Origin of the sequence: Marinomonas fungiae (assembly GCF_001418205.1) — a bacterium.
GTDB classification, from domain to species: Bacteria; Pseudomonadota; Gammaproteobacteria; order Pseudomonadales; family Marinomonadaceae; genus Marinomonas; species Marinomonas fungiae.
This window is the reverse complement of the sequence record NZ_LIQF01000007.1, coordinates 32826-90496: the sequence shown is the minus strand read 5'-3', so window position 1 is coordinate 90496 and position 57671 is coordinate 32826. Positions and strand designations below refer to the sequence as shown.

Below are 57671 nucleotides of genomic sequence, written 5' to 3'. Positions count from 1 at the left end.
GTGTCGGATCACAGGAGCAAACAATAGATAGAAATTAGCGGGCGAGAATCAGTTGCTGATACTGCCGTGGCGTCATGCCAAATACAGGTTTAAAACGACGATTAAAGTGACTGAGATCGTTAAAACCCAATTCACTCATCACATCCAGTACAGGCACCCCAGAACGCAGCGCCTGCTGGCCACGATGTATACGCACATTGAGCCAATATTGATGAGGCGTCATTCCGGTATAGGCTTTGAAACAACGCAGAAAATGATATTTCGACATGCACGCCACGCGGCACAAGTCATCCAATGATACTTCGTCTTGATAATGATCTTGAAGATATTCTTTGGCCCGCTCTAACAGTAACTGGCGGCGCGTCTCGGCCATTAATGGCTGCTGGGATTGATAGCGCACTAGCTGTTCCGTCAACTCGAAAAGCAAGCTTTCATACTCACTCGACGTTGCTGTTTTTAACTCTATCAAACGCGCTAAACGCAAGATTTTGTCCTGCACCTCCAGATCAGAAAACACCGCATCCTGAATCCGAAATTGTTCTGGATTAGCCACTTCAAGCGCTGTGAGATAAGGTTTAAACTGCTCGGGATGAATGTAAAGCATACTGTAGGTAAGCGTCGTATCGTCACCAGACTCGCCATCGTGTGCATCGCCTGGGTTAAACACCATGATTTGTCCCGGATGGCTTTTATGAAACGTACCTTGGGTATAGAAGTCTTGGCGTCCGGTGAGTGTCACGCCGATCGAATACTCCTCGTGCGCATGGGTACTGTAGGCAAAATCTGTCATCGACGCTTGCAGTAACATCACCTCCTTCAAGCCTTGGCTGTTCATAAAGGTAAAACGATTATCGTCAGACATATCCAACCTCATAGCGTGTTATCAATCTAGATCAATAAAACTACAGCAAATTCTAGCAAAGTGATTGGACAAAATTGCGCACTATCAACCTAGCTTATCTGTCAACGCCACGATGCTTTTCAAATCCAGCGTTTCGTTTTATGGTGTGCCTTTATGACCATTTGGATCGCCCTTTTATGACATTCACCTATTTATTCGACCCATTGTGTGGTTGGTGTTACGCGACCGCGCCTGCGATCAAAGCACTGCGCGAATCCGAGCTGGGCAATATTGCCATGGCTCCGGTGGGATTGTTCTACAACCCTCGTCCAACCAGTGCCATTGCTGAGCATGCAAAGACAAATGATGAACGCATTCAATCTTTGTCTGGTTTAGAGTTCTCCGACGCTTACTTTGAAAACGTGTTGAAGAAACCAGATGGCGTATTTTCCTCACGTGCGTTAACTCTAGCAACATTGTTCCTCGAATCACAACAGCTAGGTTTAGCAGGTGAATTGCTGCATACGGCACAGATTCGTCGTTATGTCGACGGCGTAGACACTTCTGAAGCCGCAGAAGTGGCTAAGATTGCAACGCAAGTGGCCGCAGATCGAGGCATTGAGGTCAATCCTCAAGAGCTGTTAGAACTTCTTCAAGATGGCAGCCCGCTACAACAGCAAGCGGATCAAATGGTACAACAAGCCAGCCAGTTACTCAGCCGTCTACCCGGCTCTGGCGGCGTGCCGCAATTAATTATGACCAATGAAAATGGTCAAAACTACATCTTCTCCGGTGCTGATTTATACCAAGGTGCTGAGGGTTTCCTCGGCCTTGTAAATACCATTCAAATGGCATTATCTGGAAAAATCACCCCAGAAATGATGGCACAAATGGAGCAAAAATAGCTTTATGTTGCACCCAAAAAACCACACATCCTTTTAGGCTAATGCTCTTTTCGTAATCATAACGCTACCGGAGTCAGTTCACTAAGGTAGCGGATACTGTTACTTGCTTGTGTATTTTCAAATCCTCGCTGATACTGAGTCTGTATAGACTTTAACCAAAATCAGTATCATCTGCTTTTTAAAAGGTAAGCAAGGATGAATAAATACCGCAAGGAAACTGGCATTCCTGTTAAAGTGTTATTCAGTGGCAGCATCATCATTAGCATGATGTTGCTTGCCGCAGCACTGACCATCTTTTCTTACTTCTACAGCCGCACCACGCTGACTCAGCAGGTCGAAGCTAACGCCAGACAAACCACCCTATCACTTGAGAAACAGATCGAGAATGTCACCGCCACGGCTGAGCACAGCGTCATGTTGTTGCAACTCGACCCTCTTACTACTCTAGAAAGTCTTGATGCACGCTTAGACCGCATTCCATTGTTGGCCAGCATGATGAAGATGAACCATATTTTAAGCGCCATTTATGTAGGCTATGAGGATGGTGATTTTTTCTTGTTACGCGCCTTGAAAAACCAGACTGCTCGATCTCAGGTAGCGGCGCCAGACAATGCCACCTACCTGCTGCAAGCGATTGACCGAACAGAGTCTGGAGAAATTAAGCAGACCCGCTGGCAATTTTTTGATGCCGATCTGACGCCATTAGCCCCCCCTATTCAACCGGATGACTATACCTACGATCCTAGGCAACGCCCTTGGTTTCAGCATGCTCATAGCCAAACGGGATTGGTATTAACCAAGCCCTACGCGTTTTATACCACCAACGAAGTAGGCAGCACTTTTGCTATTTATGATGCCAAAACACAGGCAACCACAGGCGTGGATGTTTCTATCGAAGACTTGTCGACGTTTATGCGTCAACTTAGCCCTGAAGCTGAGATTCAAATGGCAATCGTAGACGAAGACCAGCATGTGCTGGGACATAACAAAGCCTCAGGAAGTTTAGTGGCGTTCGATTCACTCAGCCAGGCGACGCTCAAAACAGCCAACCAGTTAGAGCATACCCCGTTTACCGAACTACTAGCGCAACCGAGCAACACCCAAAAGCTTGATCAGTTTCAGCTAGGCAATGAGACGTGGTACGGCATACGCCTCCCTCTAAACAGCTTTAGTAACCAAGAGTGGCAATTGCTCTATGCTCTGCCTCAGAGCTTTCTACTGCAAGGTGTTCATCGGAACTTAACCAATCAGCTATTGCTCTCTGGCGGCGCTATTTTGATTCTCATGCTGTTTGGCTGGTTAGTGGGCCGTTCCATTTCACGTCCACTTCACCTTCTCTCAGAAGAAGTGAGTAAATTATCTTCTTTCGATTTCAGTCACAAAATCAGTGTTAGCTCGCCGGTAAGAGAAATCAATATATTGTCGTCCCTAACAGATCATATGGCACTGACGATCCATAATTTTCAGTCGATATCCCATACGCTGGCGCATGACCCAGATTTAGAGCGCATGCTAGAGCAAGTATCAAATCACTTGCTTGCCATTACCTCTTCCAAAGCAGGTGCCGTGTATTTGTTTGACGCAAAAGCGCAGTTGATGCGGCGGGCGACACAGACCAACTTGGATGGACCACAAACTATTATGTGTGAGAGTAGTGACTGGCTCATGTTACGACCGACCTTAGCTAACGCTCTCAATGCCAAACAAAAACAACTCTTTCTAACACCGCTTATGGATCGCGATGATTCGATCCTTGGGATGCTGGTCCTACAGATCCAAGAAGGGACTCATATCAATCTTGAAACCTTTCAGCACTTTATGGACGAGGTATCCGGTGCGGCGGCCACCGCCATTTCAACCAGACGACAATTTGAAGCTCAGCAGGCGCTGCTTGATGGCATCATTCGTTTGCTGGCGGACGCCATCGATGCCAAATCCGCTTATACCAGCGGTCACTGTGAACGCGTCCCAGAGCTCGCTGAAATGCTGGCTGACGAAGCCATACGCTCTCACAGTGGTGACTTCGCCGACTTCACTATGAGCGAAAATGAGCGGCGCGAATTTCACATTGCCGCATGGCTACACGACTGCGGGAAAATCACCAGCCCCGTGCATGTGGTCGATAAAGCCACAAAATTAGAAACCATTTACAACCGAATTCATGAGGTGCGTACGCGCTTTGAGGTGCTGTGGCGTGATGCTGACATTGAATACTTAAACGGTGTCATCGCGGGGCAAGATGAAGCATGTTTAGCTCAGCAAAAACAACGCCGACAAAGCCAGTTACAAGCTGATTTTGCGTTCATCGCCGAGGCCAACATTGGCGGTGAATTTATGGCGCAGGAAGATATCGAGCAAATTCACCGTATTGCCCAGCAAACTTGGACGCGTCACTTTAGTGACCGCCTCGGTCTTTCTCAAGATGAGCAGCAACTCTTACCCGACACCGAAGAAATACTACCGGCACAAGAACATTTACTCGCGGATAAAGCAGCACATATTGAAACTTGGGGGGATCGTCGCCCGATGGTGGAAGCAGATAATCCCGATAACGTTTGGGGTTTTGATATGGAATTGCCCGATCAAGCGTTCAATAAAGGCGAGCTGTACAATTTGAGTGTACAGCGCGGCACCTTAACTGACGAAGAACGCTTTGTGATCAAAGATCATATGGTACAAACCATTAAAATGCTGTCCTCCCTTCCCTTTCCAGATGAGCTTAAGAATGTTCCGAATATCGCCGGAAATCATCACGAACAACTGGATGGCACAGGCTACCCAAGAAAACTTAATATCCAACAATTGAGCGTCCAAGACCGCATTTTAGCCATTGCCGATGTCTTTGAGGCCTTAACCGCATCGGATCGCCCCTACAAAACAGGAAAAACGATCTCTGAGTCACTGACGATCCTAGCTCGGATGGTGCATAACCATCATCTTGATGGCGCACTTTTCAAGTTGTTTGTGGAGTCAGAAACCTACCTCACCTACGCCAACACATTTCTCAAACCTGAGCAGATCGATGACGTTGATAAATCACAGCTATGGCAACTAGCAGGGCTTGACGCCGAAAGGGCATAGCCTACTGTGCCATTGGTATTTCTAGCTCGGACAGCCACTGCCAGTCAGCGATCACTTGTGCTGCATACTCTTGCTGTAGAGATTCCAATGCCTGCCAAGTCTCATCGGCAGTTGCCAGCACTGCCTTTTCAAAGCGTTTCGAACGTCTATCAAAGCGTGCATGAGCTAGCGCAAGCACCTCACCACATGCGGATGCATAATCTTGAAAGCCGCCGTCGAGAGCACGCTTGCCGCAGGCAATGTCTTCAGGGTCGATGCTGACACGGGCATGATGGCGAGAGCGAACTAACCAATGGGCTTTTTTCCACAGCACATCGTCTAGCACCAAATCTGGATTACGTTGCATACGTCGCTGACAATTGACCGTCAGATGAGCGGGAGACAATAGGTTCATCAAACTTAGATCTTCGTACTCGAAAAGCGGGGCCGCAGCGCGTTGTTTCTTAATTTCGACAATATGACAGAGAGCCAAGTCTTCTTGGCTGACCTGCTCTGGCCCAATCAGCAAATAATAACGCTGCATATTCACCGACCCCGTACCGGCGCCAACGCGCTCGACAATGTCGAGAATCTGATCATCTACATACGGTGCAAAGACTTTCTCTATCGTACGGTAGGTCACCCTATCTACCGCTTTAAATTTTTCAGGAATATCTAAGAAGGCTAATGGCTTGCCACTATCAAGGTTGACTGCTTTCGCCAAAGAGCTTTTGCTAAGGAAATCCTCACCACCAGCCTGACGTTTACTTGCTTTTTGCTCAAGTTTATACAACACATGGGACTCATCAAAATCCTGCAATACATGGCGATAATCAACACTTTGCTCAACCAGATTTTTGCAGGTGTTGCGATAAGCCTGCCAGAAAGCTGTTAAGGCTTGCGTCGCCTCCTCAGTTGCGATGACTTTACTCTTGTCGATCGGCTCAAGCAGTTGATAACGCCCTGAAATCCCACCTTGGCAGTGATCAGCACAGAGCAGCAAGCTCACCCCGTAACGAAGTAAATCCCAACCAGCATGGCCCACACAGGCATCATCAAAATCATTTGGCGCAAAGATGATTTGGTCTCCATGAGAGCCTTCTTCGCTAAAAAAGCCAAAATTAGAGATGTGACAATCCCCCATCACCATAGTTAATGGCCATGCTTCCATTGTACTGGGCAGACGAAAGGTTAAGTTAGCAAGGTCATGGTAAAACACCGACGACGTGCCACGTAGCATCATAAACGGGCTGGTTGCCATCTTACGATGCTTCTTTAAACCCGAGCCAGGCACTGCGCCATCGACACGAGAAATCACTTCTATTAGCTCTTGTATACGCTCGGGCACCGGCCACTCCATATTATTAATCTTAACCAAGAGGCCAATAATAAAAGTAATCGGTGATCAGGTCTAAGGGGATAACACATTTGGTCGCTTTAATATTGATAAGTGTTATGTTATAACATTTATCAATATTGCAAGGAGAGAACCATGAGCACATCACCTTCTTTCAAGCGCTTACCCGTAACCGTTTTATCGGGCTTTCTCGGCGCTGGAAAAACCACCCTACTTAGCCATCTACTCAATAACCGTGACGGTCTACGCATTGCCGTGATCGTCAACGATATGAGTGAAATCAACATTGATGCGGCATTTGTCGCCCAAGAAGTCTCGCTTAACCGCGGCGAAGAAAAGCTGGTCGAAATGAGCAACGGCTGCATCTGCTGCACCCTGCGCGAAGACTTATTAATCGAAGTACGGAAACTTGCCGAAGCCAATAAGTTTGATTACTTAGTAATTGAATCGACTGGTATTTCGGAACCACTCCCCGTCGCGGAAACCTTTACCTTTGCCGACGAAGAAGGTGTCAGCCTATCGGACATTGCCACACTCGACACCATGGTCACTGTGGTGGATGCGGTGAACTTTCTAAAAGACTACAACGCTGCTCAGAGCTTAAAAGAAACCGGCGAATCCCTTGGTGAAGATGACGAGCGCAATGTCGCTGACTTGCTAGTCGACCAAGTTGAGTTTGCAGACTTATTGTTGATCAGCAAAATCGACCTTGTCAGTGAAGCCGAACTCAATGAGTTGAAAGCTATCTTACGCAGCTTAAACAGCCTCGCTGAAATCCTCCCAATGGAACGCGGCCAAGTAGCGAATGAGAAGCTCTTGGGCACTGGCCTTTTTAACTTTGAAAAAGCTCAACAAGCCCCAGGCTGGCTCGCCGAAATGCGCGGTGAACACACCCCCGAAACAGAAGAATACTGCATCGGCAGCTTTAGCTTCGTGGCACGTAAACCGTTTCATCCCGAGCGCTTTCACAACTTCCTACACAGCACGGAGCAATACGGTAAATTGATCCGTTCCAAAGGTTATTTCTGGCTCGCGTCTCGCCCAGAGTTTGCCGGTCAATGGAGCCAAGCGGGCGGCATTGCCCAATACGGATTTGCAGGCATGTTCTGGCATGCGGTGCCACGCCAATACTGGCCACAGGATGAAGAATCCCTAGCGATCATTAAAGACAGCTGGGTCGAACCGTTTGGCGATATGCGCCAAGAGTTGGTCTTTATCGGCCAGAACCTTGATAAGGAAGCCATGACCCAAGCTTTAGAAGCTGCCTTACTCACTGAAGACGAGTTGCTACAAGGTAAAGACTCTTGGCTGGAGCTTGAAGACCCCTTCCCAGAATGGCAACCAGGAGCCGCAGCGTGAGTATATTAGCCGAAACCTTTGGCCCTTTGCCAACTCCGCAGGCTCAAGTCAGTAATGAATTATCTGGCCTTGCGGGTATTTACCAAGATGGCGTGAATATGATGGTATGGCAGCGTGAGCTGGATACCGAGACCCAGCAAGCGGTGCGCGCCGTCCTAGAAGCAGGAGATAACTTTTCTCTCAACCAAATTGTCACCCCAGACAATGTCACAAAATCGTTAGAACGAGGCTTACCAAACGTTCCTGAGCGAGAGGCTTTGATTCGCGATATCGCTTTATTAGTCGATGCTTACTGCTGTCTATTTGATATTGATACCGCGGGGCTTCGTCTCACTCAAGTAAACAGCGCCATGTGCCCACGCTTTCATGTGGATCAAGTGCCTTGTCGTTTGATTACTACCTATCAAGGCCCCGCGACCCAATGGCTGGAAGAAGGCAGCTTAAACCGTCAAAAGCTTGGCCGCGGTAGCAATGGTCAACCGGACCGCTCATCAGGCCTGATTAAAGCCGATGCAACGATTCAGCAAATTAGCGTCGGCGATGTAGCTTTGTTAAAGGGTGAACGCTGGGAAGGTAATGAGGGCCGTGGGATAGTACATCGTTCTCCAGCAGTAGCCGCAGGTCAATACCGTTTATTGCTGACATTGGACATGGCATAAAAAGACCGTTTAAAAACTCTATCTGATCGTTCTGTAACGGCCTTCACCTCTTACTGAACTTTCATCAACCATAAAAAAACCCGAGATTGCTATCTCGGGTTTTTTATCAACAAGTCATTGAGACGTTTCGAAAGAATTCTTTCTAATTCGTCACATTGACCTCGCATAGCATATGCTACTGATGCTCTTCGTTACGACAAATCAGCCACTTCGCGTTCGACGAGTTTTTTCACTTGCTCTTCGTCTGCAACGAAACTTTCGCTGTCTTTACGAAGCGATTTCACAAGACCAAACATCATGGCAATGATAACGAAAGTAAACGGCAGTGCCCCTGCAATGGAAGCAGCTTGTAAAGCTTTTAATGCCTCGCTTCCGCCCATTAAAAGAATCATTAGAGTCACTACACCTAGCAGGCTACCCCAAAGGATACGTTGCTGGATAGGTGGACGGCGACCAAATGACAGTAGTCGACCTAGAACTAACGTCCCTGAATCGGCAGCAGTGACAAAGAAAACGACAACTACAATTAGCGCACAGAACTTGGCAATCGTCGCTCCAACCCCTGGCGTTAGTACTTCAAACGCCGTAAATAAGGTGCCTGCGTAATCCCAATTGTTTACTGCAGTATTGTAGATACTCATGTCTGCGCCGTAGATCGATTCATAGATGCCTGCTGAACCAATCACACTGAACCAAACCAAGGAAACTAATGTTGGGATAAATACAACACCCATGACAAACTCACGGATAGTACGACCACGAGAGATACGCGCAATGAACATGCCGACGAAAGCAGACCATGCAATCCACCATCCCCAGTAGAAAATCGTCCATCCACCCTGCCAAGTTTGTTCTTCACTACTACGAGCCGTCCAAAGCGTCATAGACAATGCTTGTGAAGCGTAGTCACCCAGTGTCGTTAGGCTGTTGGCAATCAAGTAGTTAGCATTTGACGCTAAAAGGAAATACAAAATAATAGCGATACAAATGTAGCTATTAAATTGTGACAACATGTTGATACCTTTTGCGACACCACTGGTAGCAGATAAGGTGGCAATCACGGTAATGAAAACAATAGAAAGTACTGTTACTGTGGTCGACTTTTCGGTTAATAGGTTAAGTGAGATAAGTCCAGAGCTAATCTGCTCTACCCCGAGACCTAATGTCGTCGCAATACCAAATATGGTTCCGAAAACAGCCAATATATCAACAGCATGTCCAATCGGGCCATAAATTCTATTACCAATTAACTGATAAAGCGCAGAACGAATAGAAAGAGGTAGACCTTTGCGGAACGCAAAGTAAGCCAACGACAAACCGACTATGGCATACATCCCCCAAGCCACAGCGCCCCAGTGGAATACTGTTAACGTTAAACCGCCAACAGCTGCTTCAGCCACTAAATCACTCGGAACAGGGAAGCCTGCATCACCAGGCAACAAGCCTGCTGCCAGAGCTGCCTGTTTTGCTTCAAAGAAGCTGCCCACAGCGGCTTTAACTTCGGAACTCATGAAGGGGTTACCACCGCTCCAACTGCTGGCAAAATGTATCATAGGTTCTGACATGGAGAAGAACAGCATGCCGGCACCCGTACCACAGCCGAAAAGCATAGAGAACCAAGCAAAGTTCGAAAACTCAGGTTTTTCGTCATCTCTGCCTAATCGAATACCGCCCACTTTACTGATCATCAAGGTTGCGCAAATCACGAATGCCAGCAACATCACAATAATGTAATACCAGCCTAAGGTTTCTTCGATCCAACTCTTAATACCAAGGAACTGCTGGCTAGCAACTTCACCAAGCAGGATGGTATAGAGAATAAATACAACCACCATTACTAAGGCGGTTATTCCTAGAGTTGCATTGAGCCCTTTTAATACCCCTCGCTGGGTAATAAGAGCGTCTATCTGTTTATCTTTAAGCATTGGTAACCTCTTTATTTTTTTTATAGTTCCAGTGTTATCCTATAAATCTAAAAGGGATATAACAAATTAGAAAAATTAGGTCATTTCATAACAGGATTAATGGCTTACTAATCATGGCTTATAAGTTAGATCCCCCCTGTGGACTTTAAGAAATCGTTTGACTAACTAGGCAAGTACTCTTTACTCCAACCTAAGCTGGCAATATTGGCCTCAATCATGTCCGCTATTTCCGTTTCGCTATAGCCGACACTGGCCAAAATTTCTTTGGTTGAATTACCAAACTTTTCCGTAGGCGCTATGGCTCGTATTGCCGCCCTACTAGGTCGAATGGAGTAGTGGTCAATTTGGGTGAAGCAATGTCCACTCGGATGATCTGGATAAATTGAGAACGCATAGCTACCAAAATGGGTACCCACTTCACCATCGTGTATACGGCTGTAGTCATGGCGCAGCGTTTCTATTGAGTTGGGTTCAGCTACGGCAACATCCGCCCCTCTCAGTAAATTGAGCCAATGTGAAGTCGCTGCTTGTTTAAAGGCATGTTTTAAATACGCATGTAAATCAGGCGTATCACCCAGCTCTGTTAGACCCTCTAAAGATTTCAATTTTTCAAACTCATTTTGGTCTGAGTCTAAGAAGATCCAGCCATCCATTGTTTCGTAAAAATGTGACAGAGGGTGATTACCTAATACTTCGCGACCAGACGCCTCATTGAATGGCTCTCTTCCTTGGTAGTCAAACATAAAGGGAATTTGCGCCATATTCGTCACAGCAGAAAGTGAGGTTCTCACTCGGCTGACTTGACCCGTGACTAGCTGATGGTACATCGAGAGTGCCATCCCCATGCCCGCAGCAAAACCACAGTTCACATCTAGCGTCCCAACATGGGCGTGCTCTTCAGGCGTTTCACTGCCACCAAAACGCATCATGATGCCGCTGTTTGCCTGAATAATATCGTCGTAGCCGATGTAATCAGTCTTAGGACCTCTTAATGGACCACCGAAACAATCTAGACGACAAAACAGTACATTTGGGTTCACCTCAAGTAGGCTTTTTGAATCCAGACCAAGGCTTGCAAGTTGACGCTCAGGAGCATTGATGAGTACAAGATCAACGGACTTTATGAGTCGATTGAGTACTTCTCGACCTTTTTCGGTCATGATATTAACCAACGCTTTCTTTTTACCCATGTCGGTTTGAAAGCTGTACAGACATCCGATCAGCGGATCATAAAGAGGCGTCACTGGATCCAGTTTAATCACATCAACACCAAAGCGCCCTAGATAAGCCGCCGAATGTGGGCCGGCAATCACGTTGGTTAGATCAAGCACTTTTTTACCCGCTAACCAGCCTTTCTGCACTGGGTTACTGGCAATATTCTTTTGAGGTGCATTGAGTTTAAACGGTGGCGTAGTGCTGCTTAAACTATGTAACGCTGTCTCAAAATCAACAAATTCTCTGCCCTTTGCTTGCATGAAAGCCGCTGCATTATGCTCGAACCAAACTAGCGGTCCAGGCTGCTTCATCAAGCCATACTCAGGATCGTCCACCTCAATAATTAAGCCCGCTTGGTTAGTATGCTCGTCATGTAACCACTCTTTAGTCGTGCGCTGGGACGCACCAGGAATGCCGACTTCACCAAAAATACGATGCCATTCTTCAGCGGATTTGGTCAGGAAGGCCTTCTTCATTTTTGCTGAGACTATCTTGGCCCATTTTTCAGGTAGAGGGTAAACACCAAGCGAGGTTTCACCGTCCCATTCATGAATCGGTGCATGTAAATCTTGTACTTCAGGAAAGCCTTCCGCCATCAACTCGTCGTAAACGCCTAAAGCCTGAAGAGCGCGCTTCGCATGGTTACGGTGCGACGGACATACACAGTAAAACTTTCTGCCATCAGCGCAATCATAGGTGCGGAAGAACGGATCTAAGTATTCTTGCAGCTCTTCATAAGTGAGATCCATTTCGATGTTATTTTCGCGACGGTACGCAATTTCATGCTCACGCATGGTTTTGTAGCGCTCTGGTAACTGATCAATCACAAAAGAATTGTAAGAAAGCCCTTCCATCAAGGCCGCCGCCACTGGGACTTCTATATGATCGCCTTGACCACTTTGAGCGCGTTCATACAAGGCCATGACAACTGAGCCAGCAGCAAGCGAGATGGCGTAAGAGGAGCCCAGAGGAACAGGAGAGAAACTCGGTTCAATACCCATAAGCACACGGTTAAATCCCATGTCGGTAAAGGAACCAGATGTCGCCGCGATAATGGCTTCTGTCGCTTTCCACTCGCGTCTTAACATGTCGTTACTGGCAAAACCGGGTATCGACAATGTGATCAGTTCAGGGCGCTTGGCTCGCAATTCCTCGAAATCAATGCCCAATCTAGCCAACACCCCTGGACGAAAGTTCTCAATCACAATGTCTGCTTGATCAATCAGTTGTCGTGCTTGATTAAGCCCTGCTTCAGACTTTAAGTTTAAGTTGATGCATTGTTTGTTGCGATTTAACACAGCATTGGCAGGGCTAACCCACTGAGGGCCTTGCGGTGGGTCAACATGAATCACTGTTGCACCAAGGTCGGCGAGTATCATGGCAACAGCGGGAGCAGCAATTTGTTGTCCAAAGTCTACGACTCGGACACCAATAAGAGGTAGTTGATTGTTATTATTCATCTCTATTGATCCTGTGTAAAAAGCTTCTTTTAACTGAATAAAGAAAACCAGTACGTGTAAATTTTATTGACCTATGTTGGTAATCGAGACTAAGCCACAAGTCAGTACCGTTGAGATCAGCACAGGAGGCATACTAGAAGTGCTCTTAAATGGCGACTAGCAATAAAAAAAAGACCTATGGGTAAATTTTTTTTATGTCTTGAAATGCAAAGAAACGATAAAAATCTCAACCTATTGATAACAAAAGAAATATTGCAAATTCATCATAATAAAAAGGTGAAAGCTATAAAAATACTTAACTCTAAGGGTGATTTTTTATTGCTTTAAAGGCTACAACTTATTCATAACAATGACGTTGTTTCGCAACCTTTGGTTGCGGTTATTTAGGGTGTTTCTTAACGCATTAACGTTCCATGTTGGAAGTGTTAAGAGATGAGCCTAGGACAAATAAAATAACAATAAGTGGAGCCGATATGTCTAACCAAATCATTCTACCGCGTATCATGCAGGTAGGAGAAAATGCCAGCTTAGAAATCCCGACTATTCTGGGCAGTTTGGGGTGTACTCGCCCTCTCATCATCACCGACAAAATGATGGTTGAACTTGGCTACGCTCGACAAGTTCAGTCTTGCCTAGAGGAGCATCAAATCACCTCGGAGGTCTTTGATAATACGGTACCCGAGCCGACCGTAAGCTCAATTCAAGCGGGAGTCGAGGCCGTCCGTAATGGCAATTACGACAGTATTATTGCGCTAGGCGGCGGTAGCCCGATTGATAGCGCCAAGGCGATTAGTATCTTGGGGAAATTTGGCGGCGAAATGCGCGATTACAAATTCCCAAGAATCGTCAATGAAGTTGGCTTACCTATCATTGCCGTACCTACCACAGCGGGTACCGGCACAGAAGTAACACGCTTCACCATCATCACCGACGAGACCAACGATGAAAAGATGCTGTGCGTTGGTGTTGGCTTTATGCCAATCGCCGCCTTGGTCGATTATAAACTGACCCTAAGCTTACCGGCTCGAATTACCGCTGACACAGGCATTGATGCTTTGACCCATGCGATGGAAGCCTACGTCAGTAAAAAAGCAAGCCCTTACAGTGACAGTCAAGCCATTGCGGCTATGAAGTTAATCGGCCCTAACCTTCGCCGTGTGTATCACGATGGCAGCGATAAAAAAGCACGTGAAGCCATGATGTTAGGCTCGACATTAGCGGGGGTTGCCTTTTCCAACGCTTCTGTCGCCTTAGTGCATGGCATGAGCCGACCTATTGGCGCTGCTTTCCATGTTCCTCACGGGCTATCCAATGCCATGCTATTGCCCGCTGTTACCGAGTTTTCTATTCCAAGTGCCGTTGAAAAATACGCCGATTGTGCCCGAGCCATTGGTGTCGCAACTCAAGCCGATAGCGATGAAGAAGCTAACCAGAAACTGATGGCCGAACTGCGCGCCCTTAATGACGAATTACAGGTGCCAACACCTGAACAATTTGGCATCAGCCGACAGCAGTTTTTTGACTTGATGCCAACCATGGCAGAGCAAGCATTGGCGTCCGGTTCGCCAAATAATAATCCCATCGTGCCGACGGCAGAACAGATCATCGACATTTATAAACAGCTTTGGTGAGTGACCATAACGTAACGTCATCGCCTAATTGAATAAGTAACATGCTAACAATATTTGAGGAAAAACAATGAACACCATCGGACACCTAATTAATGGCCAACTAGTCTCCACTGCTCAACGTATGCAAGATGTTTTCAACCCTGCAACTGGAGAGGTCTCAAAACAAGTAGCTTTAGCGCCAAAGGAAACCGTAGAAGACGCTATTGCTGCCGCGCAAGCCGCTTTCCCTGCGTGGCGCGACACACCGCCACTTAAGCGTGCTCGCGTCATGTTTCGCTTCAAAGAGCTGCTTGAGCAAAACGCAGATAAAATCTGTGAGATGATCGGCCAAGAACACGGCAAAATTTGTCATGATGCGGCGGGTGAACTGCAACGTGGTATTGAAAACGTTGAATTTGCCTGCGGCGCGCCTGAGCTACTAAAAGGCGAGTTCAGTAAAAATGTTGGTCCTAATATTGATTCTTGGAGTGAGTTTCAACCACTAGGTGTAGTCGCTGGTATCACTCCTTTTAACTTCCCTGCCATGGTACCGATGTGGATGTTCCCGCTGGCCATTGTTTGCGGCAACACTTTCGTTCTTAAGCCATCAGAAAGAGACCCTAGCTCAACACTCTATATTGCTCAATTACTGCATGAAGCAGGCTTGCCAGAAGGCGTGCTGAATGTCGTAAACGGCGATAAAGAAGCGGTAGATGTACTCTTGACGGATAAACGCGTTCAAGCAGTAAGCTTTGTCGGCTCAACACCGATTGCCGAATACATTTACGCAACTGCCAGCGCTAATGGTAAGCGCTGCCAAGCATTAGGTGGCGCTAAAAACCATGCCATTGTGATGCCTGATGCGGACATGGACAATGCCGTAAACCAATTGCTAGGTGCCGCGTTTGGCTCCTCTGGCGAGCGTTGCATGGCACTATCGGTTGCGGTTGCGGTAGGAGATGAAGCGGCGGATACCTTAGTAGCTAAGATGCAAGCCGCTATGAAAAATCTAACCGTGGGTGAGTACAGCGACAAAAACAATGATTTTGGTCCTGTTATTACACGTGCACACCAACAGAAAGTTGTCGGTTACATCAACAGTGCCGAAGCTGATGGCGCGACAGTGATTGTAGATGGTCGAGAGCCAAGCATTTCCGGTTACGAAAATGGCTTCTTTGTTGGTGCAACACTGATCGACGGTGTAACCCCTACGATGCAAAGCTATCAAGAAGAAATTTTTGGGCCTGTGTTGCAAGTTGTTCGCGTTGCCACTATGGAAGAGGCAATGCAGCTGATTAACGATCACGAGTACGGTAATGGTACCTGTATCTTTACCCGTGACGGAGAAGCGGCTCGCTACTTCTCAACTCACATTCAAGTGGGCATGGTCGGCATCAACGTTCCTCTGCCAGTTCCAGTTGCTTATCATAGCTTTGGTGGCTGGAAGCGCTCTTTATTCGGTGATCTTCATGCTTACGGGCCTGATGGCGTACGTTTCTACACTCGACGTAAAACCATCACGCAGCGCTGGCCGTCTAGCGGAGTACGTGAAGGCGTATCCTTCGCTTTCCCTAGCTAAAATAATACATTAGTAATAAAAAACTAGGCCTGTACCTGTATAGGCCTAGTTTTTTTATTTTAACGCCTGCTTAAAAATCTTACTTGGATGACTAAACAGTCGTTATGAATGAGTAGAATGGCGTAAATAGTGAGTGATAGGTCAGATAAAAAAGACGATAATTCAAGCTTCAATCATTAGAATTCCAACGACTGGTAATGAGCAATCTTGGACGCTCGTGGCCTGGTACATGTGAGAAGAATAACAATGAAAAAAAAGCTTCCCCCTCTTAACTGGCTTAGATCATTTGAAGTGTCTGCGCGCTACCTGAATTTCACACAGGCAGCACAAGAGCTCAATATGACGCAAGCAGCCGTTAGCCAACAAATCAAAGGATTAGAATCACAACTAGGCACCGAGCTATTCAAACGTTTACCAAGAGGCTTGGAGTTGACCAAAGCCGGGCGCGCTTATATCCCCATCGTGCATGAATCTATTGAGCGGCTGGCCGAGGTGACGGATGAATTATTTGGGCAAGGTCAGACACGTCCATTGACGATTCGCTCAAGTTTGGTTTTTTTTACGACGTGGTTAGCACCTAGACTCGGACATTTTAGAAAAACCTACCCGCAAGTTAAGCTGCGATTACCGACTAATATTTGGGTAGAAAGCCTTGATAAAGAGTCTGATATGGAAATTCGTTACGGCATGGGGGATTGGCCAGATTTACGCTGCGACAGACTAACATGGGACGACCTCGTGCCGGTATGCAGCCCTCACCTATTAAAGGATTCCATCGCGCTAACAACCCCAGACCAGCTGTCCGAGCATACATTATTACATGTAGATGGCTACAACGAAGGATGGGGATACTGGCTTAATAAGACCGGCGTTCAGCATATTGACCCTTCTCAGGGCATTCATTTTGATACCTTAATCTCGGCACTCGAAATGGCCAAAGCAGGTGAAGGAGTTGCATTAGGGCGAAGCTCTTTAATTAAAGATATGATCGCCACAGGGCAATTGGTGGCTCCCTTTGAACATAAAGTACCAACCAACGAAGCCTTCTACCTCGTTAGCCCTAGCAAGGGCTTTGAACATCCTAACGCAGAGCAGTTCCGAGCTTGGCTACTCGAGGAAGTGGAGCAAAACAAAAGCCATTATCCATCCTGAAAAAGGGCCAATAGGTTCATCCGTTTTTTTGATTCGCGCCACACAGCACAAAAGAGCGGTTACGACAATCAGGCCTAGTACAATGCGCGGGAAGAACTGCGCATCAAACAAAGAATCGCCAAAGCTAAACACCTGCACTTGGGTTTCTAACGTCCAGAAACCTAGACCCGCAAAACTAGCCAATATCAGGCAAATGAGTGACTGTAAGCCACTCTTTGCCCATAGCTGTGAAACATGGGAGTTCATTACTTCTGACTCAACTCTTTAGCAACATTGCGATAGGTTTCAAGGTTAGATTGAATGATTTCACCCAATTTGTCTCCGCTCATCACCCTAACAGGCTGATTCAGCTTGTTCATAAAGGTTTGGAATTCATCCGATGTAGCGACTTTGGTAAAAGCAGTTTCTAGCTTTTTGACAATCTCAGGGGCAGTACCCGCGGGAGCCATGATGCCTACCACTGATGGGAATTCGACGTTATAGCCAGCCTCTTTTAAGGTCGGAACGGACGCAAAGTCAGGATCACGACTGTCATCCAACACACCTAACAGTCTCAGCTTTGAGTCTAAAACCAAATCACGGTAAGCCGGAACTAGGGCGACATCTACGTGGTTGCCTAATAGAGCCGCTGTGGCAGCGCCAGCACCGTTAAACGGTACATGCTTGAGTTTGGCACCCGTTTCTCGAGCGATTAATTCAAACGATAAATGAGGCCCGCCCATAGCGCCTGCCGTTCCATAACTAATGGACTTATCTGACTTGGCGGCCTTCATTAACTCATCAAACGACTGGTAAGGGCTATCCGCCTGCACCAACACCCCATGGTAAGGACCTGAATAATTTAAAATAGGCGTGAAGTCTTGCACCGAATCGTAGCCAACCGGACGCACTGCAGGGGTCACAAATAAAGGGGAAGAAGTGGTGGCAATCAGTGTGTAGCCATCTGCTTTAGCATTGGCGACGGCTCGCATGGCGTTTGTGCCGCTGGCACCGGGGCGATTCTCTACAACAATCGGTTGTCCAAGCTCCCCTTCCGCTAAACTAGAAAGCTTGCGAGCTGAGATGTCTGTTGTCCCACCCGCACCATATGGCACTACAACAGTGATTGGGTGAGTGGGAAAATCATCAGCGTATACACTTGAGGTACTGACTAATAGAGCCATCGCTGAACATTTAATCAGTTTTGAGCTAGATAGTTTCATTATTTAAGTTCTCGCATTTTCTGTTTATTTTTATATGGCGTGACATACGATGGGGTTAACCAATAACAAGTCGGCTAACAAAGCACATCTACATAGCAAAATTATTATTGTATATAATCAATAAATTCCAATAGTATTTTATTTGAAATCGATAAATATGAATGATCAATTAGAGTTGCGTGATCTTATATACTTTCAGCGCATTGCCACGCTGGGCCATGTTGGCAAAGCCGCTGAGCAACTTCATAAAACCCAACCCGCGTTAACAGGCAGCATTCGCCGATTAGAGCGTACTCTAAATACACGACTATTTGAAAAAGATGGCCGTAATATTCAGCTGACGGCGGCGGGAAAATTATTGTTGCAGAGATCGCAATCGATACTCGCAAGCGTGCAAGATGTTGCCGAAGAGATCAAAGAGCTAGAGTCCGGTGAGAAAGGCCAAGTGAAGCTTGGATTAGTGCCTACTGCAGCGCATCACATACTATTACCGATCATTCATATTCTCACGCGAGACTTCCCCAACATTCAGCTAAAAACCGTCATTGGGCAAACCGATTTTCTCTACGAAAAGCTCAGAGAACGTGAGCTTGATCTGGTCATTGGTCTGTATGGTGAATTAGACGACAATTTTGAATGTGTGCCTTTTTATCAAGATACGATGGTTGTCGTCGCCAATAGTTCACATGACATTTTCAAAGAGGACATTAGCCTCGCACGCCTTGTAAACTTTAAATGGATCTTAGCACCCAGCTCCGTTATGAGCCGCCAATGGCTTGATCGGGCTTTCGATCTGCATGGTTTCAGCAAACCTGAAGTGCAAATTGAAACAAATTTATTGCTTATGATTCCTTCCGTTATTATGAAGACGGAATTGCTGAGTTTTATTTCTAGACGGAACTTAGAAAGTGTCGATACCAGCAAAAAGCATCTCAAAGAAGTTCCCATCGCAGAGCTAAGCATGGATAGATTCTACAATGTCATCAGCCGTAGAGAAGGCTACCTGTCTCCTGCCGCGAAATGCCTAAGGGACATATTCATCCAACAAGGCCGACGTATATTTGATGGCAACTAAATGTAAAATGATCCAACTAAACCCAGTATTTCAATATGCATTGCGCACCAAATTGCGTCAGACGCACTTAAAGTGAGCGCTCGATTTACCGCATCCAAAAAAATCAACATAATAATCAGGAATCGAACATTCTCACGTGAATTTCGTTACACATTGCTCTATGAATTTCCAACGTTACAAGCACCATGTAACTCATTGATAATTATATAAATAAAAAAAGCATATTTTTTTATTCGGCCTTAACAGCGCAATTGAGCAAGAAAATCTCAAGCTTGGCACAGTAAGTGCTTTTAAAAATTATGTTCGTACCCTTGGAAAGTCGAACATCACAATATAGAAAATAGAGAGCTAGGGTTCCGATGTCATTTGTTAATGGCGTGACTGGTCCGAGAGCTTTCGACCTTGAAGTTTCAAGGTTACACGGCGGGACAAAAGCCCGGGAGACCACATGGCGATTATTGCCAAGGGTACTCCATGTGTAATTAAACAAACTGAAAAGGTAACTTCCTATGAAATTCCCCACGAAAAAAGTTTCCGCTCTACTGTTTGCTCTCGCCGCGTCTACCCCAACTCTTGCGCAAGATAATTTCAAAGTCTGCTGGTCAATCTATGCAGGCTGGATGCCATGGGCCTACGCTAGCCAATCAGGCATTATCAATAAGTGGGCAGATAAGTACGATATTTCTATTGACGTTGTCCAGATCAATGATTATGTCGAATCAATGAACCAATACACTGCAGGTCAATTTGACGCATGTACCATGGCACAAATGGATGCGCTAACCATTCCGGCCGTAGGCGGCGTCGACAGTACCGTTCTGATCGCCGGGGACTACTCCAATGGCAACGACGCGATTATCCTCTTTGACAAAGACTCACTCGAAGACATCAAAGGCCAGCGCGTTAACTTGGTGGAATACAGTGTCTCTCATTACCTACTAGCGCGCGGCTTAGAATCAGTCGGCATGAGTGAGCGCGACGTTCAAGTAGTCAACACATCTGACGCGGACCTACTGTCAGTGTTTGGGTCTGGGGATATCAACGCCACGGTGACTTGGAATCCTTTGGTCAGTGAAATCCTTTCAATGCCCAAAACCAAAGATGTCTTCAACTCGTCACAAATTCCTGGCGAAATTATTGATGGCCTTATCGTGAATACGGACACGTTGAGGGCCAATCCAGCTCTTGGAAAAGCTTTAACGGGGGCTTGGTATGAAATCATGGCGAACATGTCTGGCAACGACGAGAACGCCAAAGAAGTGCGCACCATGATGGCGGAAGCGGCAGAAACAGATCTAGAAGGTTATGACGCGCAACTGGCCAAAACCCACATGTACTACACCCCCGAAGCAGCCCTTGAGTTGGTCAACAGCCCTAAATTGGTTGAAACCATGACCCACGTGGCCGAGTTCTCTTTTGAGCACGGTCTGTTAGGGGAAGGCGCCCCCAGTGCCGACATCGTCGGCATTGAAATGCCTGCTGGCGTGTATGGGGATCCCAACAATATCAAACTACGTTTCGATAACACTTACATGCAAATGGCCGCTGACGGACAACTGTAAGCTCCTCTCAGGCGCGCTGAGCTCAACCATGATCCAGCGCGTTCTTAAGAACTTTTGCAGGAAGACGTTTGTATGAAAAAATTGATTAACCACACGCCGTCATCGGCCAACCAAGTCTTACTCGGGTTGCTGCCTTTTGCGATCTTGCTGATTGCCTACATGATCGGTTCCGATGCCCGGTTGGCCATCAACCCAAGCGATAAGCTACTGCCCTCGTTTGGGCAAATGGGCGAGGCGATGTATCGCTTAGCCTTTGAGCCAAGCCGTCGTACTGGGGAGTTGGTGTTTTGGCAAGACACCCTGAGCAGCCTGATGCGCCTGTTTGCTGGGGTGGGTATTGCCGCTATCTTTGGGTTATGCATTGGCGTCCTGACTGGAGCATTACCCATACTATTTGCCAGTTTTGCTCCGTTGCTAACGGTCATTTCCTTGATTCCGCCTCTCGCAATACTGCCAATTCTGTTTATCGTGATTGGTCTGGGAGAAGCCTCCAAAATCACACTCATTGCCATAGGTGTAGCGCCGTTTATTGCGCGAGATATTCAGCGCCGCACACAAGAGATCCCGAGCGAACAACTGGTTAAAGCTCAAACTTTAGGGGCGAGTACGCCTCAAATCTTAATTCGAGTATTACTTCCTCAGGTTATGCCGAAGTTGATCGACGCCATACGCTTGTCACTTGGCGCGGGCTGGTTGTTTTTAATCGCCGCAGAAGCCATCTCTTCAACCGACGGCTTGGGCTATCGCATATTCCTAGTACGACGCTACATGTCAATGGATGTGATCTTACCGTATGTGGCTTGGATTACGCTCTTGGCTTTCTTGATTGATTACCTCTTAAGCGCCATCAATTCTCGACTGTACCCTTGGAATGCGGAGGGCAAATCATGAGCCAGCCTTTTATTGAAGCGCGTAATATCGGTAAGCAATACGGCCAAGACATTATCTTGGAAAACGTCACCACGACTGTTGAAGAAGGCGAATTCATTACACTGGTCGGCGCTTCCGGTTGCGGCAAGAGCACTTTTCTAAAAATGATCCTCGGCACTGAACAGCCCTCCTCAGGTGAGTTGTTGCTGAATGGCGAGCCCATGCCAAACGAGCCAGGCCCTGATCGCGGCATTGTCTTCCAACAATACTCGGTCTTCCCTCATATGACGGTATTGGAAAACGTCGTCGCAGCGAAAGGCTTTCAAAAAGCGTCTTTGACTGGTTATTTATTTGGAAACGAGAAGCGCCAAGCACGCCAAGAAGCCGCTGAGATGCTGACGCAAGTTGGCTTGAGTCATGCCCTAAACCGTTACCCACATGAGCTTTCTGGAGGTATGAAACAGCGCTTAGCCATCGCTCAGGCGGTCATCTGTAAACCTCGCATTTTACTTCTAGATGAGCCCTTTGGCGCACTGGACCCTGGCATTCGAGCTGACATGCATCGGCTCATTCTCGATTTGTGGCGCACTCATAAACTCACCATTTTTATGGTGACGCATGATCTTAAAGAAGGCTTCTATCTCGGCACCCGTTTATGGGTATTTGACAAACTACGTCATGACCCACATGCCCCCAACGCCTACGGAGCATCGATCACTTACGACTTACCTGTGGATGCCACACAAGACAGTCTTTATCAAGAAATTGACGATCAGCTTCGCCCAACAAAAAGCACCACTATGACAGCAGATCTCACGGAGAGACCAACATGACACATTATGAAACCCTTATCCCACCCGCAAGCCATTGGTCTTTGCGCGTGCGTCGCGGAACACAAATCACCTTGACCGACCTCGAAGGCGACGCCAACGTCGGCATGGTGTTTTACAACCCAGAAAACCTATTAGAGCGTTACAACGCTCCCGATACTTTAAAAGCTCAGCATACCTTCAAATTAACCGAAGGACATTGCCTCTACTCCGACATGGGTCGCGTCTTTGCGTCCATTATTAAAGACTCGGTGGGCTGGCACGAAACGGTCAGCGGCAATAGCCATGCGAGCCATATCGAAGCCAAATGGGGGGCTCGAGACTACCAATCAGACCGTAATGATTGGCACCAAAATGGCCATGATGCGATGCTGGTAGAAATGGCTAAATACGGTCTCACCCAAGCGGATTTAACCGCCAACCTCAATCTTTTCAGCAAGGTGCAGACCGATGCGGAAGGCAATATGACACTTGCCCAGAACAATAGCCCCGCTGGCAGTCACATCACGCTGCGCTTTGAGATGGACACGTTGGTGATCTTACACACCTGCCCTCACCCACTCAGCCAAGCCGAACACTACCCACGCAAACCCGTGAAACTATTACTGGAAAAAGCCGCGCCAGTGGCTGAAGACGACTTCTGTAAAAACTCTCGCCCAGAGAACCAACGCGGCTTTGCTAACAATGACTTGTACCATTTCGGACTGGAGGCCTAACTCATGATTAAAGAAAGCTTATTACACGCAAACCAGGCGAACCAAAAATACACCGTCGACGCTGGCGATTACTTTATTCGCTACATTCCAGCTGGGGCGACCTTTCGCTTTGTTGACTTAGAAGGCAACCAAGCGGCGGATACGCTGTTTTATAACGCCCACAACCCAGCCGAACGCTACAGTGCCACTGACACTATCCGCGAGCAAGGCAATGTCTATTTAACCGCCGGCTCACAACTGCGCTCTAACGAAAACAACATCCTGTTGGAAATTGTCGCCGATACCTGCGGCCGACATGACACCCTTGGCGGTGCCTGCGCCACCGAGAGTAATACCGTCCGTTACGACCTTGAAAAGCGTTGTATGCACGCTTGCCGTGATAGCTGGATGCTCGCCATCGCAGAGAACCCAGAGTTTGGCTTGGACAAGCGCGATATCAGCCACAACATCAACTTCTTTATGAACGTACCTGTCACGGAAGCAGGCGGACTCACGTTTGAAGACGGCATCTCAGCGCCTGGCAAATACGTAGAAATGAAAGCGGAAATGGATCTGATTGTGCTGATTTCCAATTGCCCGCAATTGAATAACCCTTGTAATGGCTACAACCCAACACCCATCGATGTTTTGGTCTGGGAAGCGTAACACTCACCCTCGACTTTTCTAGTCAATTCAGTGGACGACCACTGTCGTATTTATGAGACCGGGACGACCCGGTGAAGGTTGAATCATGTTTCACACTGTCTTAATCGCTAACCGTGGAGCAATCGCTGCCCGAATCATTCGTACGCTCCAACGCATGAACATCAAAGCGGTCGCAGTCTACGCCGAATCCGACGCCAAAAGCCGTCACGTAAAATTAGCCGATGAAGCCTACCCACTAGGCGAAGGTGCGGCGAGTGACACCTATCTGAATGTCGACACATTACTGCGCATCGCCAAAGCGTCAGGCGCTCAAGCCATCCACCCTGGCTATGGTTTTTTAAGTGAAAACGCGAATTTCGTACGTCGCTGCGAAGCCGAAGGCATCGCCTTCATCGGCCCGACGGATGAACACATGTTGGCGTTTGGTTTAAAACACCGCGCAAGAGCGCTCGCCGAACAAGCCGAAGTGCCATTGTTACCCGGCTCTGAGCTGCTCACTGACCTCGACAGTGCGCTCGACATCGCGCAAAAAATTGGCTACCCCGTGATGCTGAAAAGCACCGCTGGTGGGGGGGGTATCGGGATGCATCTGTGTCACGATGATAAAGCGCTGCAAGAAAACTTTGCCTCGGTCAAACGCCTCGGCGCCAGCAACTTTGCCGACGATGGCGTATTTTTAGAAAAATTTATCGCTCGTGCGCGACACATCGAAGTCCAAGTCTTTGCGGATGGACAAGGCTCCGCTCTCGCACTGGGCGAGCGTGATTGTTCCAGCCAACGTCGTAATCAAAAAGTGGTTGAAGAATGTCCGGCACCAAATCTTACCGACGCCGTACGTAAACAACTTCACCAGACCGCCGAATCTTTATTGGCATCGGTCAGTTATCGCAACGCTGGCACCGTCGAATTTATCTACGACATGGATACGGATCTGTTTTACTTTTTGGAAGTGAATACTCGCTTACAAGTAGAGCATGGTGTCACCGAAGAAGTATACGGCGTTGATCTGGTTGAATGGATGATACGTTTAGCGGCGGGCGAAGCGCTGAACCTTAATGAAAAGCGCGAGACGTTGACACCTAAAGGCCACTCAATCCAAGTGCGGCTGTACGCCGAGGACCCTTACAAAGATTTTCAGCCGAGCCCAGGTTTATTGAGCTATGTAAACTTGCCAGCAAGCTATACCGAGTCGGATGCCCCCGCATCAGAGCAACGCATCCGTATCGACCATTGGGTCGAAAGCGGCATTGAGATCTCCCCGTATTTCGACCCAATGATCGCTAAAGTCATTGTGCATGATACAGATCGCACCGCAGCGCTTGCGCTCCTTCAATCCACACTGGAACACTGCACGTTATACGGTACCCAAACCAACCTTGATTACCTAAAACAACTGCTCGTAGATAAAACGTTGATTGATGGTGAAGTCAGCACACGCTATCTCAACAGCTTTGTCTACTCGCCAAAACGCATTGACGTATTAAGCGGCGGGACACAAACCACATTACAAGATTTCCCAGGTCGTCAACATCATTGGAACGTGGGCGTACCGCCGTCTGGGCCGTTTGATAGCTATCATAGTCGCTTGGCGAATCGCCTACTGGAAAACAGCGACGATGCCGCTACCATGGAAATTACCTTGCAAGGCCCAACCCTAAAATTCAGCTTCGAAACAGCGATCACACTCGCGGGCGCTAGCATTGATGCGAAGCTCGATGACGTCGCGTTGCCTCGCCACGAGGTGGTCATGGTAAAGCCCGGTCAGACCTTGACGCTGGGCCGCATAAAAGAAAGCGGTGCACGCGCTTATCTCGCCGTGGCCGGAGGCTTTAACTGCCCTGACTACCTCGGATCAAAATCGACCTTCACATTGGGGCAGTTCGGCGGGCACAATGGACGCGCGCTGCAAACGGGCGATGTCCTGACCACTCTAGATACCAAGGCACCTGCGGCTGGCACGCAGTTACCCAGCGCCTTGATTCCAGAACTCGGGCATCACCATACGCTACGCGTGATCTACGGGCCGCATGGCTGCCCAGACTTTTTTACCGATGAAGACATCGACATGTTCTTCACTACCGATTGGGAAATCCACTACAACTCCAGCCGCACAGGCGTACGTTTGATTGGTCCGAAACCTAAGTGGGCGCGCCAAAACGGTGGCGAAGCAGGGTTACACCCTTCGAATATTCATGATAACGCCTACGCCTTTGGCAGCGTCGATTTCACTGGCGACATGCCGGTGATTCTCGGCCCTGATGGCCCATCATTGGGGGGCTTCGTCTGCCCTGCAACGGTGATCACCGCAGACCTGTGGAAGCTAGGCCAACTGCGCGCCGGAGACACCGTACGTTTCGTGCCGGTGACACTGGACGATGCCGTGGCCTTAGAAGCCGAGCAAAGCGCGTCGATCGCAACGCTCTCTTCTCCAAAGTTAACCGTAGAAAGCTGCGGTATTACGTCTCCTATTTTGAAAACGCTGTCCGCAGAGCAATTCGGTGACGACATCGTGTATCGCGCCGCGGGCGATCACTTCCTGCTCGTGGAATACGGCGAGCAAGTGCTCGACATCCGTCTGCGTTTCCGTGCTCATGCTTTGATGCAGTGGCTGGAACAGCATCCGTTTGCGGGTATGAAAGAACTCACGCCTGGGATTCGATCTCTGCAAATCCACTACGATAGCCAGCAGACCCGACACACAGCATTGCTTGAGCTGCTCGAACAGGCCGAGCGCGCGTTAGGCGAGACATTGGCCGAGCTGAGCGTACCGTCGCGTACTGTCTACCTGCCGCTTTCTTGGGATGATAGCGCCTGCCAAGAAGCGATTGATAAGTACGCCCAATCGGTACGATCCAACGCGCCTTGGTGCCCGAGTAACCTTGAGTTTATTCGTCGAATTAATGGTTTGGACAGCATCGACCAAGTGAAAGACATCGTCTTCAACGCCAGCTACTTAGTCATGGGACTGGGGGATGTCTACTTGGGTGCCCCCGTTGCGACGCCCATCGACCCTCGCCATCGTTTAGTGACGACCAAATATAACCCTGCGCGAACATGGACCGCGGAAAACTCCGTCGGTATCGGCGGCTCATATTTATGTGTCTACGGCATGGAAGGCCCAGGGGGGTATCAATTTGTAGGGCGGACGTTGCAAATGTGGAACCGCTATCGCCAAACATCCGCGTTCAGCAAACCTTGGTTGTTACGTTTCTTTGATCAGATTCGTTTTTACGAAGTCAGCCATGATGAGCTGCAGCAGATTCGCAAGGACTTCCCGCATGACAACTACCCAATACGCATCGAGGAAAGTAGCTTCTCGTTAGCGGAATACGCAGCATTTGTTGACCGTCATCAAAGCGATATTGATCAATTTAAAACCGCTCGTAACCAAGCGTTTGCGGATGAGCTTGCCCGCTGGCATGCCAACGGCCAGTTCCATTTCGACCAAGATGAAGCCGAGTACACCGAGACCGATGTGACATGGAGCGAAGACGCTGTCGTGGTCGATAGCCCCGTATCTGGCAGCGTTTGGCAGACCCAAGTGTCATCCGGTGAGCACGTGAAAGCCGGCCAACTCTTGGTGATTTTAGAATCGATGAAAATGGAAATCCCACTGCATGCGCCAAGCGATGGCGTGGTTTCAGATGTGTTGTTAAAAAATGGCAGTCGAGTCAGTGCCGGACAGGCCGTCGTCGTCCTCGAGGAACCCGTAACAGGAGAGTCAGCATGAGTATTATTGCACCACTAAAAGGCACCTTAGATATGGGGTTTGAAGCGCTGCGAGCCGCCTATCAATCACAACGTTTTACACCCGCAGAGCTGATGTCTGATATTCGCGAACGCGCTAAGGCTTATGAATCGCATAATATCTGGATTCACCTACTTAGCGAAAAGGAACAAGCGGTATGGCTGGAGGCTTTACAAGATAAAGACCCTGCCAGCCATCCCTTATGGGGCATTCCATTTGCCATTAAAGACAACATCGACCTAGCTGGAATTCCGACAACGGCCGCCTGCCCTGAGTTTGCTTACACGCCCAGTGAGTCGGCCCAAGTGGTTCAACAGCTCATCGACGCTGGTGCGATCCCGGTGGGTAAGACCAATTTAGATCAGTTTGCGACCGGCTTGAATGGCACACGCTCGCCTTATGGCGCATGCCACAACGCCTTTGATTTCGATTATCTGAGCGGAGGGTCCAGCGCAGGGTCTGCAGTTGCTGTAGCGCTCGGATTGGCCAGCTTTAGTTTAGGCACCGATACCGCTGGGTCTGGGCGTGTTCCAGCGTGCTTTAATAATCTGATTGGTGTGAAACCCAGCATTGGTCTCTTGTCCACGACCGGTTTGGTGCCAGCGTGTCGTAGCTTAGATTGCATCACGCTGTTTACTTACAACACTGATGACGCCAATATCGCGCTGGCGGTGGCGGAAGGATTTGATCCTCGCGATGGCTACAGCCGACACAACCCATTCAGCAATCAAGCGCGCCAATATGGTCTAAGACAAGGTCAGCTAACGGTTGGCGTTATTCCTCCGTCTCAGTTGAAGTTTTTTGGCGATGAACAGTATGCCCAAGCCTACCAAGAGACCCTTCAAAAGCTGGCGGATGCGGGATTTGAATTCAAAGACATTGACTACGCTCCGTTCGACGAAATTGCCAAGCTACTCTATGAAGGCCCATGGGTATCAGAGCGCTATATTGCCGCGCAACCTTTGATAGATACGAACCCAGAAGCCGTGTTTCCAGTCGTGCGAGAGATTATCGCACCAGGGGGCAAACCGCCCGCTACCGATTACTTCAAGGCTCAGTATCGAATCAAAGATTTGCAGCAAGTGTGCCTAGCGCAATTAGCTGAAGTGGACTGCCTGTTAACGCCAACCGCTGGCCGCCACTTTACCATTGAGGAAATGTTGGCTGAGCCGATCAAGCGCAACAGTGAGCTTGGTTATTACACCAACTTTATGAACTTAATTGACCTTGCTTCGATTGCGGTACCTACCCAGTTCACCCAACAAGGCATGCCGTTTGGTATTACGTTAGTCGGTCCGTCCTTCAGTGACAGAATGCTATTGTCTATCGCCAACCGTATTCAGCAAGCTCTTCCGCTACCTAAAGGCGCGCTGGCAGAAAACGCGACGCCAAATACATCCTCTCCGGTGGGTAACGCAACGACGATTGATGTCGCCGTTTGCGGTGCGCACCTAGAAGGTCAGCCACTTAACTGGCAATTGGTTGAGCGCGGAGCAACGCTCAAACAGAAAACCTTCAGTGCCCCCGTGTATCGCTTGTATGCATTGGCCGGAGGCCCACCTATGCGTCCTGGTATGAGCTACGACAAACAAAATGGTACAGCTATCGAAGTCGAAGTTTGGAGTGTGCCCTGTACGGAATTTGGCAGCTTTGTCGCGGGCATTCCTGCGCCATTAGGTATCGGGAAATTGCAACTAGAAGATGGCAGTTTTGTCAGTGGTTTTATCTGTGAGGGGTACGCATTGGAGGACGCTAAGGACATTACTGAATTCGGTGGATGGCGTGCGTATTTAGAAAGCTAACGCCCTCCATAAAGCAAAAAAAGCCCGAGGCGTGAGCGGATGCCTCGGGCTTCTTTTTATCGCCAGCTAATTCATTAGTCAGCTGACAAATGCTTCAACAGTGCATCAACCGTTTGTTTCGCATCGCCGAACAACATACGTGTGTTGTCTTTGAAGAACAGTGGGTTTTCTACACCGGCGTAACCACGGCTCATACCACGTTTCAGTACGATTGTGTGCTTACCTTTCCAAGGCTCAAGTACTGGCATACCAGCAATTGGGCTGTCTTCTACTTCGTTCGCTGCAGGGTTAACGATGTCGTTAGCACCGATCACAACCGACACGTCTACTTTAGGGAAATCATCGTTGATTTCGTCCATTTCGTACACGATGTCGTATGGTACTTTTGCCTCTGCTAGCAATACGTTCATGTGACCTGGCATACGACCCGCAACTGGGTGAATACCGAAGCGCACGTTAACGCCTTTTTCACGAAGTTTCTTAGTGATCTCGAATACCGTGTGCTGAGCTTGCGCCACCGCCATACCGTAACCTGGGATGATCATGACTTCTTTCGCTGACTCAAGCATGTGTGCTGCTTCTTCAGACTGAATCTCAACGATTTCGCCTTGCTCTTCTACCGCTGCACCCGCTGCTGGAGAAGATTTTTTCTTCTTAGTACCGATACCACCAAGGATAACGTTCAAGAATTTACGGTTCATCGCACGACACATGATGTAAGACAGGATCGCACCCGAGCTACCTACTAGGGCACCGACTACGATTAGTAGGTCGTTACCTAGCATGAAGCCCATTGCCGCAGCGGCCCAACCAGAGTATGAGTTCAGCATTGACACGACGACTGGCATGTCCGCACCACCGATCGCTACGACTAGGTGAGCACCGAATACCAACGCTAGGATAGTGATGATGTATAGGTAAACCATACCATCCGCTGCGCCTACCGCTGCGAATTGAACGATTAGGTACAAGGACACTAATACGATCGCAAGGTTGATCATGTGACGACCAGGTAGTTGCAGTGGGTTACCCGATACTTTGCCGCTTAACTTCAAGTAAGCAATCAAAGAACCCGTGAAGGTTACCGCACCGATAAAGATACCTAGAGACGTTTCTACGTCATGGATACGCTGCGCTACAACAGAAGCGGATTCACCGTGACCTAACGCGTTGGCAAAGCCTACAAATACTGCCGCTAAACCTACCAAGCTGTGTAGGATCGCCACCAATTCTGGCATCGATGTCATTTCTACACGTTTCGCTAGGATGTAACCGATCACACCACCCGGTACTAGACCTAACAATAGTAGGCCGTAGTTATCTGTTACCGCACCGATGATGGTAACCGCCATCGCTAGACCCATGCCTAGGATGCCGTAGATGTTACCGCGGCGCGCGCTTTCTTGGTGGCTCAAGCCACCCAGTGCCATGATAAATAAGGCGCTGGCTCCGATGTAGGCAGCCGTCATTACTCCAAAGTTCATTGTCGTCTCCTACTTACGGAACATTTTCAGCATACGATGCGTCACGGCAAAGCCGCCGACGATGTTAATGCTGGTAATAAAGATTGCCAGAGCAGCCAGTATCGCAACGATCGGACTATCGTTCGAGATCTGTGTCAAAGCACCGACCACGATGATACTACTGATGGCATTGGTAACACTCATTAGTGGCGTGTGCAGAGAGTGGCTAACTCCCCAAACCACCATATAACCGACAAAGCACGACAATACAAAGACGGTCAAGTGTCCCATAAACTCGGCAGGCGCTACGCTACCTACACCCATTAGTAATGCACCAACAATGAAGACTGGGATGAGGAAACCAAACGCACTTGGTTTCTTCTCTTCTTTCTTGGCTGTTTTTGCCTCCGGCAAAGGCTCACTTACATCACTCTTAGGCGCAGCAGACAGACGTGGTGCTGGTGGTGGCCAAGTGATGTTGCCTTGTTTCACAACCGTTGCGCCACGAATCACTTCGTCTTCCATGTTCAGATCAATCTGACCATCTTTGTTAGGGCACAACTCTGTTAGTAGGTGGTAAATGTTGGTTGCGAACAATTGGCTAGATTGCGCCGCCATACGACTTGGTAGGTTGGTGTAACCGATCAAAGTCACGCCGTGCTTTTGCACGATCTCATTGGCTTGAGTCAGTTTACAGTTACCACCCGTCTCTGCCGCCAAATCAACGATCACACTGCCTGGTTTCATAGAGCGAACCATTTCTTCGGTGATCAATTCTGGTGCAGGCTTACCTGGAATTAGGGCTGTCGTGATGATGATATCAACGTCTTTCGCTTGTTCTGCGAATAGGGCCATTTCCGCCGCAATGAACTCAGGGCTCATTACTTTGGCGTAACCGCCTTCACCGCTACCATCTTCATCTTTGAAATCTAGAACAAGGAATTCAGCATCCATACTTTCTACTTGTTCTTTTACTTCTGGACGCGTGTCGAACGCACGAACGATCGCCCCCATGCTCTTCGCAGCACCGATGGCAGCCAAACCCGCTACACCGGCACCGATAACCAATACTTTTGCAGGGGGTACTTTACCCGCAGCGGTAATTTGGCCCGTGAAGAAACGTCCAAAGTGTTGTGCTGCCTCGACTACCGCACGGTAGCCGGCGATGTTTGCCATCGAGCTCAACACGTCCATCTTCTGTGCACGAGAAATACGTGGAACGGCATCTAACGCCACCGCATTCGTGCCTCGTTCAGCTAGCTGATTAAGCTTCACTGAGTTTTGCGCAGGATAGAGGGTACTAATTAGCGTCTGATCTTTACCTAGTAGCTCAATGCCATAAAAGCCTAGCTCTGGGTGTTCAATCGGTGGACGCACTTTAATCAGGATGTCTGAATTGTGCCATAGCGACTTGGTATCGCTGGTCACTTCAACGCCTGCTGCGATGTATGCTTCATCAGAGTAAGACGCGGCTTCACCTGCACCACTCTCAATCACTAAATCGAAGCCTAGCTGTTTGACCCTTTCAGCGACTGCCGGGGTCATGGCCACCCGCAGCTCGCCGTCTTCTATCTCTTTCGGTATTCCAATCTTCATAATGATGCCGTACTTATTCTTGTCCGAGTTTTAGCCGTATTTATATTTTTGCCCTACAATAGTGCCATTCATGATACTTATGTGGACTATCACCCATATTTGGGCGTATGCAATTAGAAACCAGCTAAACGCACTAATCTTGCACACAAGCGTCAGCCCCGGTCGTGATAACGACGATTTTTTGTTTTTTCATGACTTTTTTATGTCAGCTATAACTTTTTTTGATACGAAGGAGAAAGAGAGGCGTTTTTTTTCGCTAAAAAGTGATTCTGCGCATTGCTTTGCTTGAAATTTGAACAATTCTCACATGTTTAAAAATTACAAAAGGGTATGCCTCAAAGCACTCAATTAGTGTCGCAATAAGATAAATGACAATAATTGAGCTGTGCTAAGGTGCGCACCAGTTTTAAACTCTTGACAGCGTTAATAGCTTTGGAATTGTGAATCGCAGGAATCTCACAACTCAACTACACTGCCTTAACGCATATTAACCGCTACAATAATAAGCAACATTTCCGCCAGATTACGAAAGCAACTTTGTAGCTGGGCGACAGGAGGAAATACAATGACTACATTGAAAGCAGTTGCATGGGAGCCAGTGACTGCCCAAGCCATCATCGATGAGCTCAAGTCGAAGCCAGGAGCTCTGCTACCGATTCTGCACGCAATTCAGGATCGCTTTTCATACATCCCTGACGAGGCTGTTTCCCTGATTGCTCAGGCGTTGAAATTGACCCGCGCAGAAGTACATGGTGTGATCAGTTTTTATCACCATTTCCGCACGCATCAACCAGGTCGCCATGTGGTTGAAATTTGCCGTGCTGAAGCATGTCAATCACAAGGTGCTCGTGCACTTGAGGCTCACGCGAAAGCAGCGCTGGGTGTGGATTACCACCAGACAACACCAGACCGCAACATCACCCTAGAGCCAGTTTACTGCTTAGGTAACTGTTCTTGCGGTCCATCTATTCGTGTTGGCAATGACATTCACGCAGACGTTGACGCAGCACGCTTCGACGAGCTAGTGGAAAGCCTTAAAACCGATCGAGTGGAGATTCTGTAATGACGTTTCGCATTCACGTTCCTTCTGATACAACCGCTAAAGCGCGTGGTGCAGACCGCATCGCCCGTTTGATTGAGATCGTTGCGGAAGAGCACAAAGTTGACGTTGAAGTACGTCGTAACGGTACGCGCGGACTTTACTGGCTAGAAACTTTGGTCGAAGTCGACACGGACGCAGGTCGTTACGGCTTTGGTCCAGTGAAAGAAGGCGATATCGAGTCTTTGTTCGCTGCTGAGTTCTACAAAGGTAATGTCGATCACCCCCTTGCAGTTGGCTTAGTAGAAGAAATTCCTTACCTAAAACGCCAAGAACGCTTCACGTTCTCTCGTATTGGTATTAACGATCCACTTTCTCTAGAGGACTACAAAGCCAAAGATGGCTTCAAAGGTCTAGCGAACGCGATCCAACTGTCATCACAAGAAATCGTTGATGCAGTGAAAGAATCTGGCCTACGTGGCCGTGGTGGCGCAGCCTTCCCTACCGGCATCAAGTGGCAAACCGTACTGGATGTGCCATCACCAAAAAATCAAAAGTACATCGTTTGTAACGCCGACGAAGGTGACTCAGGTACCTTCGCTGACCGTTTGGTGATGGAATGTGACCCATTCATGCTGATCGAAGGCATGACCATCGCTGGCCTAGCGGTTGGTGCGACCCAAGGTTACATCTACTGCCGTTCTGAATACCCGCTATCAATTGAAAACTTGAACAGCGCGATCCAAACCGCTTACGACAACAACCTATTGGGTGCGGACATCCAAGGTAGTGGTAAACACTTCGATCTTGAAGTGCGTATGGGTGCTGGTGCCTACATCTGTGGTGAAGAAACGTCACTACTAGAAAGTTTAGAAGGTAAGCGCGGTCTAGTACGTGCGAAGCCACCATTGCCAGCGATCGTTGGTTTGTTCGGTCAACCGACGGTTGTGAACAACGTTCTATCGCTTGCTGCGGTACCATTCATCCTTGATAAGGGTGCTAAAGCGTACGCGGACGTAGGTGTGGGCCGCTCACGCGGTACGCTGCCTTTCCAAGTAGCCGGTAACGTGAAATTTGGTGGTTTGGTGGAACTTGCGTTCGGTCCAACTCTCAAAGAATTGATGTTCGAATTCGGTGGCGGTACGCGCAGCGGTCGTCCTCTTCGTGCGGTTCAGGTGGGTGGCCCATTGGGTGCTTACCTACCAGAAAGCCAGTGGGATACACCTCTAGGTTACGAAGAGTTTAGCCAAAAAGAAGCCGTGCTTGGTCACGGTGGTGTAGTGATGTTTGACGACACAGTAGACATGAGCGAGCAAGCACGCTTCTCAATGGAATTCTGTGTTGCTGAGTCTTGTGGTAAGTGTACACCTTGCCGTATTGGTTCAACTCGCGGCGTCGAAGTAATCGACCGTATTCGCGCAGGCCAAAACGTCGATGCCAATATGGAACTTTTGTCTGATCTGTGTGAAACCATGTTAGACGGTTCTCTTTGTGCCATGGGCGGTATGACGCCATTCCCAGTCCAAAGTGCCATGAAACACTTTACTGAGGACTTCGTTAAGAATGCAGCTTCAGCGACCCAAGCGAAGGAGGTCTGATCATGTTGCAACATTTTGACCCTAAAAAAGATTACGGCACGCCAGCTTCTCTAAGTGAGAAAATGGTGACGCTAGAAATCGACGGTGTTGAAGTCACGGTACCAGAAGGTACGTCGGTTATGCGCGCTGCGGCGATGTATGACATCAACATTCCTAAACTATGTGCCAGCGACAACCTAGAAGCCTTCGGCTCTTGCCGTATCTGTGCAGTACAAATCGAAGGTCGTCGCGGTACACCTGCGTCTTGTACAACACCTGTTGATGCAGGCATGAAAGTGTCTACACAAACCGACAAGCTTGCTAAGCTACGTCGTAATATCATGGAACTGTACATCTCTGATCACCCGCTAGACTGTCTAACTTGTCCAGCAAACGGTGACTGTGAGCTACAAGACATGGCCGGTGCAGTCGGTCTTCGTGAAGTACGTTACGGCTTCGAAGGCAACAACCACCTACACGCGGAAAAAGACAAGTCAAACCCTTACTTCACGTTCGATGCGAGCAAATGTATCGTTTGTTCACGCTGTGTACGCGCGTGTTCTGAAGTACAAGGTACGTTCGCACTGACTATCGATGGTCGTGGTTTTGACTCGAAAGTGGCCGCGGGCCAAGACGAGCAATTCCTTGATTCTGAGTGTGTGTCTTGTGGTGCCTGTGTGCAAGCCTGTCCAACAGCAACCCTCATGGAAAACTCTGTCATCGACATGGGTCAACCAGAACACAGCGTCACAACAACGTGTGCTTACTGTGGTGTCGGCTGTTCTTTCAACGCTGAAATGAAAGGCGACAAGCTAGTACGTATGGTGCCAGCGAAAAACGGTGATGCGAACCACGGTCACTCTTGTGTGAAAGGTCGTTTCGCGTTCGGTTACGCCACCCACAAAGACCGTATCAAAGCGCCAATGATCCGTGATTCGATCGACCAGCCTTGGAAAGAAGTCAGCTGGGAAGAAGCCATTGGCTTTGCGGCGAAACGTCTCAAAGACATCCAAGCGCAATACGGCCGTGAAAGTATCGGTGGTATTACGTCGTCTCGTTGTACGAACGAAGAAACTTACTTGGTTCAGAAACTGATCCGTGCGGCATTCGGTAACAACAACACTGACACTTGTGCCCGTGTATGTCACAGCCCAACCGGTTACGGTCTGAAGCAAACGCTAGGTGAATCTGCCGGTACACAAACATTCGACTCAGTTATGTTCTCTGACTGTATCCTTGTTATCGGTGCGAACCCAACCGACGCTCACCCAGTATTCGGCTCGCTCATGCGTCGTCGTCTGCGTGAAGGTGCAAGCTTGATCGTAGCAGACCCACGTGAGATCGATCTACTGAGCACACCGCACCTTGGTGACTCGACACACCTGCCATTACGTCCAGGTACAAACGTCGCTATGGTCAACGCCCTAGCACATGTTGTCGTGACAGAAGGTTACGAAGACAAAGAATTTATCGCGTCTCGTTGTGATACTAAAGCGTACGCGAAATGGCGCGAGTTCATCATCGATGAACGCCATGCACCAGAAAACGTGGAAGAGATCACCGGCGTTAAAGCGGAGAAAGTACGTGAAGCTGCACGTAAGTTCGCTACTGCGAAAAACGCTTCGATCTACTACGGTCTAGGTGTAACGGAACACAGCCAAGGTTCAACAACGGTAATGGGTATCGCCAACCTTGCCCTAGCAACTGGTAACATCGGTCGTGAAGGCGTGGGTGTAAACCCTCTACGTGGTCAGAACAACGTACAAGGTTCTTGTGACATGGGTTCCTTCCCACATGAGCTACCTGGTTACCAACACGTATCGGATGCCGTGGCTCGTGCCCGCTTCGAGAAAGTTTGGGGCGTTGAGCTGGACGACGAGCCTGGTCTACGTATCCCGAACATGTTCGATGCTGCCTTGTCAGGTGAGTTCCGTGCGATGTACGTACAAGGTGAGGACATCGCTCAGTCTGACCCGAATACACAACACGTTGAAGCCGCACTAGCAGCGCTTGATTGCTTGATCGTACAAGATATTTTCTTGAACGAAACAGCGAAATTCGCTCACGTATTGCTACCAGGCTCTACTTTCCTAGAGAAGAACGGTACCTTCACTAACGCGGAACGTCGTATCAACCGCGTACGTAAAGTCATGGCACCGATCGCTGGTAAAGAAGACTGGGAAGTAACCGTAGATCTAGCGAACGCATTGGGTTACCCAATGAGCTACTCTCACCCATCTGAAATCATGGATGAGATCGCTAGCCTAACACCAAGCTTCGCTAACGTAAGCTACGCGAAACTAGAAGAACAGGGCAGTTTGCAGTGGCCATGTAACGACGAGTTCCCAATGGGCTCGCCAATCATGCACACGGAAAGCTTCCCTATCGGTGAAGAAGGTAAAGCGAAATTTGCGGTAACTGAATTCGTACCAACAACAGAACGTGCCAACAGCCGTTTCCCATTGTTGCTAACGACTGGCCGTATCTTGAGCCAATACAACGTAGGCGCGCAAACACGTCGTACAGAAAACCAAGCTTGGCATGATGAGGACATCCTTGAGTTGCACCCTCACGATGCCGAAGAGCGTGGTATCAAGACGGGCGATTGGTTGGGTATTACCAGCCGTGCAGGTCAAACCGTGCTTCGTGCGAGAGTCAGCGAACGTATGCAACCTGGCGTGGTTTACACAACGTTCCACCACCCAGGCAGTGGCGCTAACGTCATCACGACCAATAACTCGGACTGGGCAACTAACTGTCCTGAGTACAAGGTGACGGCGGTTCAAGTCGAGAAAGTGTCTCAGCCATCTGAATGGCAGAAGAACTTCCAAGACAACCACGAGCGTCAGAACGAGTTCCTACGTGGCTCAGCGTCTGCACACAGTGCGGTTAAATAAGTAGGTATTGAGAGATAAACTATGTTTCATACTGAAGAAGAAAGCATCGTAACTATGATCAACCACATTGCGCAAAACAATGTGAGTGCGGGTACTGAATCAGAAGTCGCGGATATGGTGGAAAACCACATCACTAAATTCTGGTCACGTCGCATGAAGAAGATCCTAGCGGAGCAACTTGCGAAAGGTACCGAGGAGTTTGAGCCAGCAGCCCTAGTGGCAGCGCAGCGTCTGTCTGCAAAAGTCAGCGCATAAGCTCTAATCATCACTTAGCTCTTAAAAGCCTCTTACTTTTGTAAGGGGCTTTTTTATGCCAGCCCCACTCCCGCTGATACTTTGGTCGTGATACCAAAACAGTCATAACCGATTAAGTTGCCCAGAAACGTCGGAAAGATAACTGATCTAACGTCCATGTAACTCAGCCACCCCCTGCTTTTGCCATAATTATATTAGATACATAGTTGTGTTCACTTCTTAGAGTGCTTTATTCAATAAACTTGAGGCAGCTTGACACTCAAATTTTATAGCCATAGCCACTCATAGATAACTATTAAAAATCAATAGTTTACATGTAAATAACTTCGTTTCTTTTAGACATCCCTATTCTCTCTGACGCCTAAATACTTTCATAGCTCATTTAAATCAGCCTTATAGCACAAACTAACATTAGACATACTTATGTTTTAGATTAGTTTTTAGGGCGTTTACGGCATCCCGATTGATCGCTAACGTGTCATTATCGAGAACACTCATAAAGGTCTACCAATGGGAACTAAGTCTAATAAGTCCGATACGGACTACGTAATACTCGCCGATAAGGGCATGTTTCAGGATCTCAATCCGAGCATGGCGCTATTCTCGAAAGGCCTCATTTTGGCTTTTCTATTTTTCACGATAGTTAATGTAGAGTTCGCTGCGAGCACTTTCTCCGGCATGCAGAACTGGATTCAGTCCAACCTAGATTGGTTCTACGTGTTATCCATGTGTATTTTTCTAGGCTTTACGTTTTACCTCATGTGTTCAAAATACGGCTCTATTCGTCTCGGTAAAGATGATCAGCGCCCAGAGTTTAGCTATTTCACCTGGTTCTCCATGTTATTTGGCGCAGGCATGGGGGTAGGTTTACTGTTTTGGTCAATCGCCGAGCCGGCCTACCACATTCAAGGTAATCCTTTTTTAGCCGCTGGCACAGAAAACACCATGGCAGCAGCCAATACTGCGATGCAGATTACATTTTTACATTGGGGACTACATGGCTGGGGCGTTTATGTGATTGTTGGTCTGGCATTGGCCTATTTTACCTACCGTCACGATTTACCGTTGACCGTCCGCTCAGCGCTCTACCCCATTTTTGGAGACAAGATTTTCGGTTGGCGAGGTCATGTCGCCGATCTATTGGCGGTATTCGGTACTCTGTTTGGAGTGGCAACGACCTTAGGGATTGGCTCAGGGCAGATCAATGCTGGTTTGAACTATATGTTTGGCATTGACGTCGATACAACCTCTCAGGTCATCATCATTGCCGTGGTGTCGATTATGGCGACCATCTCTGCGGTATCAGGGGTTGGCAAAGGCATTAAGATCTTGTCTGAATTGAATATGTGGCTGTCAATTCTACTGCTTACCGTATTTATCTTAGCCGGGCCAACCGTCTTTGTATTAGGTTTCTTTGTGACGAACCTAGGTGATTACATCCTGAATTTCATTCCAATGGGATTTTGGGTTGATCCTGATCCACAAGGCCAATGGCAAGGTTGGTGGACGGTGTTCTACTGGGGCTGGTGGATTGCTTGGGCACCGTTTGTCGGTATGTTTATCGCACGAGTATCAAAAGGTCGTACCATCCGTGAATTTTGTCTAGGCGTTCTGCTAGTGCCGACTCTAGTGACCTTCCTATGGATGTCGGTGTTCGGTTCGACTGGCATGTTTATGGAGCTGTTTGCGGACGGTGGCTTTGGTACAGGTGGTGTGATTGCCGCGGTTAATGAAGATATTTCGAAACCTCTGTTCGTCGTTATTGAACAACTCAATCTAGGCTGGTTAACGCCCGTTGTCGCTCTGGTTTCGGTTATCTTAATCATTACCTACTTTATCACCTCATCCGATTCAGGAACGTTGGTAATCACAACGCTGGTATCCATGGGTAACGAAAACCCACCTGCTAGCTACCGTATTTTCTGGGGCTTGGGTCAAGGCGCTATCGCGGCTGTTTTATTGCTGATCGGTGGCTTAAAAGCACTGCAAACGGCCTCTCTAGCCGCTGGTCTGCCGTTTGCGTTCATCATGTTTATGATGATGTATGCCCTGATAAAATCACTTCGTGCTGATTTTGAAGGCGTACAGCAGATTCGTGAAATTGCCCCCAATAATCAAACAGGACGTACCGATCACTACATCGCAATTTTAAATAATCGCTAGTGCTGTTAAATAGCCACAGACCACATGGTCTGTGGCTATTTTATAAATCCCGTCGAAAATATTGATAATTAAGAGCAAGAACGCCCTAATCCAGTAATCTCGCTTTCTTACAAAGCCATTCTGTTTTAGTATTTTGTGATTAAGTCTTGGACATCCAATCTAATCGCCTGCCCAAACTTAATGGTACACATCCTTTTCGTAATATTATTCAGTAGGAACTCATAATGGCGGCTTTTGGTAGCGTGTTTATGCCGAAAATGGCATTAGCAACATTCGAAAACAATCAATGGTCTGAGTCTCAGATCGTTGCCTCTGACAGCATCTCTCTACACCCAGGTGCGCACGTCTTGCATTACTCAAGTACTTGCTTTGAAGGCTTGAAAGCATTCCGTCATGAAGACGGTAGCGTGCACGTCTTTCGAATGGACCAAAACGTCGAGCGTTTCGCGCAGAGCAGTAAGTTGCTATCACTTCCTGAAGTGAATAAAGCACAAGTTTCTCAGATGATCGTAGACATCGTTGCCGAATACGCAGCGGACGTACCAACGCCTCCAGGCTCTATGTACATTCGTCCCACTCATATCGGTACTGAAGCAGCGGTTGGTAAAGCCGCAGCGCCTTCTTTGTCTTCTATGGTGTACGTGCTGCTATCGCCGGTGGGTGACTACTTCGCAGGTGGCGCGCGCGCACTTCGTCTATTGCTAGACGAAACTGGCCAACGTTGTGCACCACACATGGGCATGATCAAGAGTGGCGGTAACTACGCCAGTGCTCTAGCACCAACCCTTGAAGCCAAAGAAAAATACCAAGCTGACCAGGTATTGTTCTGTCCAAACGGCTACATCACTGAAACCGGTGCGGCAAACTTCCTATTGGTAGATGGTAACGAAATCATCACTAAGGCATTGGACTCAAGCTTCCTACACGGCGTGACTCGTTCAAGCATCCTACAAATCGCCAAAGACCTAGGCATGACAGTGTCTGAGCGTGAAGTATCGGTAGAAGAGTTACTAGAGCGTGCGGCGAAGCCAGGTGTTGAAGCCATGCTGTCTGGTACGGCAGCGGTGCTTACCTCTGTTGGTACCTTTATCCACAATGGTAAAGACATCAAAGTGGGCAACGGTGAAATTGGCCCGATGGCGCAGAAACTGCGCCAAGCACTGAACGATATTCAGTGGGGTAAAGCACCAGATACACACGGCTGGCTAACTAAGATCGCTTAATTCAGATCGACAACAGCCATCACGAAGCCAGCGCCTGATTCAGCCGCTGGCTTTTTTGTTTGCACACAGTCTCCTTTTTATCCCCTTGAGGTTATACGCTGATCACCATATAACCTTAATAAGCCAATTTGATAAGGAGGACATGATGAGTTCGCAGAACGAATATACCCCACCGAAAGTCTGGAAGTTCAATGAGAATGAGGCTGGCAAATGGTCCAAGATCAATCGCCCCTATTCTGGTGCTACTCATGAAAAAGAGCTGCCCAGAGGTGCTCACCCGCTACAACTGCATTCTCTCGCCACCCCTAATGGGCAAAAGGTCACGATCCTACTCGAGGAGTTACTAGCGCTGGGCATCAGTGAAGCGGAATACGACGCCTACACCATCGACATCGGTGAAGGTCAGCAGTTTTCATCTGGCTTTGTGAGCATCAACCCAAACTCAAAAATCCCAGCCATGCTCGACACCAGCGTCAACCCACCGCTGCGACTATTTGAATCCGGTGCCATTTTGCAATATTTAGCAGAAAAACATGAGGCTTTCATTCCCAAAGATCTGAAGGGGAAAACCGAATGCCGCAACTGGCTAATGTGGCAAATGGGCTCAGCGCCCTTTTTAGGCGGTGGTTTTGGTCATTTCTACGTGTACGCGCCGTTCAAGCAAGAATACCCGATTGAACGCTACACCATGGAGACGAAGCGTCAGCTCGATGTGCTCAATAAACACTTAGTAGAAAACAAGTACATAGCGGGCGATGAGTATTCGATTGCCGACATCGCTATTTTGCCTTGGTACGGTCGGCTGGTATTGGGAGAGCTATACGATGCCGCCGAATTCCTCAACGTAGACGAGTACACATATGTGAAACGTTGGGCTGAAATGATTGCAGATCGTCCTGCTGTAAAACGTGGCATTCGCGTAAACTCTTCCGCTGAAGGCGGTCTGATTGAACGTCATAGTGCAGCAGATTTCGATTAACGCCACCTAGCATAACAGCCATAGCAAAGGTCTATGGCTGTTTGCTTATTTAAGCCCACAGCTCACCAAAGCGGTCTTTGTGGCATAGATAAATCCGCAGTTCAAACTCCAATTGATGGTAATCCGGTTCCATATGCTGACAGAGCTTATAAAAGGCTTTGTTGTGCTCTTTCTCTTTCAGGTGCGCCAGCTCATGCACCAAGATCATCCGTAACATAGGCTCTGGCACTCGACGGAACATGGACGCGACACGAATCTCATTTTTGGCTTTGAGCTTATTGCCCTGTACTCTCGAAACAAAGGTATGTAGTCCTAGAGCATTGTTGATAACGTGTATCTTATCATCATAGATCACTTTACTAATGGGAGACGAACTGCGCATGTATTGCTGTTTGATGTCCTGCGCGTACTGATAGAGCTGCTTTTCACCCGCCAAATCATGGGGGCTGGGGTATTTTTTTAACAACCAAGCTCCGCTTTTCTCGGCATCTAGCAAGCTCTGAACTTGTGCCTGTAACTCTGCACCATAGGCGTTTAAATAACGTTTAACTTCTGACACAACTCTCTCTCAATGGGCTCGTGATAACGCCCCAACTAACGGATCAATCAGGGGGTAACAGCCACCTTTTGCAAACTTAACTTAAGCATTTTTCAAGCAATTAGGGGAAATATGGTCAAACCATGTAACCTGTTGCAAAGCGCTCTGGTCAACTACGGGGCTGTGATAACTTGCCATAATCATACCTATAAGCCTAAGAGGACATCCATGAAAAAAGCTCTGCTAACCCCATTAGTGGTGGCTTGCTGTGCCGCGCCACTGAGCCACGCCGCTGACCAAGACATTGATAGCAACGCCCACAACTGGTCAGGCTCAGCCGAACTTGGTGTGGTTTCTACTTCCGGCAACACGGATACAAAGAACCTAAACGGCGCCATTAATTTAACTCAAGAAACTGTGCAATGGCGTACCGATTATAGCCTAAGCTCTCTATATAGCAGCTCTGACTCTGACACCACAGCAGAACGTTATACTGGCTCAGTCCAAGCCAACTATAAATTCGATACACAGCAGTTTTGGTATGTTCGTGGCGCCTATGAGAGAGACCGTTTTTCCGGCTATCGCAGCAAGGGCTCAACCTCAACGGGTTACGGTAATCGTTTCTGGCAACACGCAGATGGCTCCTTTCTTGAAGCCTCGTTTGGAGTAGGTTATCGCGATTTTGCGATTGCTGAAGACAGCATTGATGGTAAATCTGACCGTGGTAACTTTGTGCGTTTTGCCGGCACCTATGAAAATCACTTCACTCCAACGTCTTTGTTCCGCCAAGAACTGAACAGTGAAATCAGTACCAGTGGTGGTAACACGGTGAACGAATCCATTTCTTCACTGCAGGCGAACATCATCGACAACCTCGCCATGAAGCTGTCTTACAAAATAAAATACACTTCCGATGTACCTTCAGACACGGATACCACGGATACAGAAACCACAGCATCAGTATTGTATTCGTTCTAAGTATTATACTCGCTCTAAGAGAAAGCCCACTTCGGTGGGCTTTCATCGATTTGTGCTCAGATGACTATTTATTGTCTAACGCTTTGATCAGCACAGAGGTGTCGCAGCGACCATATCCTTGCCCGACCAACGCCCGATAATCCTGATCAATTACTTCGGTATAAGGCAGTTTTAGTCCCATTTTCTGTGCTTGCTCAAGGGCAATCCCAAGATCCTTGCACATCCACTCAATGGCAAAACCAAAATCAAACTTATCTTGCGCCATGGTTTCGCCGCGATTCTCTAATTGCCATGAGCCAGCAGCGCCGTGTTTCAGCGTTTCAACTAGGGTCGGGATATCCAAGCCTGCTTTTTCAGCAAAACGAATACCTTCCGATAATCCCGTTAAGACGCCACCGACAAGAATTTGATTGACCATCTTAGCTAGCTGACCGGCCCCCACATCCCCCATACGCGTACAGGCTTTAGAGAAGCATTCCAGCACAGGCAACGCACGATCAATGGCATCTTGGTCACCACCAATCATCACCGTTAAAACGCCGTTCTCTGCGCCAGCTTGACCGCCAGATACCGGCGCATCGATAAAACAACAGCCCTTTGCTTGAGCCGCCAGCGCAAGCTCACGGGCAACCTCTGCGGACGCAGTGGTATGGTCCACAAATAAGGTACCCGGCTTGGCTCCGTGCAATGCACCCTGATCACTTAAATACAATTGGCGCAGATCATCGTCATTGCCTACACACGTCAGCACAATATCACTTTGCTGCGCCGCCTCTGCAGGAGTCTTAGACAAACGCCCTTGATAGTCTTGCAGCCATAATTGAGCTTTCTGGAGGGTACGGTTGTAAACAACCACTTCGTGGCCTGCCCGACTAACATGCCCTGCCATGGGGTAACCCATCGTTCCAAGCCCCAAAAAGCTAACTTTCATTCAACTCATCTCCCTTTTCACTTTTGTTTAACAAGGCCAGAACGCCTAACGCGCTATTAAATGCATAAAGCCTGCCGTAGCAAGCTTTATGCATCTCACGCCGCGCTTTATTTCAAAGCATTCAGACGTTTCGCAATGGCATCGATTTCTTCGCTCATTTTGCTCAAACGTCCAGAATCATCGGCATTACTGCTCGTTAAAGCTTGTAATCGTGACACAAACTCCGTTAGATCACTTGAGACCTTCTGTTGCTCATTGGCCGCAACCGAAATCTGCGTCGCTTGATCGGTAATTTGAGAGAAAGCACTGACCACATCTTGTAAATGGTTAGCCGTAGATTCAGCATTGCCAACTGCACTTTCCGTTTCTGACATGCCTGTCGACATTGAGGCTACGGATTCCTTAGAGGCGTCCTGTAGTCGGTTTAGCACGCGCTCAATCTCAACGGCTGAGCTTTCACTTTTAGCGGCCAGATTACGTACTTCATCGGCCACAACCGCAAAGCCACGGCCCGTTTCCCCCGCTCGCGCCGCTTCTATGGCGGCATTCAAAGCCAATAAGTTAGTTTGCTCGGCAATATCTCGAATCACACTTAACATGCTGTGGGCTTGACGACTGTCTTCGTCCAGCTTGAGAATATTCTGCTGCGCGCGTCCCATGGTCTTAGATAAGGTACGCATGGTGTCAATCACGCCCTTCATTTCTTTACCACTGGTACGCACTTCTTCGTGAATACGCTCAACAGTTGCTTTGGTTTCATTAGAGTACATGGCGACATCTGCAGAGGTCGCACCGAATTCTTCGGTCGCAGCCGCGAGGGTATGGTTTTCATCGCTTAGACTATTGGCTTTACTTAAGAACTCATTACTAAAGTCTTTTAACTTGCTTGCATCCCCGACTAGCTTCGCCGACTCTTGGTGAATACTGGCCAGCAACGATTTTAATTTACCACCGTAATCGTTAACGGATTGACGCAACTGACCGATTTCATCCTGTTTGAGAATCGCCAGCTCTTGTGACGTATTACCCGATACCAGACTGTTAATTTGTTCTGTGGTTTGATTTACACGGGCTAACAAGCCGCGGAAGAATAAGTAGGCCACAATGCTAACAACGATCAACAAGGCACCAAGTGAGAGCATTAGGAAGACACTCATACTGTTGGCAACATTGGTCATCACAGCTTTTGGCACCACTAAACCAATCGTCCATCCGGTACTGGGCACGGTGACCAGATCCACAAAAGCGGCTTGACCTAAGATACTATCCTGAGTAATCGCTAACATAACGCCAGTTTCTTTATTCAAGGCAGCATTCAATGCAGGTGCTAGCCATGGCAACTGCGTTGCCAGCTCCTTAGCGGTCACCATTGAGTTGTCTGCTTTCACAATTTTAGCGGTGTTAGCAGGAAAGCTTAACATTTGTCCCTGAGCGTCCAGAGCAAACACGTATCCGTGATTTTCCTCGCCATAAAGGCTCAAGCTCTTGGTAATACCATCCAACATCATATCGACCGTTGCGACACCCGCGAAGCGGCCTTGCTCCTTGATTGGCACAGTACAAGTCACCATGGGGACTTTTGACACTGGGTCAGTATAAGCCTCAGACCAACTACAACGCTCAATGGAAGCGTTACGGCCGACGGTATACCACCCCTCATTATGGTAGCCCGAGCCACTTGGATCGTTGTAATCATTGAGAAACTCTAGCCCTGAACCCGAGCGCGCCCAAAAAAAGCTATGACGATCAACACCCGCTTTAAAGGCTCCTGGTTCAGGCCAAATGCCCCCACCCGCAATACTTTTATCGCCGTGGTTATCAATCAGACGTGGGAGCACTTTTTTATAGAGAGCTTCATCTTCCGGCAACTCCGTCGCCGACAATGCCAAAGTGCTAGTAAGTAGCTGAACTTGATCAAGCTTAGCTTCCAACAACGACACCAAGCCCTGCTGGTTCACGTCAATTTGTGCTTGACGTTCCGTGATCAAGTCAGACTTAACCTTACCTTCCACAACCATGAAGACCACCGCAATGGCCAACACAAAAATAGCAATTAAACCCAAGAGGATTTTTTGTCGAATCATCAACACAGGCTTCATAGGCAACATATACTCCATGGTGGATTAATAGCTTGTTTTGGTGAAAATCTAAACTGTACGTTCAAGTCTTAGCACAGTTTGCAAAAAATGAGAATTGAAAATAGCGATATGAAACAAGATGCGTGCGTACGAGCACGGAGCGCTCGCCGCACGCTTTTACGCAGAGACGCCCAGAATGCTCTATGGCACCACTGCATAACCATTGATAAATCAAACATCTCAAAGTGTAGACGACCGTCAATGGCAATGCTGTAAAAATGGCCATCGGTCTTTTACAGCCCTGCTGCGACTCGCTATAGTTGTGAGGTTAAATTAATAGGAAGTCCTTATGTCTACCACTTCAGAGTTTCGTTTTACTTTTACGAGCCATGCTCAGCATACCGACCTTAGCTCGGCTCACCTCACCGCAGAGGATATGGGACTTCCAGCTGATATTAATATTGAATGCAAATTGCAGACCCTACGCGGGGGTAAGCAGCAAGGTTCTAAGCTCATTACCTTAACCGTGGGAGATAAGACCCTTAGAGTCGTACCAACACGTGCCATGGCCATTCTCGACGCAACCCGAGGCGAGCTGCGCTATGGTTGGGATTCTCCTGTCAAAGAAGTGGTGCACCCAAGCTTTATCAATCAGGAAGCCTCTGGTGGCTTAGGTTGGCTGGATGGCTTTAATGAAATGGTGGCGCGCTGTGGCTACCAGTGGGCAGGCCATCCTGGCGAAGACAATGGTGAAATGCTGACGCTGCACGGCCGCATCCAAAATACCCCCGCTGATGATGTGGTATTGATTGTTGAGCAAGAACCACCGTATCGCGTCACACTGAAAGGCCGTGTCGATGAGAAGCGTTTCAAGTTCACCAACTTTGAAGTGCACACCGAGCTGTCTTTAACACCGGATGAACCTTACATTCACATCAAAGATACGCTGCACAATCTGTCTAACTACGACAACACCTATCAGGCGATTTACCACAATAATTTTGGTAGCCCAATTCTGGAACAAGGAGCGACCTTACATGTGGCAGGCACGCAAGTATCGCCTTTTAACGAATACGCGATTCAAGGTCTGCATGAGTGGGATCAGATGCCTGCGCCAACAGAAGGCTTTGATGAAATGGTGTTTAATGTCTTGGCACTTGAAGACGAAGATGGCATGAGCCATGCCCTGATGAAGAACGCTACTGGTGATGCCGCCATTGAAGTGAGCTGGAGCAACAGCACCTTGCCAGTACTGACCATTTGGAAAAACACCGATACGGTTGAGCAAGGTTACGTGGTAGGAATTGAGCCAGGCACATCATTTGCCTACAACCGCAAACATCAGCGTGATCTCGGTTTGGTCCCCACAATCAAGGGCAAATCCAGCAAAACTTTCCATGTTCGCTTTGGCCTGCTAACTGACAATGAAGCAATCGACGCCAGCCAAGCGAAAATCGAAGCCATACAACGCACCCCCATGTTATTAAGTAATAACCCACTAGTGCAGCTGTAACCGCTTCGCTAATAAAACCGTGTAACGGCCACCGTTACACGGTTCCGCATTCAAACCACCAAATCCACGTGCTGTAGGGTATCGACGGTATTATCATCGCGCACATACAGGCCTGTTTCTCGGATCACGCCCGTTTGCTCACCTTTGTCGTTAAATAAGCTAAAGGGCGAGCTGGTTCGTTCCAACACGAAAGCGCTGATGCCCACATCTTTGAGCGACAGTAGCGTTTCATTGCCAGATTCGTCCCGTTGCACTAAAAGTAGCTCTTCCCAAATATGATCAAGACTGTCGATCAAGCCATCTTTGTTATCATCATATTTTGCTAGGTCAGCAAAACCACTACCTGATTTTGGACCAAACAGCTCATTACCATTGTCGATGGTGCCGTTTTTATTCTTATCCAAAGCGAGGAATGCAGAATCCCCCGTAGCAAAGGCCACTTGGTCTTCTTTACCATCTGCATCAATATCGAATGCCATACGCTGATTGGTCAGCTGCGCCGCATTACCATTGAGGTTGACGACTAAAGGGTCTACGGTTCGGCTCGATAAGGTCATCGTTCCCCAATATTCTTCGCTGCGCGTGCGCGACATATCTAGGCTAAGATCCACATCCAGCTGGCGGCCATCGTTCAGCGCCAACTTGCCTTGAATCGAGACTGAGCTGGATTCGCTCTCGGTGACCACTCGATACTCCTGAATCGCCTCGATCACTTGGCGTCCGGGCCGACCTCGTGCAGCGGGCTCGCTTGTTTCACCTTGTGCATCGGCTTTACCGGGGTCTTGTATCTCTCGTTCATCAAACACATCTATTTTGATGCCAAACATGCGCTCCAGCAGGGACACCAATTTAGAAAAACGGAACTCAACTTGTGAAAGGCTTTGCTCTTCATCGTCACCTTCTGCAACACCGGTTTTGGACTGAAAACGGACTTCTTGCAGTGCGCTGATACGCTCGCCCAACTCGGCCTGAGCGGTCATGGAAGGATTTCTCTGAGTCGCCTCTGCTGCGGTTTCAGATTCTATGCGTGTGCGCATCACACCACTGTAAGTACTGGTTTGCGATGCATAGCGCGATTGAAAGGATAATTGACTCTCTCGCATGAGGCGGCCTCCCTGAGTGTGTAAACTCGTCTTATCGGCCGCCCGCTTTGATTAATTAATATACAATCCGGTATAAAAGATATTCCAATTTAGTTATTTGTCGTGATCCTGTTGACCAACGCTATCACTTGGAACGAAACGAAGGAAAAGTCCTAACGCCACAAGCAAGAAAGCGGCACTAATGACAATCGCAACGGGGTAATACAGATTACCCGCCATATCGGCTTGACTGTATTTAATCACCATGATCAAGCCCTCTAAGGCCAAAGCAACACATACGGTGGTGATAAAACGTGGTAACGTACGACGCATCATCACAATCACGTCATGCTCGTTTTTATTGCCATACTCCTTATTAATTACCATCGCCAATTCAAATACCGCAATGGCAATGATATTGGAGTTAATCACTTGAATTAAGGTCTGAGTTAACGCCTGCCCTCCCCGAAAATCCGCCACTGCGGTGAATAAACTGCTACCACAGACCATCGCCGCGAGTACGAAAAACAGCAAAGCCAGAGCTTTGGCAAATAACTTTTGAATGGTTGCACTCATAATATTAGCTTCCTTGATGATAGTGTTCTTACCTTACGAAGAGGCATTTAGAGACGCCAGCATGAATGTAAAAATACCTGAACCCTTCCTTTCAAATGCCTGAACCCTTCCTTATAGTCACCATTACTTTGATCTTCTTTACAAAGGGCTGACCACTCTTTTACCAAAGCACTTGTCCCTGTATAAAACAAGAGATGCTCCAATAGAATGAGTAAGCAATTGAAACAATGCTTTAGTAACATGACACTCAACCGACATCTTTTTAAATTATGAAAAATACCGTCAGCATTCGTTCTTACACTAAGCGCACCGATACGCATATACACGCTTATCACCAACTGGTTTTACCAACGCAAGGAGCCATAGTGATTGAGATACCGGGCTTTAGCGGCAGTGTCTCCGTGGGTGAATGCGTAGTCATCAAACAAGGACAAGAGCATCGCTTTAAAGCCGATGAGGCCGCTCGATTTGTGGTCGTTGATATGAACACCCTACCCACCAACTTAGCGCAGGGATCGCAGCAGGTATTTGACATTAACCAGCCTCTACAAAGCTTTTTACTCTTTGTTGAAAAGCAGCTAGCGCATCAGGTTCATCCACAGATTGAGCAACTACTCTTTCAACTGTTTGAACAATTATTGACTGAGCAAACGTTGGGGCATCAAATCGATCCAAGGATTCGTCGGGCGCAAACCTACATTACGGAACATTTAGAGTCCCCGTTATGCATTCACACCTTGTCACAGCAAGCCCATTTAAGTGCTACGCAATTTAAAACGTTGTTCAAACGCTACGCGGGGGTAAGCCCCATGAATTACATCACTCAACTGAGAATGGAAAAAGCCAAAGCACTGCTCACCCATTCCGACTTACCTATTCAGCAGATAGCCGAACAAGTGGGCTACAGCGACTTATCCGCTTTTAGCCGACGCTTTCGCCAGCATTTTGGTTTGTCCCCAAGCAGGCTATCAGGGCGTCATTAAGTCCATCTAAATAAACCATAAAAGCGTCTTTTCAGCACAATATTTCAAAAAACATCTCGTATCATGATAGACACTAAGCAATAAGAGCGCAGATCATGACTACCGCGACAGCCAACACTGAAAATCCTCAAGCAGGTCACATTGCCATTCTACTCGCCTCTTTTTTATGGGGCAGCACGGGCACTGTCGCAAGCTTTGCTCACGATGTCAGCCCGTTAGCCATTGGCGCTTTTGCTATGGGCGTTGGCGGACTATTACAAGCGCTTGTAGCGCTAAAAAACCTACAACGAGATACCCGGAAACTATGGCGTTTAAAAGCGTATGTAGTGTTGGGAGCGCTGGGCATTGCGGTTTATCCATTGACCTTTTACAGCGCAATGCATCTGGCTGGGGTCGCCATTGGTACCGTCGTCACCATCGGTAGCGCGCCTTTTGCTAGTGCTCTGCTGGAGTGGCTAATCAGCAAAAAGAGTCCCTTCAACCGAATCTGGTTAATCAGCTTATTGCTTGGTTTACTGGGTATGCTACTGCTTGCGTTTTCTGGTGCAGCGCCCAGTCAATCGACGTCCGACCAGATGGGCGTCATGATCGGTATTCTACTGGGGCTTATTGCCGGAGCTTCCTATGCGCTATACGCGTGGACCGGTAAACGCATGATGGAAGAAGGCGTTCATTCAAAAGCCGCCATGAGCAGTATGTTTGTCGTCAGCGCTTTGATTCTATTGCCGTCATTAATCATCATAGGGGATCAACTATTTGCCAACCTGAATAACATCAGTGTTGCCTTGTACATGGCAGGAGTCCCTATGTTTCTTGGCTACGTATTATTTGGCTTTGGCTTAAAAACAACTCAAGCAAGTACCGCAACAGTATTAACCTTGTTTGAACCTGTGGTCGCCGCCATCTTTGCCGTCACTATTGTCGGAGAGCAACTTGGTGTATCTGGCTGGCTGGGGATGGCGTTCATTGGCGTATGTCTTTGGCTACAAACACGCACGTCTAAGCAAACCAGTCCAATTCCGGAGACGCCATAGTGGTTTGATCAAAGCCGCCGCGAAACTCAGGCAAACTGCATAGTTTCAACTGCCTCCCAGACGCGGCGAGCCATTCTTAGCATGTCAAAATGGTTCCTGTTTTATTGTTTCAAAATAAGAAACATAGCATTCAAATTAGACCGATTTATTCACTCAATCGATTGCTATAAAGTGCTTTTATTACGTTATGGAGGCTACTATGTCTGATTCACTTGTTATCCAAAAACCAGCTGTCGCATCTCGCTTAGTGTTGTTGTACCACGGTGTGGGCTCGCGTCCGGAAAGTATGATGACACTGGGACGCTGGCTCGCTGATAATTTGGATCGCACCATGGTCGTCGCGGTTGCTGCGCCATTTCGTTTTGACATAGGAGAAGGTTTACAGTGGTTTTCCATTAAAGGGGTGACCGAAGCAAACCGATTAGAACGTATCGAAGCGGTGATACCGCTGTTTGTTGAAAGTGTTCGCTCTTGGCAAAAAGAAGCCAACGTGGAGGCAGGTGACACCGCCATCATTGGTTTTTCTCAAGGCGCCATCATGTCACTGTCTTCAACCCAGCTGGTCGCTGAGCCTTTGGCCAAACAAGTGGTGTCTCTGTCTGGCCGCTTTGCCATCGCGCCACAGTACAAACCGCAGGGCACCAGCATTCACTTTCTGCATGGTAAAGCCGATCCCGTCATACCTGTGACCCACGCAGAGCAAGGTTACAGTTGGCTAGACGCCCTAGGTGCCAGCACCACACTGGACACCTTTAATGGCCTAGCACACAACATCAACCACGAAGAATCCGTGCGCTTGTTGGAAATTTTGAAGGGTTAAACCGGCTCGCCTGCTTCGTCTTCATCAATGATATCGGTTTCAGTCAAAGCATCCGCTAACCACTCTTGCATCGCGGGGTGGTTAAGCATGGTTTGTTGATACGCTTTGGCCGACTCAGATAGCTCGACGCCGTACGTCATAAAGCGAAATACCACTGGTGCAAAGAAAACGTCTGCCATACTGAATTCACCGAATAAGTAGTCGCCTTGTGACTCGTAGCGTAGGCGCTGCTCACCCCAGATGGCGTCAATGTTGGCGATGTCTTTAGCGATGGCGTCATTGATATCGACTCGACGACGGGCGCGACAGTTCATCGGCATGGCACTGCGCAAAGCAGTGTAACCACAATGCATTTCAGCTACCGTTGCGCGAGCCACTGCACGGGCTGCGCGATCTTCTGGCCAGCCTTTGCCCGTCAAGTAGGTTTCATTGATGTATTCCGCAATCGCTAACGAATCCCACACATTGATGTCACCATCCACCAACACAGGCACTTTTTTAACCGGCGAGTACATAGCGAGCTGCTGGTAAAAATCATCCGTAAACAGGGTGAGCTTCACTTCTTCAAACGGCACGTCGAAGGCTTTTAGCGCCAGCCAGCCGCGCAGTGACCAAGAGGAGTAGTTTTTGTTGGCAATGATCAGTTTCATGTAAGCAGTTCCTTAGCGAGTGGTTAGAAGTGCTTTCATTGTGCGCCCTTGATATTTATATGACTAGCGAATAGTTTTAATGGATTACTTTCGTTTTGCTAATGAATGGATGGTGCCATGGATATTGATGCGTTGCGTAGTTTTCTAGCCTTTGTCGATACGGGTAGCTTTACCCGTGCTGCCAAACAAACCTATCGTTCCCAAAGTGCCATCAGTATGCAGATGAAAAAGCTCGAAGAGGCCACGGGGCAATCACTGTTTACCAAGGAAGGACGAAATGTTGCCTTAACGGAGCGAGGGCAAGAGCTGGTGAGCTATGCTCGACGAATTCTTTCCTTGCACGACGAAGCCATGAGCCACTTTAAGCACACGGTACATCATCGACCGCTGGTATTAGGTTGCCCAGATGATTATGCGGAATCCGTGCTGCCGGATGTGGTCGCTTTAATGCGCGAGCATTTGCCCCAGCAAACCTTAACCATTATCTGCGATTGCAGCTCCCAGTTACGCCTTATGCTGGATCAAGGTAAGGTCGATGTGGCGATTTTAACGCGCGCCCCTCATGCGGAAGAAGGCTACCTACTGAAGCATGATAAAGGGGTCTGGGTGCATGGTGGGAAGAATCTGGAAAACGAGAGTTTGCCCTTAGTCCTGTATGAGCCGGATTGCAAATTCCACAGCGCGGCCATTGATGGCATGGAAAAACAAGGCCGCCCCTATACCTTAGTCGCCAGTTCGTCGAGTGCCACGGCAATTAAAAGTTTGTTACGCCGCGGCATTGGCATCAGCGCTATGGCGGTCTCCAGCGTGTCACCAGGATTAACCATTAGCCGCGACACCAGCCTGCCACCGTTGCCGGCAGTGGACATTGTATTGGCAGTTGCGCCGGTGCCACATCCCGCTTTTGGTAGTCATTTAGCGGCTAAAATCAGTCAAAGCTTCCAAGCAACCGCTTAGTCTTCGTTGTCTGAGATAGGTGTTTTTAAATAGCTTTTGATAAAGCGCCAAAACGCATTGGCCTCGGGACTCAAGGTCTGGTTTCTAAGACGAATCATAAACAAAGGAAACTGGCTATGGGAGCTGAAGTTTTCCACATCCATACGTACCAAGCGCCCCTCCTCTAGGGAGTCCTTAATCATGTAATGGGGCATACGCGCCCAGCCCATGCCCGCTTGCACTAAGGTTTTCTTTGCTTGGAAGTCGTTCACATGCCAGCGTCGCCCCGTTGGCAAGACAAAGCGATGCTCTTGTTCTTCCGCGGATCGACTGACTAAGATTTGCGGCAAAGAATACAGCGCTTGCTGCTTCACTTTTTGTGAGCCTGCCTGCAGTGTAGGCAGCAGATCGGGATGCACGACGCAGGTCATTTCCAACTTGCCCACCTCAACAAAAATATGCCGATCATCAAGGCCATAGCTGGGACCAATGGCAACGTCGGATTTCTCTTTGATCAAATGTTCCTGCACACCGTTTAAGTGATCGGTCGTCAGTTCAACCGCAATGTGCGGGTGTTCGGCATCAAATGCCTTAAGCAGCCCCACAATGTGTTCTGTCAAACTCATCTGACTGATGCATAAGCGCAGCGGCTGCTGTTCAGTTCCTTGAGCTAAGTGGTGCCCCAGGTGCTCTAATTGATTTACTTGTAGCAACAGCTTTTTACTCTGCTTAAAGAAAGCTTTGCCCTCAGCGGTGAGCGTTGGACGGTAGCTTTCGCGATCCAGTAGTACAATGCCATACTGCTCTTCCAAGGCTTTGACGGCAGCGCTGATACTCGGCTGGGTTTTATGAATCGCTTCGGCGGCAGCGCGAAAACTGCCCGTTTCCACCACCGCAATAAAAGCCCGTAATTGATCCAGCTTCATGATCACTTTTTCCTTTCGTAATAATCAAAAAATGAAATTATTTTTATTTCATTATTCTCGCTATGCTAATGCCAATCAAGTAATACCATTTCATAATCAAGGGGGACCATTGTGACAACCGCTTTAGTGGTGATGTGTATCGCTGGGCTTATCACCGGCTTTTCCAAATTTTCCATCGGTGGCATGGGACTGATTGTCCTACCCATCGTGATGATTGCCTTTCCTGGGCCTGAGGCGCTCGGTGTGCTGCTGCCCCTTTACGTGATCACTGATGTGATGGCGGTTTATAGTTACCGCAGACATATTTCATGGCCGGTGCTGGCACGTTTTCTACCACTTGCTTTCTTGGGTGTTTTTATTGGTGCGCATCTATTATCAGGCCTCGATGCCAGCCAGTTTGTGATCATGCTTGGCGTCATTATGATTGGCATGATTGCTCTAGGCGTGTATCTGGATACACAGCAGGCGACCTTTATGCAAAAGCCCATCACCGCCTATTCTATGGGGTTTGCTGGCGGTCTGGTGAGTATGGTCTCTAACGCTTCGGGGCCGTTAATTAGTTTATTCCTACTAGAACAAAAGCTTAGTAAAGACAGCTATGTCAGCACCCGTGCTTGGGCTTTCTTTCTTATTAACCTGGTTAAGCTACCCATGTACTTAAGCTTGGACCTACTGACGCCAGAAAGTCTGACGATGAGCGCTTATGCATTGCCTGGACTTTTGGTCGGTATATTGATCGGTTATCACTTTTTGAAACACGTGAAGCCAGCTCACTTTAAATGGCTCGTTCGTATCATCTCGACTATCGCTGCCATGAAGTTAATGTTGTTTTCCTAAAACATTGCCTCTAAAACTTTCTAGTCTAAAGATTCTATCAAGCATTACGGCATGTAAAGTCGTAATGCTTGCAAGGTTATCAAACTTCTTGATGCCCTCCACCGCGGCTACAAGCCCAGTGTTTAAACGAGTCGTTAGTCGTTATAAATCTAATAAAGCATTATCGAAATATATAAAATAACCTTATTTATCAAAATGTTAGAAAATAAAAATCCGTATTCAATCAAATTTACACTTGATGGTTTGTAAACGTAAATTTTCCCATCCTAGCTTTTCTGAACCTTAACATTCACCTGACACCCTCTTGGAAACAAATCCCCTATCTTGGATTGCGTGTTAGCGAACAACATCCTCGCTCAACACTCTGAAACCAAACTTAGGACGGAGGTCTTCATGAAATCAGATAAGCAATTTTCGAATCAGGGTAACTCACTAGGTCAAGCACGCTCAGCTTCTCAAGAGCAAATGAGCACGCCAGATTTCTTACTCAACAACCTCAGTGAACAGGGGTTTGACGCTGATTCCGTTGCACAAATTATGGACAGCTTACCACCAGGCCAAATCGTGCGTTACTTTGCACAGAATGGTTTAGACGCTCTTTTTCCAGAGCTAGAAGAAACACCAGCTGAAGATAGCTACGGGCAGGATGCCATTGCACTTGAGCTAGGTTCTGCTCTGGATGCGACCATTGAATCAGGCATGGAAAGCGACCTTTACTCGATTGAACTTGAAGAAGGCGTTAACTACTCATTTAACGTTACCAGCGACGAGCTTTCTTCTCCTTACCTAGTGCTTCGTGATAGCGATGGTGAGCGCATTTCGAGCGACTTCCAAGAAGGTGACGAAACCAGCGCCACCTTTAGCTTTACCGCACCACAATCAGGTACTTTTTACCTAGACCTTTCAGATCTTGATGATCAAGCATCCGGCACTTACAACATCAGCGTTGCAGAAGTCGAAGCGTCAACAGAAGACGGTTCCGACGCAGACGCTGGTGACGACACAACGACTGAAGACGGTTCTGA

The 57671-nt window shown here is 48.1% G+C and carries 44 protein-coding genes and 1 riboswitch; of the genes, 30 read left to right on the top strand and 14 right to left on the bottom strand.

The genetic code is table 11. The annotated features are described in order from the left end of the window. Positions 1-34 precede the first annotated feature (34 nt). A complete protein-coding gene (locus tag ASC49_RS11780) occupies positions 35-862 on the bottom strand; it encodes an AraC family transcriptional regulator (RefSeq protein ID WP_055463447.1) in 828 nt (275 codons plus the stop codon). A gap of 176 nt (positions 863-1038) precedes the next feature. Here ASC49_RS11780 and ASC49_RS11775 point away from each other — a divergent pair, with 176 nt between their 5' ends. Both ASC49_RS11775 and ASC49_RS11770 read left to right on the top strand, forming a co-directional pair. Beyond that, on the top strand, positions 1039-1746 hold the full coding sequence (locus ASC49_RS11775) for a hypothetical protein (protein ID WP_055463446.1): 708 nt from the start codon (positions 1039-1041) through the stop codon (positions 1744-1746). 195 nt (positions 1747-1941) lie between these two features. After that, positions 1942-4827 carry an HD domain-containing phosphohydrolase gene (locus ASC49_RS11770; protein ID WP_055463445.1) on the top strand — a complete coding sequence of 962 codons (2886 nt, stop codon included), beginning with the start codon at positions 1942-1944 and terminating at the stop codon, positions 4825-4827. Position 4828: 1 nt separating this feature from the next. On the opposite strand, the gene ASC49_RS11765 is transcribed toward ASC49_RS11770, so the two are convergent. Then, a complete protein-coding gene (locus ASC49_RS11765) occupies positions 4829-6154 on the bottom strand; it encodes a DUF2252 family protein (RefSeq protein WP_055463588.1) in 1326 nt (441 codons plus the stop codon). Positions 6155-6298: 144 nt separating this feature from the next. Here ASC49_RS11765 and zigA point away from each other — a divergent pair, with 144 nt between their 5' ends. Both zigA and ASC49_RS11755 read left to right on the top strand, forming a co-directional pair. Beyond that, on the top strand, positions 6299-7522 hold the full coding sequence (gene zigA, locus ASC49_RS11760) for a zinc metallochaperone GTPase ZigA (protein WP_055463444.1): 1224 nt from the start codon (positions 6299-6301) through the stop codon (positions 7520-7522). Then, positions 7519-8181 (top strand): DUF1826 domain-containing protein, encoded by a 663-nt coding sequence (locus tag ASC49_RS11755; protein WP_245624702.1) that lies wholly within the window; start codon positions 7519-7521, stop codon positions 8179-8181. Before zigA ends, ASC49_RS11755 begins: the two co-directional genes overlap by 4 nt. 191 nt (positions 8182-8372) lie before the next feature. On the opposite strand, the gene ASC49_RS11750 is transcribed toward ASC49_RS11755, so the two are convergent. Beyond that, complete coding sequence (locus tag ASC49_RS11750) at positions 8373-10106, bottom strand: BCCT family transporter (RefSeq protein WP_055463442.1); 1734 nt, start codon at positions 10104-10106, stop codon at positions 8373-8375. A gap of 161 nt (positions 10107-10267) precedes the next feature. Beyond that, on the bottom strand, positions 10268-12781 hold the full coding sequence (locus tag ASC49_RS11745) for a CoA transferase (protein WP_055463441.1): 2514 nt from the start codon (positions 12779-12781) through the stop codon (positions 10268-10270). A gap of 473 nt (positions 12782-13254) precedes the next feature. Between ASC49_RS11745 and ASC49_RS11740 the strand changes: the two genes are divergently transcribed. The 3 genes from ASC49_RS11740 to gcvA all read left to right on the top strand — a co-directional run bounded on the left by ASC49_RS11740 (position 13255) and on the right by gcvA (position 17122). Continuing rightward, positions 13255-14412 (top strand): iron-containing alcohol dehydrogenase, encoded by a 1158-nt coding sequence (locus ASC49_RS11740; RefSeq protein WP_055463440.1) that lies wholly within the window; start codon positions 13255-13257, stop codon positions 14410-14412. A gap of 67 nt (positions 14413-14479) precedes the next feature. Continuing rightward, positions 14480-15970 (top strand): CoA-acylating methylmalonate-semialdehyde dehydrogenase, encoded by a 1491-nt coding sequence (locus ASC49_RS11735; RefSeq protein WP_055463439.1) that lies wholly within the window; start codon positions 14480-14482, stop codon positions 15968-15970. Between the two features lie 246 nt (positions 15971-16216). After that, complete coding sequence (gcvA, locus tag ASC49_RS11730; RefSeq protein WP_055463438.1) at positions 16217-17122, top strand: transcriptional regulator GcvA; 906 nt, start codon at positions 16217-16219, stop codon at positions 17120-17122. Between the two features lie 245 nt (positions 17123-17367). On the opposite strand, the gene ASC49_RS11720 is transcribed toward gcvA, so the two are convergent. After that, positions 17368-18324 carry a Bug family tripartite tricarboxylate transporter substrate binding protein gene (locus ASC49_RS11720; RefSeq protein WP_082443822.1) on the bottom strand — a complete coding sequence of 319 codons (957 nt, stop codon included), beginning with the start codon at positions 18322-18324 and terminating at the stop codon, positions 17368-17370. Between the two features lie 157 nt (positions 18325-18481). Between ASC49_RS11720 and ASC49_RS11715 the strand changes: the two genes are divergently transcribed. The 8 genes from ASC49_RS11715 to atzF all read left to right on the top strand — a co-directional run bounded on the left by ASC49_RS11715 (position 18482) and on the right by atzF (position 29572). Beyond that, complete coding sequence (locus tag ASC49_RS11715) at positions 18482-19399, top strand: LysR family transcriptional regulator (RefSeq protein ID WP_055463436.1); 918 nt, start codon at positions 18482-18484, stop codon at positions 19397-19399. A gap of 337 nt (positions 19400-19736) precedes the next feature. Next, positions 19737-19844: riboswitch (guanidine-I (ykkC/yxkD leader) on the top strand. A gap of 64 nt (positions 19845-19908) precedes the next feature. After that, positions 19909-20961, top strand: coding sequence for a putative urea ABC transporter substrate-binding protein (locus tag ASC49_RS11710; RefSeq protein WP_055463435.1), 1053 nt, complete (start codon positions 19909-19911; stop codon positions 20959-20961). 72 nt (positions 20962-21033) lie between these two features. Next, positions 21034-21852, top strand: a complete 819-nt coding sequence (locus tag ASC49_RS11705) for an ABC transporter permease (protein WP_055463434.1) — start codon at positions 21034-21036, stop codon at positions 21850-21852. Further along, complete coding sequence (locus ASC49_RS11700) at positions 21849-22664, top strand: ABC transporter ATP-binding protein (protein ID WP_055463433.1); 816 nt, start codon at positions 21849-21851, stop codon at positions 22662-22664. Before ASC49_RS11705 ends, ASC49_RS11700 begins: the two co-directional genes overlap by 4 nt. Beyond that, entirely contained in the window at positions 22661-23377 is a 717-nt protein-coding gene (locus ASC49_RS11695) for an urea amidolyase associated protein UAAP1 (RefSeq protein ID WP_055463432.1), read from the top strand. The genes ASC49_RS11700 and ASC49_RS11695 overlap by 4 nt, the downstream gene beginning before the upstream one ends. A gap of 3 nt (positions 23378-23380) precedes the next feature. Next, positions 23381-24022 carry an urea amidolyase associated protein UAAP2 gene (locus ASC49_RS11690; RefSeq protein WP_055463431.1) on the top strand — a complete coding sequence of 214 codons (642 nt, stop codon included), beginning with the start codon at positions 23381-23383 and terminating at the stop codon, positions 24020-24022. 85 nt (positions 24023-24107) lie between these two features. Further along, the gene (gene uca / locus ASC49_RS11685) at positions 24108-27752 is read left to right on the top strand and encodes an urea carboxylase (RefSeq protein ID WP_055463430.1); all 3645 of its coding nucleotides are present in this window, start codon (positions 24108-24110) and stop codon (positions 27750-27752) included. After that, entirely contained in the window at positions 27749-29572 is a 1824-nt protein-coding gene (gene atzF / locus ASC49_RS11680) for an allophanate hydrolase (RefSeq protein WP_055463429.1), read from the top strand. The genes uca and atzF overlap by 4 nt, the downstream gene beginning before the upstream one ends. Positions 29573-29646: 74 nt before the next feature. Here atzF and ASC49_RS11675 read toward each other — a convergent pair whose 3' ends face one another. Further along, positions 29647-31056 (bottom strand): NAD(P)(+) transhydrogenase (Re/Si-specific) subunit beta, encoded by a 1410-nt coding sequence (locus ASC49_RS11675; protein WP_055463428.1) that lies wholly within the window; start codon positions 31054-31056, stop codon positions 29647-29649. A gap of 9 nt (positions 31057-31065) precedes the next feature. Beyond that, on the bottom strand, positions 31066-32631 hold the full coding sequence (locus ASC49_RS11670) for a Re/Si-specific NAD(P)(+) transhydrogenase subunit alpha (protein ID WP_055463427.1): 1566 nt from the start codon (positions 32629-32631) through the stop codon (positions 31066-31068). Positions 32632-33196: 565 nt separating this feature from the next. Here ASC49_RS11670 and ASC49_RS11660 point away from each other — a divergent pair. The 7 genes from ASC49_RS11660 to yghU all read left to right on the top strand — a co-directional run bounded on the left by ASC49_RS11660 (position 33197) and on the right by yghU (position 42764). Then, entirely contained in the window at positions 33197-33694 is a 498-nt protein-coding gene (locus ASC49_RS11660) for a formate dehydrogenase subunit gamma (RefSeq protein ID WP_055463425.1), read from the top strand. After that, on the top strand, positions 33694-35268 hold the full coding sequence (locus ASC49_RS11655) for a formate dehydrogenase beta subunit (RefSeq protein WP_055463424.1): 1575 nt from the start codon (positions 33694-33696) through the stop codon (positions 35266-35268). The genes ASC49_RS11660 and ASC49_RS11655 overlap by 1 nt, the downstream gene beginning before the upstream one ends. A 2-nt stretch (positions 35269-35270) precedes the next feature. Continuing rightward, positions 35271-38144 (top strand): formate dehydrogenase subunit alpha, encoded by a 2874-nt coding sequence (gene fdhF, locus ASC49_RS11650; RefSeq protein ID WP_055463423.1) that lies wholly within the window; start codon positions 35271-35273, stop codon positions 38142-38144. Between the two features lie 21 nt (positions 38145-38165). Continuing rightward, positions 38166-38399 (top strand): formate dehydrogenase subunit delta, encoded by a 234-nt coding sequence (locus ASC49_RS11645; protein WP_055463422.1) that lies wholly within the window; start codon positions 38166-38168, stop codon positions 38397-38399. A gap of 510 nt (positions 38400-38909) precedes the next feature. Then, positions 38910-40562, top strand: a complete 1653-nt coding sequence (locus tag ASC49_RS11640; protein ID WP_055463421.1) for a BCCT family transporter — start codon at positions 38910-38912, stop codon at positions 40560-40562. Between the two features lie 224 nt (positions 40563-40786). Then, positions 40787-41785: a branched-chain amino acid aminotransferase gene (locus ASC49_RS11635; RefSeq protein ID WP_055463420.1), complete on the top strand. Its 999-nt coding sequence runs from the start codon at positions 40787-40789 to the stop codon at positions 41783-41785. A 145-nt stretch (positions 41786-41930) separates the two neighbouring features. Continuing rightward, entirely contained in the window at positions 41931-42764 is an 834-nt protein-coding gene (gene yghU, locus ASC49_RS11630) for a glutathione-dependent disulfide-bond oxidoreductase (protein WP_055463419.1), read from the top strand. A 49-nt stretch (positions 42765-42813) separates the two neighbouring features. Here the strand turns inward: yghU and ASC49_RS11625 are convergent, their stop codons facing one another. Further along, positions 42814-43323, bottom strand: coding sequence for a M48 metallopeptidase family protein (locus tag ASC49_RS11625; protein WP_055463418.1), 510 nt, complete (start codon positions 43321-43323; stop codon positions 42814-42816). A gap of 207 nt (positions 43324-43530) precedes the next feature. Between ASC49_RS11625 and ASC49_RS11620 the strand changes: the two genes are divergently transcribed. Continuing rightward, positions 43531-44280, top strand: coding sequence for a DUF481 domain-containing protein (locus ASC49_RS11620; RefSeq protein ID WP_055463417.1), 750 nt, complete (start codon positions 43531-43533; stop codon positions 44278-44280). A gap of 64 nt (positions 44281-44344) precedes the next feature. Here the strand turns inward: ASC49_RS11620 and ASC49_RS11615 are convergent, their stop codons facing one another. Together ASC49_RS11615 and ASC49_RS11610 are read right to left on the bottom strand one after the other, a co-directional pair. Next, a complete protein-coding gene (locus ASC49_RS11615; protein WP_055463416.1) occupies positions 44345-45211 on the bottom strand; it encodes an NAD(P)-dependent oxidoreductase in 867 nt (288 codons plus the stop codon). A 107-nt stretch (positions 45212-45318) separates the two neighbouring features. Beyond that, positions 45319-47310 (bottom strand): methyl-accepting chemotaxis protein, encoded by a 1992-nt coding sequence (locus ASC49_RS11610; protein WP_055463586.1) that lies wholly within the window; start codon positions 47308-47310, stop codon positions 45319-45321. Between the two features lie 328 nt (positions 47311-47638). On the opposite strand from ASC49_RS11610, the gene ASC49_RS11605 reads away from it, so the two are divergent. Further along, positions 47639-48802, top strand: coding sequence for an aldose 1-epimerase family protein (locus tag ASC49_RS11605; RefSeq protein WP_055463415.1), 1164 nt, complete (start codon positions 47639-47641; stop codon positions 48800-48802). A gap of 50 nt (positions 48803-48852) precedes the next feature. Here ASC49_RS11605 and ASC49_RS11600 read toward each other — a convergent pair whose 3' ends face one another. Together ASC49_RS11600 and ASC49_RS11595 are read right to left on the bottom strand one after the other, a co-directional pair. Continuing rightward, positions 48853-49905 (bottom strand): hypothetical protein, encoded by a 1053-nt coding sequence (locus tag ASC49_RS11600; RefSeq protein ID WP_055463414.1) that lies wholly within the window; start codon positions 49903-49905, stop codon positions 48853-48855. A 93-nt stretch (positions 49906-49998) separates the two neighbouring features. Further along, positions 49999-50460, bottom strand: coding sequence for a hypothetical protein (locus ASC49_RS11595; protein WP_055463413.1), 462 nt, complete (start codon positions 50458-50460; stop codon positions 49999-50001). Positions 50461-50825: 365 nt separating this feature from the next. On the opposite strand from ASC49_RS11595, the gene ASC49_RS11590 reads away from it, so the two are divergent. From ASC49_RS11590 to ypfH, 3 genes are all read left to right on the top strand, one after another. Further along, the gene (locus tag ASC49_RS11590) at positions 50826-51443 is read left to right on the top strand and encodes a helix-turn-helix domain-containing protein (RefSeq protein WP_245624701.1); all 618 of its coding nucleotides are present in this window, start codon (positions 50826-50828) and stop codon (positions 51441-51443) included. Between the two features lie 95 nt (positions 51444-51538). Further along, positions 51539-52477, top strand: coding sequence for a DMT family transporter (locus ASC49_RS11585; protein ID WP_055463411.1), 939 nt, complete (start codon positions 51539-51541; stop codon positions 52475-52477). A gap of 199 nt (positions 52478-52676) precedes the next feature. Continuing rightward, positions 52677-53297 (top strand): esterase, encoded by a 621-nt coding sequence (gene ypfH, locus ASC49_RS11580; protein WP_055463410.1) that lies wholly within the window; start codon positions 52677-52679, stop codon positions 53295-53297. On the opposite strand, the gene ASC49_RS11575 is transcribed toward ypfH, so the two are convergent. After that, complete coding sequence (locus ASC49_RS11575; protein WP_055463409.1) at positions 53294-53947, bottom strand: glutathione S-transferase family protein; 654 nt, start codon at positions 53945-53947, stop codon at positions 53294-53296. The genes ypfH and ASC49_RS11575 overlap by 4 nt on opposite strands. 117 nt (positions 53948-54064) lie before the next feature. Between ASC49_RS11575 and ASC49_RS11570 the strand changes: the two genes are divergently transcribed. After that, positions 54065-54904 carry a LysR family transcriptional regulator gene (locus ASC49_RS11570; RefSeq protein ID WP_055463585.1) on the top strand — a complete coding sequence of 280 codons (840 nt, stop codon included), beginning with the start codon at positions 54065-54067 and terminating at the stop codon, positions 54902-54904. On the opposite strand, the gene ASC49_RS11565 is transcribed toward ASC49_RS11570, so the two are convergent. Beyond that, complete coding sequence (locus tag ASC49_RS11565; RefSeq protein WP_055463408.1) at positions 54901-55809, bottom strand: LysR family transcriptional regulator; 909 nt, start codon at positions 55807-55809, stop codon at positions 54901-54903. The genes ASC49_RS11570 and ASC49_RS11565 overlap by 4 nt on opposite strands. Before the next feature lie 111 nt (positions 55810-55920). Here ASC49_RS11565 and ASC49_RS11560 point away from each other — a divergent pair, with 111 nt between their 5' ends. Together ASC49_RS11560 and ASC49_RS19890 are read left to right on the top strand one after the other, a co-directional pair. Continuing rightward, a complete protein-coding gene (locus ASC49_RS11560) occupies positions 55921-56646 on the top strand; it encodes a sulfite exporter TauE/SafE family protein (RefSeq protein ID WP_055463407.1) in 726 nt (241 codons plus the stop codon). Positions 56647-57039: 393 nt separating this feature from the next. After that, positions 57040-57671: PPC domain-containing protein (locus ASC49_RS19890; protein WP_211262057.1), on the top strand; the 632-nt coding region annotated here is incomplete at its 3' end.

Bases quoted from the DNA above. Each gene is read 5' to 3' on its own strand.
- ASC49_RS11565 (WP_055463408.1), bottom strand. From the start codon at position 55,809: ATGAAGCTGGATCAATTACGGGCTTTTATTGCGGTGGTGGAAACGGGC.
- ASC49_RS11780 (WP_055463447.1), bottom strand. From the start codon at position 862: ATGTCTGACGATAATCGTTTTACCTTTATGAACAGCCAAGGCTTGAAG.
- ASC49_RS11700 (WP_055463433.1), top strand. From the start codon at position 21,849: ATGAGCCAGCCTTTTATTGAAGCGCGTAATATCGGTAAGCAATACGGC.
- ASC49_RS11595 (WP_055463413.1), bottom strand. From the start codon at position 50,460: ATGAGTGCAACCATTCAAAAGTTATTTGCCAAAGCTCTGGCTTTGCTG.
- ASC49_RS11585 (WP_055463411.1), top strand. From the start codon at position 51,539: ATGACTACCGCGACAGCCAACACTGAAAATCCTCAAGCAGGTCACATT.
- ASC49_RS11740 (WP_055463440.1), top strand. From the start codon at position 13,255: ATGTCTAACCAAATCATTCTACCGCGTATCATGCAGGTAGGAGAAAAT.
- ASC49_RS11695 (WP_055463432.1), top strand. From the start codon at position 22,661: ATGACACATTATGAAACCCTTATCCCACCCGCAAGCCATTGGTCTTTG.
- uca (WP_055463430.1), top strand. From the start codon at position 24,108: ATGTTTCACACTGTCTTAATCGCTAACCGTGGAGCAATCGCTGCCCGA.
- ASC49_RS11670 (WP_055463427.1), bottom strand. From the start codon at position 32,631: ATGAAGATTGGAATACCGAAAGAGATAGAAGACGGCGAGCTGCGGGTG.
- yghU (WP_055463419.1), top strand. From the start codon at position 41,931: ATGAGTTCGCAGAACGAATATACCCCACCGAAAGTCTGGAAGTTCAAT.
- ASC49_RS11770 (WP_055463445.1), top strand. From the start codon at position 1,942: ATGAATAAATACCGCAAGGAAACTGGCATTCCTGTTAAAGTGTTATTC.
- ASC49_RS11735 (WP_055463439.1), top strand. From the start codon at position 14,480: ATGAACACCATCGGACACCTAATTAATGGCCAACTAGTCTCCACTGCT.
- ASC49_RS11690 (WP_055463431.1), top strand. From the start codon at position 23,381: ATGATTAAAGAAAGCTTATTACACGCAAACCAGGCGAACCAAAAATAC.
- ASC49_RS11750 (WP_055463442.1), bottom strand. From the start codon at position 10,106: ATGCTTAAAGATAAACAGATAGACGCTCTTATTACCCAGCGAGGGGTA.
- ASC49_RS11605 (WP_055463415.1), top strand. From the start codon at position 47,639: ATGTCTACCACTTCAGAGTTTCGTTTTACTTTTACGAGCCATGCTCAG.
- ASC49_RS11640 (WP_055463421.1), top strand. From the start codon at position 38,910: ATGGGAACTAAGTCTAATAAGTCCGATACGGACTACGTAATACTCGCC.
- ASC49_RS11745 (WP_055463441.1), bottom strand. From the start codon at position 12,781: ATGAATAATAACAATCAACTACCTCTTATTGGTGTCCGAGTCGTAGAC.
- gcvA (WP_055463438.1), top strand. From the start codon at position 16,217: ATGAAAAAAAAGCTTCCCCCTCTTAACTGGCTTAGATCATTTGAAGTG.
- ASC49_RS11610 (WP_055463586.1), bottom strand. From the start codon at position 47,310: ATGAAGCCTGTGTTGATGATTCGACAAAAAATCCTCTTGGGTTTAATT.
- ASC49_RS11570 (WP_055463585.1), top strand. From the start codon at position 54,065: ATGGATATTGATGCGTTGCGTAGTTTTCTAGCCTTTGTCGATACGGGT.
- ypfH (WP_055463410.1), top strand. From the start codon at position 52,677: ATGTCTGATTCACTTGTTATCCAAAAACCAGCTGTCGCATCTCGCTTA.
- ASC49_RS11775 (WP_055463446.1), top strand. From the start codon at position 1,039: ATGACATTCACCTATTTATTCGACCCATTGTGTGGTTGGTGTTACGCG.
- fdhF (WP_055463423.1), top strand. From the start codon at position 35,271: ATGTTGCAACATTTTGACCCTAAAAAAGATTACGGCACGCCAGCTTCT.
- zigA (WP_055463444.1), top strand. From the start codon at position 6,299: ATGAGCACATCACCTTCTTTCAAGCGCTTACCCGTAACCGTTTTATCG.
- ASC49_RS11645 (WP_055463422.1), top strand. From the start codon at position 38,166: ATGTTTCATACTGAAGAAGAAAGCATCGTAACTATGATCAACCACATT.
- ASC49_RS11620 (WP_055463417.1), top strand. From the start codon at position 43,531: ATGAAAAAAGCTCTGCTAACCCCATTAGTGGTGGCTTGCTGTGCCGCG.
- ASC49_RS11705 (WP_055463434.1), top strand. From the start codon at position 21,034: ATGAAAAAATTGATTAACCACACGCCGTCATCGGCCAACCAAGTCTTA.
- ASC49_RS11675 (WP_055463428.1), bottom strand. From the start codon at position 31,056: ATGAACTTTGGAGTAATGACGGCTGCCTACATCGGAGCCAGCGCCTTA.
- ASC49_RS11635 (WP_055463420.1), top strand. From the start codon at position 40,787: ATGGCGGCTTTTGGTAGCGTGTTTATGCCGAAAATGGCATTAGCAACA.
- ASC49_RS11600 (WP_055463414.1), bottom strand. From the start codon at position 49,905: ATGCGAGAGAGTCAATTATCCTTTCAATCGCGCTATGCATCGCAAACC.
- atzF (WP_055463429.1), top strand. From the start codon at position 27,749: ATGAGTATTATTGCACCACTAAAAGGCACCTTAGATATGGGGTTTGAA.
- ASC49_RS11710 (WP_055463435.1), top strand. From the start codon at position 19,909: ATGAAATTCCCCACGAAAAAAGTTTCCGCTCTACTGTTTGCTCTCGCC.
- ASC49_RS11615 (WP_055463416.1), bottom strand. From the start codon at position 45,211: ATGAAAGTTAGCTTTTTGGGGCTTGGAACGATGGGTTACCCCATGGCA.
- ASC49_RS11575 (WP_055463409.1), bottom strand. From the start codon at position 53,947: ATGAAACTGATCATTGCCAACAAAAACTACTCCTCTTGGTCACTGCGC.
- ASC49_RS11720 (WP_082443822.1), bottom strand. From the start codon at position 18,324: ATGAAACTATCTAGCTCAAAACTGATTAAATGTTCAGCGATGGCTCTA.
- ASC49_RS11655 (WP_055463424.1), top strand. From the start codon at position 33,694: ATGACGTTTCGCATTCACGTTCCTTCTGATACAACCGCTAAAGCGCGT.
- ASC49_RS11660 (WP_055463425.1), top strand. From the start codon at position 33,197: ATGACTACATTGAAAGCAGTTGCATGGGAGCCAGTGACTGCCCAAGCC.
- ASC49_RS11715 (WP_055463436.1), top strand. From the start codon at position 18,482: ATGAATGATCAATTAGAGTTGCGTGATCTTATATACTTTCAGCGCATT.